At 64.2% G+C, this 50,796-nt stretch carries 74 protein-coding genes, 5 tRNA genes, 1 pseudogene and 1 riboswitch (2 of these 81 only partly in view); of the genes and pseudogenes, 30 read left to right on the top strand and 50 right to left on the bottom strand.

Going from position 1 to position 50,796, the window contains the following annotated elements:
- From AC5QAH_RS10090 to AC5QAH_RS09990, 21 genes are all read right to left on the bottom strand, one after another.
- A protein-coding gene (locus AC5QAH_RS10090; protein ID WP_495232311.1) for a portal protein crosses the window boundary here: on the bottom strand, positions 1-962 show its 5' end (the start). Its footprint begins 1,075 nt before the window's first position; the window shows 962 of its 2,037 coding nt (coding positions 1-962); its start codon is at positions 960-962; the stop codon falls past the left edge of the window.
- Positions 962-2,488, bottom strand: a complete 1,527-nt coding sequence (locus tag AC5QAH_RS10085) for a terminase large subunit (protein ID WP_495232310.1) — start codon at positions 2,486-2,488, stop codon at positions 962-964. The genes AC5QAH_RS10090 and AC5QAH_RS10085 overlap by 1 nt, the downstream gene beginning before the upstream one ends.
- Complete coding sequence (locus AC5QAH_RS10080) at positions 2,457-2,888, bottom strand: terminase small subunit-like protein (protein ID WP_495232309.1); 432 nt, start codon at positions 2,886-2,888, stop codon at positions 2,457-2,459. Before AC5QAH_RS10080 ends, AC5QAH_RS10085 begins: the two co-directional genes overlap by 32 nt.
- 3 nt (positions 2,889-2,891) lie before the next feature.
- Entirely contained in the window at positions 2,892-3,281 is a 390-nt protein-coding gene (locus tag AC5QAH_RS10075) for a hypothetical protein (RefSeq protein WP_495232308.1), read from the bottom strand.
- A gap of 453 nt (positions 3,282-3,734) precedes the next feature.
- Entirely contained in the window at positions 3,735-3,974 is a 240-nt protein-coding gene (locus AC5QAH_RS10070) for a hypothetical protein (protein WP_495232307.1), read from the bottom strand.
- A 1-nt stretch (position 3,975) separates the two neighbouring features.
- Positions 3,976-4,254 (bottom strand): hypothetical protein, encoded by a 279-nt coding sequence (locus AC5QAH_RS10065; RefSeq protein WP_495232306.1) that lies wholly within the window; start codon positions 4,252-4,254, stop codon positions 3,976-3,978.
- The gene (locus AC5QAH_RS10060) at positions 4,251-4,574 is read right to left on the bottom strand and encodes a hypothetical protein (RefSeq protein WP_313470841.1); all 324 of its coding nucleotides are present in this window, start codon (positions 4,572-4,574) and stop codon (positions 4,251-4,253) included. The genes AC5QAH_RS10065 and AC5QAH_RS10060 overlap by 4 nt, the downstream gene beginning before the upstream one ends.
- Positions 4,571-4,819 carry a hypothetical protein gene (locus AC5QAH_RS10055; protein WP_049450389.1) on the bottom strand — a complete coding sequence of 83 codons (249 nt, stop codon included), beginning with the start codon at positions 4,817-4,819 and terminating at the stop codon, positions 4,571-4,573. The genes AC5QAH_RS10060 and AC5QAH_RS10055 overlap by 4 nt, the downstream gene beginning before the upstream one ends.
- Before the next feature lie 8 nt (positions 4,820-4,827).
- Positions 4,828-5,265, bottom strand: a complete 438-nt coding sequence (locus AC5QAH_RS10050) for a lysozyme (protein WP_495232305.1) — start codon at positions 5,263-5,265, stop codon at positions 4,828-4,830.
- Between the two features lie 95 nt (positions 5,266-5,360).
- On the bottom strand, positions 5,361-6,059 hold the full coding sequence (locus AC5QAH_RS10045) for a hypothetical protein (RefSeq protein WP_495232304.1): 699 nt from the start codon (positions 6,057-6,059) through the stop codon (positions 5,361-5,363).
- A 193-nt stretch (positions 6,060-6,252) separates the two neighbouring features.
- Positions 6,253-6,597: a RusA family crossover junction endodeoxyribonuclease gene (locus AC5QAH_RS10040; protein WP_495232303.1), complete on the bottom strand. Its 345-nt coding sequence runs from the start codon at positions 6,595-6,597 to the stop codon at positions 6,253-6,255.
- Positions 6,594-6,965: a Ref family recombination enhancement nuclease gene (locus AC5QAH_RS10035; RefSeq protein WP_495232302.1), complete on the bottom strand. Its 372-nt coding sequence runs from the start codon at positions 6,963-6,965 to the stop codon at positions 6,594-6,596. The genes AC5QAH_RS10040 and AC5QAH_RS10035 overlap by 4 nt, the downstream gene beginning before the upstream one ends.
- Before the next feature lie 186 nt (positions 6,966-7,151).
- The gene (locus AC5QAH_RS10030) at positions 7,152-7,349 is read right to left on the bottom strand and encodes a hypothetical protein (RefSeq protein ID WP_495232301.1); all 198 of its coding nucleotides are present in this window, start codon (positions 7,347-7,349) and stop codon (positions 7,152-7,154) included.
- Positions 7,349-7,648 (bottom strand): hypothetical protein, encoded by a 300-nt coding sequence (locus tag AC5QAH_RS10025; protein ID WP_495232300.1) that lies wholly within the window; start codon positions 7,646-7,648, stop codon positions 7,349-7,351. Before AC5QAH_RS10025 ends, AC5QAH_RS10030 begins: the two co-directional genes overlap by 1 nt.
- Positions 7,645-8,103, bottom strand: coding sequence for an HNH endonuclease (locus AC5QAH_RS10020; protein WP_495232299.1), 459 nt, complete (start codon positions 8,101-8,103; stop codon positions 7,645-7,647). The genes AC5QAH_RS10025 and AC5QAH_RS10020 overlap by 4 nt, the downstream gene beginning before the upstream one ends.
- The gene (locus AC5QAH_RS10015; RefSeq protein WP_495232298.1) at positions 8,103-8,552 is read right to left on the bottom strand and encodes a hypothetical protein; all 450 of its coding nucleotides are present in this window, start codon (positions 8,550-8,552) and stop codon (positions 8,103-8,105) included. Before AC5QAH_RS10015 ends, AC5QAH_RS10020 begins: the two co-directional genes overlap by 1 nt.
- A gap of 160 nt (positions 8,553-8,712) precedes the next feature.
- Positions 8,713-9,015: a hypothetical protein gene (locus AC5QAH_RS10010; RefSeq protein WP_495232297.1), complete on the bottom strand. Its 303-nt coding sequence runs from the start codon at positions 9,013-9,015 to the stop codon at positions 8,713-8,715.
- The gene (locus AC5QAH_RS10005) at positions 9,012-9,143 is read right to left on the bottom strand and encodes a hypothetical protein (RefSeq protein WP_258012092.1); all 132 of its coding nucleotides are present in this window, start codon (positions 9,141-9,143) and stop codon (positions 9,012-9,014) included. Before AC5QAH_RS10005 ends, AC5QAH_RS10010 begins: the two co-directional genes overlap by 4 nt.
- A gap of 222 nt (positions 9,144-9,365) precedes the next feature.
- Positions 9,366-10,274 (bottom strand): YdaU family protein, encoded by a 909-nt coding sequence (locus AC5QAH_RS10000; protein ID WP_495232296.1) that lies wholly within the window; start codon positions 10,272-10,274, stop codon positions 9,366-9,368.
- A 3-nt stretch (positions 10,275-10,277) separates the two neighbouring features.
- Entirely contained in the window at positions 10,278-10,589 is a 312-nt protein-coding gene (locus AC5QAH_RS09995) for a winged helix-turn-helix domain-containing protein (RefSeq protein WP_329759293.1), read from the bottom strand.
- A 342-nt stretch (positions 10,590-10,931) separates the two neighbouring features.
- Positions 10,932-11,117, bottom strand: coding sequence for a hypothetical protein (locus AC5QAH_RS09990; RefSeq protein ID WP_019658943.1), 186 nt, complete (start codon positions 11,115-11,117; stop codon positions 10,932-10,934).
- Positions 11,118-11,212: 95 nt separating this feature from the next.
- Between AC5QAH_RS09990 and AC5QAH_RS09985 the strand changes: the two genes are divergently transcribed.
- On the top strand, positions 11,213-11,449 hold the full coding sequence (locus AC5QAH_RS09985; RefSeq protein WP_478416239.1) for a hypothetical protein: 237 nt from the start codon (positions 11,213-11,215) through the stop codon (positions 11,447-11,449).
- Between the two features lie 158 nt (positions 11,450-11,607).
- On the opposite strand, the gene AC5QAH_RS09980 is transcribed toward AC5QAH_RS09985, so the two are convergent.
- Entirely contained in the window at positions 11,608-11,817 is a 210-nt protein-coding gene (locus tag AC5QAH_RS09980) for a transcriptional regulator (RefSeq protein WP_053505086.1), read from the bottom strand.
- A gap of 85 nt (positions 11,818-11,902) precedes the next feature.
- Between AC5QAH_RS09980 and AC5QAH_RS09975 the strand changes: the two genes are divergently transcribed.
- The 17 genes and pseudogenes from AC5QAH_RS09975 to AC5QAH_RS09895 all read left to right on the top strand — a co-directional run bounded on the left by AC5QAH_RS09975 (position 11,903) and on the right by AC5QAH_RS09895 (position 21,216).
- On the top strand, positions 11,903-12,598 hold the full coding sequence (locus tag AC5QAH_RS09975; RefSeq protein WP_495232295.1) for a S24 family peptidase: 696 nt from the start codon (positions 11,903-11,905) through the stop codon (positions 12,596-12,598).
- Between the two features lie 611 nt (positions 12,599-13,209).
- Positions 13,210-13,419, top strand: a complete 210-nt coding sequence (locus AC5QAH_RS09970) for a hypothetical protein (protein ID WP_495232294.1) — start codon at positions 13,210-13,212, stop codon at positions 13,417-13,419.
- A gap of 196 nt (positions 13,420-13,615) precedes the next feature.
- On the top strand, positions 13,616-13,924 hold the full coding sequence (locus AC5QAH_RS09965) for a hypothetical protein (RefSeq protein ID WP_495232293.1): 309 nt from the start codon (positions 13,616-13,618) through the stop codon (positions 13,922-13,924).
- A complete protein-coding gene (locus AC5QAH_RS09960; protein ID WP_495232292.1) occupies positions 13,924-14,127 on the top strand; it encodes a hypothetical protein in 204 nt (67 codons plus the stop codon). Before AC5QAH_RS09965 ends, AC5QAH_RS09960 begins: the two co-directional genes overlap by 1 nt.
- 602 nt (positions 14,128-14,729) lie before the next feature.
- Positions 14,730-14,951 (top strand): hypothetical protein, encoded by a 222-nt coding sequence (locus AC5QAH_RS09955; RefSeq protein WP_495232291.1) that lies wholly within the window; start codon positions 14,730-14,732, stop codon positions 14,949-14,951.
- Positions 14,952-15,285: 334 nt separating this feature from the next.
- On the top strand, positions 15,286-15,981 hold the full coding sequence (locus AC5QAH_RS09950; RefSeq protein WP_495232290.1) for an ERF family protein: 696 nt from the start codon (positions 15,286-15,288) through the stop codon (positions 15,979-15,981).
- On the top strand, positions 15,981-16,415 hold the full coding sequence (locus tag AC5QAH_RS09945; RefSeq protein ID WP_495232289.1) for a single-stranded DNA-binding protein: 435 nt from the start codon (positions 15,981-15,983) through the stop codon (positions 16,413-16,415). Before AC5QAH_RS09950 ends, AC5QAH_RS09945 begins: the two co-directional genes overlap by 1 nt.
- A complete protein-coding gene (locus AC5QAH_RS09940; RefSeq protein ID WP_495232288.1) occupies positions 16,415-16,720 on the top strand; it encodes a hypothetical protein in 306 nt (101 codons plus the stop codon). Before AC5QAH_RS09945 ends, AC5QAH_RS09940 begins: the two co-directional genes overlap by 1 nt.
- The gene (locus tag AC5QAH_RS09935) at positions 16,717-17,043 is read left to right on the top strand and encodes a hypothetical protein (protein WP_495232287.1); all 327 of its coding nucleotides are present in this window, start codon (positions 16,717-16,719) and stop codon (positions 17,041-17,043) included. Before AC5QAH_RS09940 ends, AC5QAH_RS09935 begins: the two co-directional genes overlap by 4 nt.
- Positions 17,040-17,645, top strand: a complete 606-nt coding sequence (locus tag AC5QAH_RS09930) for a hypothetical protein (RefSeq protein ID WP_495232286.1) — start codon at positions 17,040-17,042, stop codon at positions 17,643-17,645. The genes AC5QAH_RS09935 and AC5QAH_RS09930 overlap by 4 nt, the downstream gene beginning before the upstream one ends.
- The gene (locus tag AC5QAH_RS09925; RefSeq protein WP_495232285.1) at positions 17,645-18,091 is read left to right on the top strand and encodes a hypothetical protein; all 447 of its coding nucleotides are present in this window, start codon (positions 17,645-17,647) and stop codon (positions 18,089-18,091) included. Before AC5QAH_RS09930 ends, AC5QAH_RS09925 begins: the two co-directional genes overlap by 1 nt.
- The gene (locus AC5QAH_RS09920) at positions 18,084-18,641 is read left to right on the top strand and encodes a phiTE_072 family protein (RefSeq protein ID WP_495232284.1); all 558 of its coding nucleotides are present in this window, start codon (positions 18,084-18,086) and stop codon (positions 18,639-18,641) included. Before AC5QAH_RS09925 ends, AC5QAH_RS09920 begins: the two co-directional genes overlap by 8 nt.
- Positions 18,642-19,134: 493 nt before the next feature.
- Positions 19,135-19,509, top strand: coding sequence for a hypothetical protein (locus tag AC5QAH_RS09915; protein WP_495232283.1), 375 nt, complete (start codon positions 19,135-19,137; stop codon positions 19,507-19,509).
- The gene (locus tag AC5QAH_RS09910; RefSeq protein WP_313470792.1) at positions 19,506-19,751 is read left to right on the top strand and encodes a hypothetical protein; all 246 of its coding nucleotides are present in this window, start codon (positions 19,506-19,508) and stop codon (positions 19,749-19,751) included. Before AC5QAH_RS09915 ends, AC5QAH_RS09910 begins: the two co-directional genes overlap by 4 nt.
- Positions 19,738-20,109, top strand: a complete 372-nt coding sequence (locus AC5QAH_RS09905) for a DUF2493 domain-containing protein (RefSeq protein WP_313470791.1) — start codon at positions 19,738-19,740, stop codon at positions 20,107-20,109. Before AC5QAH_RS09910 ends, AC5QAH_RS09905 begins: the two co-directional genes overlap by 14 nt.
- Positions 20,096-20,257 (top strand): annotated as a pseudogene (locus tag AC5QAH_RS09900) (helix-turn-helix domain-containing protein); the annotation flags it as partial. The gene AC5QAH_RS09905 and the pseudogene AC5QAH_RS09900, both read left to right, overlap by 14 nt.
- A 29-nt stretch (positions 20,258-20,286) precedes the next feature.
- Positions 20,287-21,216: a tyrosine-type recombinase/integrase gene (locus AC5QAH_RS09895; RefSeq protein WP_313470789.1), complete on the top strand. Its 930-nt coding sequence runs from the start codon at positions 20,287-20,289 to the stop codon at positions 21,214-21,216.
- 173 nt (positions 21,217-21,389) lie between these two features.
- On the opposite strand, the gene hemN is transcribed toward AC5QAH_RS09895, so the two are convergent.
- Together hemN and AC5QAH_RS09885 are read right to left on the bottom strand one after the other, a co-directional pair.
- Positions 21,390-22,799, bottom strand: a complete 1,410-nt coding sequence (gene hemN / locus AC5QAH_RS09890; RefSeq protein ID WP_272774020.1) for an oxygen-independent coproporphyrinogen III oxidase — start codon at positions 22,797-22,799, stop codon at positions 21,390-21,392.
- Positions 22,800-22,843: 44 nt separating this feature from the next.
- The gene (locus AC5QAH_RS09885; protein WP_029380056.1) at positions 22,844-23,284 is read right to left on the bottom strand and encodes a group III truncated hemoglobin; all 441 of its coding nucleotides are present in this window, start codon (positions 23,282-23,284) and stop codon (positions 22,844-22,846) included.
- Between the two features lie 179 nt (positions 23,285-23,463).
- Between AC5QAH_RS09885 and AC5QAH_RS09880 the strand changes: the two genes are divergently transcribed.
- Both AC5QAH_RS09880 and AC5QAH_RS09875 read left to right on the top strand, forming a co-directional pair.
- Positions 23,464-23,751: a hypothetical protein gene (locus tag AC5QAH_RS09880; protein WP_010486039.1), complete on the top strand. Its 288-nt coding sequence runs from the start codon at positions 23,464-23,466 to the stop codon at positions 23,749-23,751.
- Positions 23,748-24,797, top strand: a complete 1,050-nt coding sequence (locus AC5QAH_RS09875; protein WP_029380057.1) for a 4Fe-4S dicluster domain-containing protein — start codon at positions 23,748-23,750, stop codon at positions 24,795-24,797. Before AC5QAH_RS09880 ends, AC5QAH_RS09875 begins: the two co-directional genes overlap by 4 nt.
- 1 nt (position 24,798) lies before the next feature.
- Here AC5QAH_RS09875 and AC5QAH_RS09870 read toward each other — a convergent pair whose 3' ends face one another.
- Together AC5QAH_RS09870 and AC5QAH_RS09865 are read right to left on the bottom strand one after the other, a co-directional pair.
- The gene (locus AC5QAH_RS09870) at positions 24,799-25,035 is read right to left on the bottom strand and encodes a hypothetical protein (protein ID WP_019337197.1); all 237 of its coding nucleotides are present in this window, start codon (positions 25,033-25,035) and stop codon (positions 24,799-24,801) included.
- A 353-nt stretch (positions 25,036-25,388) separates the two neighbouring features.
- Complete coding sequence (locus AC5QAH_RS09865; RefSeq protein WP_495232282.1) at positions 25,389-25,598, bottom strand: helix-turn-helix domain-containing protein; 210 nt, start codon at positions 25,596-25,598, stop codon at positions 25,389-25,391.
- Between the two features lie 111 nt (positions 25,599-25,709).
- Between AC5QAH_RS09865 and AC5QAH_RS09860 the strand changes: the two genes are divergently transcribed.
- Both AC5QAH_RS09860 and crcB read left to right on the top strand, forming a co-directional pair.
- Positions 25,710-26,111 (top strand): transcriptional regulator, encoded by a 402-nt coding sequence (locus tag AC5QAH_RS09860; RefSeq protein ID WP_010486043.1) that lies wholly within the window; start codon positions 25,710-25,712, stop codon positions 26,109-26,111.
- Between the two features lie 22 nt (positions 26,112-26,133).
- Positions 26,134-26,197: riboswitch (Fluoride riboswitch) on the top strand.
- A gap of 82 nt (positions 26,198-26,279) precedes the next feature.
- On the top strand, positions 26,280-26,672 hold the full coding sequence (gene crcB / locus AC5QAH_RS09855; protein ID WP_005412844.1) for a fluoride efflux transporter CrcB: 393 nt from the start codon (positions 26,280-26,282) through the stop codon (positions 26,670-26,672).
- 4 nt (positions 26,673-26,676) lie between these two features.
- Here crcB and AC5QAH_RS09850 read toward each other — a convergent pair whose 3' ends face one another.
- Positions 26,677-27,510, bottom strand: coding sequence for an AraC family transcriptional regulator (locus tag AC5QAH_RS09850; RefSeq protein WP_010486049.1), 834 nt, complete (start codon positions 27,508-27,510; stop codon positions 26,677-26,679).
- Positions 27,511-27,644: 134 nt separating this feature from the next.
- On the opposite strand from AC5QAH_RS09850, the gene AC5QAH_RS09845 reads away from it, so the two are divergent.
- The gene (locus tag AC5QAH_RS09845) at positions 27,645-28,139 is read left to right on the top strand and encodes a DUF6265 family protein (RefSeq protein WP_010486050.1); all 495 of its coding nucleotides are present in this window, start codon (positions 27,645-27,647) and stop codon (positions 28,137-28,139) included.
- 18 nt (positions 28,140-28,157) lie between these two features.
- On the opposite strand, the gene AC5QAH_RS09840 is transcribed toward AC5QAH_RS09845, so the two are convergent.
- Positions 28,158-28,664, bottom strand: coding sequence for a P-loop nucleotide/nucleoside kinase family protein (locus tag AC5QAH_RS09840; protein ID WP_495232281.1), 507 nt, complete (start codon positions 28,662-28,664; stop codon positions 28,158-28,160).
- A 261-nt stretch (positions 28,665-28,925) separates the two neighbouring features.
- Here AC5QAH_RS09840 and AC5QAH_RS09835 point away from each other — a divergent pair, with 261 nt between their 5' ends.
- The 3 genes from AC5QAH_RS09835 (at position 28,926) to AC5QAH_RS09825 (ending at position 31,173) form a co-directional block, all read left to right on the top strand.
- Positions 28,926-29,999: an alpha/beta hydrolase family protein gene (locus AC5QAH_RS09835; protein WP_125438103.1), complete on the top strand. Its 1,074-nt coding sequence runs from the start codon at positions 28,926-28,928 to the stop codon at positions 29,997-29,999.
- A 90-nt stretch (positions 30,000-30,089) separates the two neighbouring features.
- Complete coding sequence (locus AC5QAH_RS09830; protein WP_043402170.1) at positions 30,090-30,290, top strand: hypothetical protein; 201 nt, start codon at positions 30,090-30,092, stop codon at positions 30,288-30,290.
- Positions 30,291-30,408: 118 nt separating this feature from the next.
- Positions 30,409-31,173, top strand: coding sequence for a thioesterase family protein (locus tag AC5QAH_RS09825; protein ID WP_495232280.1), 765 nt, complete (start codon positions 30,409-30,411; stop codon positions 31,171-31,173).
- A 15-nt stretch (positions 31,174-31,188) separates the two neighbouring features.
- Here the strand turns inward: AC5QAH_RS09825 and AC5QAH_RS09820 are convergent, their stop codons facing one another.
- Positions 31,189-31,458, bottom strand: a complete 270-nt coding sequence (locus AC5QAH_RS09820) for a hypothetical protein (protein WP_029380059.1) — start codon at positions 31,456-31,458, stop codon at positions 31,189-31,191.
- A 123-nt stretch (positions 31,459-31,581) separates the two neighbouring features.
- Positions 31,582-32,286, bottom strand: a complete 705-nt coding sequence (locus tag AC5QAH_RS09815) for an ArsR/SmtB family transcription factor (protein ID WP_010486056.1) — start codon at positions 32,284-32,286, stop codon at positions 31,582-31,584.
- 105 nt (positions 32,287-32,391) lie between these two features.
- On the opposite strand from AC5QAH_RS09815, the gene AC5QAH_RS09810 reads away from it, so the two are divergent.
- On the top strand, positions 32,392-33,033 hold the full coding sequence (locus tag AC5QAH_RS09810; protein WP_010486057.1) for a flavin reductase family protein: 642 nt from the start codon (positions 32,392-32,394) through the stop codon (positions 33,031-33,033).
- A 4-nt stretch (positions 33,034-33,037) separates the two neighbouring features.
- Here AC5QAH_RS09810 and AC5QAH_RS09805 read toward each other — a convergent pair whose 3' ends face one another.
- The gene (locus AC5QAH_RS09805) at positions 33,038-33,568 is read right to left on the bottom strand and encodes a GNAT family N-acetyltransferase (RefSeq protein WP_224329178.1); all 531 of its coding nucleotides are present in this window, start codon (positions 33,566-33,568) and stop codon (positions 33,038-33,040) included.
- Between the two features lie 154 nt (positions 33,569-33,722).
- Positions 33,723-34,121, bottom strand: coding sequence for a GNAT family N-acetyltransferase (locus AC5QAH_RS09800; protein ID WP_010486059.1), 399 nt, complete (start codon positions 34,119-34,121; stop codon positions 33,723-33,725).
- A gap of 57 nt (positions 34,122-34,178) precedes the next feature.
- Between AC5QAH_RS09800 and AC5QAH_RS09795 the strand changes: the two genes are divergently transcribed.
- Positions 34,179-34,637 (top strand): NUDIX hydrolase, encoded by a 459-nt coding sequence (locus tag AC5QAH_RS09795; protein WP_029380061.1) that lies wholly within the window; start codon positions 34,179-34,181, stop codon positions 34,635-34,637.
- Between the two features lie 72 nt (positions 34,638-34,709).
- Here the strand turns inward: AC5QAH_RS09795 and AC5QAH_RS09790 are convergent.
- The 3 genes from AC5QAH_RS09790 to AC5QAH_RS09780 form a co-directional block, all read right to left on the bottom strand.
- Positions 34,710-34,783, bottom strand: a tRNA-Cys gene (locus AC5QAH_RS09790).
- A 66-nt stretch (positions 34,784-34,849) separates the two neighbouring features.
- A tRNA-Gly gene (locus tag AC5QAH_RS09785) sits at positions 34,850-34,925 on the bottom strand.
- A 142-nt stretch (positions 34,926-35,067) separates the two neighbouring features.
- Positions 35,068-35,143 (bottom strand) — tRNA-Gly (locus tag AC5QAH_RS09780).
- 130 nt (positions 35,144-35,273) lie between these two features.
- Here AC5QAH_RS09780 and AC5QAH_RS09775 point away from each other — a divergent pair.
- Complete coding sequence (locus tag AC5QAH_RS09775; protein WP_010486061.1) at positions 35,274-35,675, top strand: hypothetical protein; 402 nt, start codon at positions 35,274-35,276, stop codon at positions 35,673-35,675.
- Positions 35,668-36,096 carry a hypothetical protein gene (locus tag AC5QAH_RS09770; RefSeq protein WP_049455307.1) on the top strand — a complete coding sequence of 143 codons (429 nt, stop codon included), beginning with the start codon at positions 35,668-35,670 and terminating at the stop codon, positions 36,094-36,096. The genes AC5QAH_RS09775 and AC5QAH_RS09770 overlap by 8 nt, the downstream gene beginning before the upstream one ends.
- Before the next feature lie 18 nt (positions 36,097-36,114).
- Here the strand turns inward: AC5QAH_RS09770 and AC5QAH_RS09765 are convergent, their stop codons facing one another.
- The 15 genes from AC5QAH_RS09765 to AC5QAH_RS09695 form a co-directional block, all read right to left on the bottom strand.
- The gene (locus tag AC5QAH_RS09765) at positions 36,115-37,035 is read right to left on the bottom strand and encodes an HlyD family secretion protein (RefSeq protein WP_495232279.1); all 921 of its coding nucleotides are present in this window, start codon (positions 37,033-37,035) and stop codon (positions 36,115-36,117) included.
- Positions 37,032-37,760, bottom strand: coding sequence for an ATP-binding cassette domain-containing protein (locus AC5QAH_RS09760; protein ID WP_197578866.1), 729 nt, complete (start codon positions 37,758-37,760; stop codon positions 37,032-37,034). The genes AC5QAH_RS09765 and AC5QAH_RS09760 overlap by 4 nt, the downstream gene beginning before the upstream one ends.
- Before the next feature lie 10 nt (positions 37,761-37,770).
- Positions 37,771-38,910 carry an ABC transporter permease gene (locus AC5QAH_RS09755; RefSeq protein WP_311069077.1) on the bottom strand — a complete coding sequence of 380 codons (1,140 nt, stop codon included), beginning with the start codon at positions 38,908-38,910 and terminating at the stop codon, positions 37,771-37,773.
- On the bottom strand, positions 38,907-40,370 hold the full coding sequence (locus AC5QAH_RS09750; RefSeq protein WP_049455303.1) for an efflux transporter outer membrane subunit: 1,464 nt from the start codon (positions 40,368-40,370) through the stop codon (positions 38,907-38,909). The genes AC5QAH_RS09755 and AC5QAH_RS09750 overlap by 4 nt, the downstream gene beginning before the upstream one ends.
- A gap of 605 nt (positions 40,371-40,975) precedes the next feature.
- Positions 40,976-41,051, bottom strand: a tRNA-Gly gene (locus tag AC5QAH_RS09745).
- Positions 41,052-41,167: 116 nt separating this feature from the next.
- On the bottom strand, positions 41,168-42,274 hold the full coding sequence (locus tag AC5QAH_RS09740) for an NAD(P)/FAD-dependent oxidoreductase (RefSeq protein WP_311069076.1): 1,107 nt from the start codon (positions 42,272-42,274) through the stop codon (positions 41,168-41,170).
- Between the two features lie 138 nt (positions 42,275-42,412).
- Positions 42,413-42,488, bottom strand: a tRNA-Gly gene (locus AC5QAH_RS09735).
- Positions 42,489-42,602: 114 nt separating this feature from the next.
- Entirely contained in the window at positions 42,603-43,229 is a 627-nt protein-coding gene (gene pgsA, locus AC5QAH_RS09730) for a CDP-diacylglycerol--glycerol-3-phosphate 3-phosphatidyltransferase (RefSeq protein WP_010486073.1), read from the bottom strand.
- An 18-nt stretch (positions 43,230-43,247) separates the two neighbouring features.
- Positions 43,248-45,092 carry an excinuclease ABC subunit UvrC gene (gene uvrC, locus AC5QAH_RS09725; protein ID WP_241873837.1) on the bottom strand — a complete coding sequence of 615 codons (1,845 nt, stop codon included), beginning with the start codon at positions 45,090-45,092 and terminating at the stop codon, positions 43,248-43,250.
- Positions 45,089-46,501 (bottom strand): hypothetical protein, encoded by a 1,413-nt coding sequence (locus tag AC5QAH_RS09720; RefSeq protein WP_010486075.1) that lies wholly within the window; start codon positions 46,499-46,501, stop codon positions 45,089-45,091. The genes uvrC and AC5QAH_RS09720 overlap by 4 nt, the downstream gene beginning before the upstream one ends.
- Positions 46,498-46,986 (bottom strand): low molecular weight protein-tyrosine-phosphatase, encoded by a 489-nt coding sequence (locus AC5QAH_RS09715; protein ID WP_241873836.1) that lies wholly within the window; start codon positions 46,984-46,986, stop codon positions 46,498-46,500. Before AC5QAH_RS09715 ends, AC5QAH_RS09720 begins: the two co-directional genes overlap by 4 nt.
- A complete protein-coding gene (kdsB, locus tag AC5QAH_RS09710; RefSeq protein ID WP_241873835.1) occupies positions 46,983-47,756 on the bottom strand; it encodes a 3-deoxy-manno-octulosonate cytidylyltransferase in 774 nt (257 codons plus the stop codon). Before kdsB ends, AC5QAH_RS09715 begins: the two co-directional genes overlap by 4 nt.
- A gap of 74 nt (positions 47,757-47,830) precedes the next feature.
- The gene (lpxK, locus tag AC5QAH_RS09705; RefSeq protein WP_010486078.1) at positions 47,831-48,850 is read right to left on the bottom strand and encodes a tetraacyldisaccharide 4'-kinase; all 1,020 of its coding nucleotides are present in this window, start codon (positions 48,848-48,850) and stop codon (positions 47,831-47,833) included.
- Entirely contained in the window at positions 48,850-50,598 is a 1,749-nt protein-coding gene (gene msbA, locus AC5QAH_RS09700; protein ID WP_010486079.1) for a lipid A export permease/ATP-binding protein MsbA, read from the bottom strand. The genes lpxK and msbA overlap by 1 nt, the downstream gene beginning before the upstream one ends.
- Positions 50,595-50,796: the 3' portion of an ExbD/TolR family protein gene (locus AC5QAH_RS09695; protein WP_010486080.1), read on the bottom strand. It continues 221 nt past the right edge of the window; the window shows 202 of its 423 coding nt (coding positions 222-423); its start codon lies off the right edge, out of view; its stop codon occupies positions 50,595-50,597. Before AC5QAH_RS09695 ends, msbA begins: the two co-directional genes overlap by 4 nt.

The raw sequence follows: 50,796 nt of genomic DNA, 5'->3' as shown, positions 1-50,796 counted from the left end.
TCCTTTCCGCCCAGGTTGAGGATTTCGCCCCAGACCGGGACCAGCGGGATGAACCTGCCGGCCCATTCGTTCGGGCCTTCAAGGATCTCCGCGCCGGACACGATGCACTGCCAGACCTTCTCGCGGGTTGCCTTGCGGCTGCGCTGGACCGTGATTCCTGCCTGAGCCATCTCGTCCAGCACGTCGGCGATTTCAGCCTCGTCGTAGGAGGCGCCGTTGGACATCAGAACTAGGGTGTATGTCTCGCTGGTCTTGTACCAGTATTCCGAGACGGTCACCTCTTCCTCTTGGAACCAGTCGCGGTGCGTCTCGCCACAGTCATCGACCGAAACCAGCTGGGCATCAGGCCACTTCGCCCTAAATGCCGAGCGCGCCCAAGTGCTGTCCACGAAGGCAAAGCGAGCATCTCGCCGATCCTTTGACTTGGCCGCAGGGTCGAACACCACCGTGTACGGGTTGGCGATCTCCTCCTTGCGGATGACCATGTCAAAACCGCCGTCGTCCTCGTAGCCGTAGTTGACGCGCCACACGCCATAGCCGCCACCTACCGCGAACTGGAAGGCGGTGTCCCGTGCCCGGTCGGCCTCGCTGGTCTGGTCGATGTTGCGGATCAGACCCTGGCGGATCTCCGCGAGGTCAGCATCGCTATCCTCGACTGCCCTTACCTTTGCCTGCGGCCGGTTCTGGCGCTGGTCGTTGGTGATCTGCTTCATGGCCTGACGCAGCTTGTTGACTGTGTACATGGGGCGACCGGCACGGGTCTGCGCCATCCACTCGTCCCACTGCGTGTCAGGCATGAAGGCGAACTCCATGTCCTGCTCGGCCAGCCGGTACTGGTTGCGCCAGTAGTCGCGGGCGTACTGGTGCCTTGACAGCATCTCCTTGTGGAGTGCCTCCTTGTCCACACCCGAACGCTCCGTCGCGAACTTCGGATCTTCTGGCGTGTTCTTGTACTCAGCCATTAGGCGAATTCCGATGCGAAGTTGAGACGGATAGGTGCAGCCACTGCAACAGGCTCAGCGAACGTCAGCGCCAACGCGTCCCAACCATCGGGACTGCTGATGCCTCGTTCGCGCATATGCTCTTTTGATTCAAGGATCAGCCGTGAATGGCTGTCGTATCGATACCCAGGCCCACAGGCATCGGCCTGCAGCGCGTCGTCGTCGGGGATTTCCACCCCTGCGATCTCTTCCAGCCATTCCTTCGACCGCATCCACATCTCGGCGCGACGGTTGGCAGGGCCGCCGCCTTCCTTTGGCGGCTCTTGCGGAGCCGAACCGAAGTTGACGGCTACGACCACCTTTCCGTAGCCCATCTCCTTTAATCGGTCGTAGACGCCTGCGCCAATACCACCAACGTCGATGAACATTCTTGCCGGGGCTTCTTCATCAATGACCTTCTTGGCCCAGCCAGCAACTGCCATCGTGTCCCATTTGGCCCGGCGCTCCAGGCCGAACGCCTTACCACCTCGTCGCCTGATCATCGCTGTGCTGTCGTCGCCGAAGCGCGCCGGATCCAGGCCGATCACCAGCGGCCCGGCTGGGTCCTTGACGGTCTTACGCGCCTGGGCCACCAATGCTGGCTTGATGTAGCTGTCGTGGCCGGACATCTGGAAGGCCTCAGCTGCTGTAGCCGGGTATTCCTGCTTGAACAGCGCGGCGTCCTTCAGCTCGGAAATCTTGTTCCGGCGCCACGCCATCTGCTCCATGTCCAGGCCATACAACTGGGCATAGGCGCGCTCGTCCTCGTCCAGCTCAAACCCTACTGGCACAGTGCGGCGATATTCCTCCTGCCAGTACCAAGGCACGAAGATCGCGACGAAATCGCCTTCGCCGCGCTCAGCTGCCTGCCAGTTCTGGTGGAAGAAGTTGCCAATGCCGTTGGCCGTGGACTCAAGGATGACCTCGGTCCCGTCCTCGTTTGGCACCGCCTGCAGAACGCCAGCAGCATGGGTCTCTGCGTTCTTCCAGAACGCCACCTCAGACCCATGGAACAACTGGATCGTGCTGGAGCGGCCTACGCCCTTGGTGCCAGCCGTGCCGACCTTGTAGCCGCTGTCCAGGCCATCGAACAACAGCTCCTTGGCGTTCGCCGCCCCGGTGCTGGGGCGAACGAACTCAGGACAGTTCTCGTGATACCTGTTCACCATCTCAAACAGGTTCTGAGTAGCCGCGTCCTCGTGCGTCAGGATGAAGGTCCTAACCCCCCTCCTCCATGAGGATGCGTGGTAATACCTGGCTGAAACGTATGTCGAACAACCCTGCTGACGGCCCTTCAGGATCAGCGCCCTAACCTTCCCGGTAGCGGCCTTCTGCTCCTCCAGCCGCTCATGGATGTAGGCCTGAGCCCTATTGAACCGCAGTGCCTGGACGGCGCCCGACTTGCTGCGGATGAACATGCAGTTCTTGGAATAGAACTCCAGTTCGTCCCGCAGCCGGCGCCGCGCCTCAACCTCCTCAGTCTTCAAGCGAGGCGAGCCACTGTTCATGGGTCATCGTCACGTTAGTGACTGTGCTGTCTAGTCGGTCGCCGTACTTCTTGGGCTTCAGCTTGCTTGCTACCCACTTGCGGGTATCGACCCGCAGCCGATTGCGAGCAACCGCCGTGGAGTCATACACCACCATGGTCGTCCCGCCCTCGGCATCCTTCACCACGGTTTCCTGCTCATCCGAGATCGCAACCAGCTCGTCGGCGAAGGATTCGGCCTGCTCATCCCTCGCACGTGCGTATTGGTCTTGGAACTCCTTGTGCTTGCCCAGCCACCTGAATACGGTTGCCTTACTTGGCATACCCTCACAGGCGCAGATGGCCCGCAACGAATCGCCGTCCGCTATCCGTTCGCAGATCACGTCAGCGATCTGGTCGTTGTAGTCAGTAGGACGTGCCATGGCTTAACTCGGGAATGCCACCAGCTGCTGAGGGCCGGTGATCCAGTTGTCATTGCGGACATATCGGGCTGGCAGGATGCGCAGGACGTGCCATTGGCAGTAGCGCTCCCCGTTGCTCAGTTCCGCGTCCAGGCGGATGCAGCAGGCGCCGTCGATCTGGGCCTGCACGTTGATTGAGACCTTGCGACCATCTACAACCGGGTCAGACATGACGCCGGTCCAGTTGTCGAGGGTGTTCCACGTTGCCTTGGAGATCGTCACCCCTGGCGGAAGCGCACCGTTGAAGTCGGTGACCAGCTGTCGACGCTCAGGGCTGTAGACCTGCCCGTAGTGAACGCGGTCCCTGTTGTGGGCCGATACCACGCAGCGGGTCACTCGACCGATGTCACTCACGGTCAGCCCTCACCAAGGCTTGGAGCCCACGGACCTGGGCGTCACAGGCGGCAGCGGCACGAACAATTCGGCCCGCACTGTCTGCTCGGTCGTCGGCTCTGTCATCAACGGGGCCGGAGCTGGCGCTAAGATCGGACACTCGGGCCTCACAGCCTGCCCAGCGCTGCTGCAGGCGGAGGTTGCCAGCACGTAGGCCATCAGCGACAGCCGCGCCTTTCGATTCAGCATCTGCCTTCTCCTGCTCGTACTGGGTTGCGACTGCCTCGGCCCGCTTGACCCGATGTCGCTCTACCGAGATCACGGCGATGGCGTTGTCGCGCTCCTGCTCTGCGACTGCCTTGGCCGTCTGTGCGTCTTCTCTGGCACGCTCTGCCTGAGCCACTGTCCCGCGCTGCCACACAGCGACGCCCGCCAGGAGCAATACGGCCCCCAGCAGGACACGGGACAGGATGCTCACAGCAGGTCCACTCGTTCCATCTTTCGTTGGGCGCGACCAAGCATGTAATAGGTAGAAGTGGCATCGGCGGTTCCCCAGCCGAACACCTCCATGCCGCCATCCGGATTTGGAAGCAGCAAGACTGCCTCGCCGTTATGCACCCACTCCCCAGCCTCGATACCATCAGCCACCCTGCGCAGCATCTCTGGGATGTTGTGCAGATCAGGGACCGGCAGGGCGTGCAGAGTCGCGCTCATCTCAGGCCTGCGGCTTCCGCTGGCTGATGACCTTTGCGATCAGGCCGACACCAGCGAACACGCGGATAAAGGTGGTGATGGCGCTCGGCATCGCCTCGTCTGCCAGCATCCCGAGCGCAGCAGCACCGGCATACAGACCGTCCGGGCTGGCGAGCAAGATGCCCCACAGCCAAGTAGTCCAGTGCTTGAGCGTCTCCTTCAAAGGCACTATGCCCTGCGGCAGGAGGCTCGCCTTAGCAGCCTTCGGCGGCTTGGTGATGATTGGGGTTGGGCTGCTCATTTCTTTTCGCGCTCCTTCTGGCGCTGGAGTTCCTTGTCGACCTCCTCGGCAAAGCGAGGGGCCAGCATATAGACGGCCTTGTGGTAGGCCTCGGCCTGCCGGGTAGCCACATCGGCGCTGCTGGCGGTGTGGGCGATCCAAACCGCGCCAAGCGTCACACCAGCCAGGGCAATCCCAATGGCGATCCCGTTCCACACGGAACCGGCGCCCTCAAGGCGAACAACGTTCCCGTTGGCCGATGCGCCATGGATCCGGGTCAATGCCGTATCCAGTCGCTCAAGGCCGGTGCGCAGCTCGCGCGCTAAGTCTTCGCCACTCATCGCTTGTAGGGCTCCGAGAAAACAGGGACATCCATCTTGGTGGCGATTCGATAGATCACGTCCCGCAGGCTGTGAATCTCTTCCTTCACTTCCTGCAGTGCACCCTGCTTCAGCATGTTCTCGGCCACATACAGCTTGTGCTTGTTGTGGTCCTGCCAGAGCATCCAGATCCAGCCTGTCAGCGCCCCTACGCCCAGCATCAGGCAGGGGACGACAATGGCGAGGATGCGGACCAGGATGTCCATGGTTTCGCTCATTCGCGGAACACCCTCTGCTCGTCTAGGCGCCGGTTGGTCAGGCCCTTCATGACCCGACCACCAGCCCGGTTCCAGCGCGTGAACTCAGCAGCAGCGCCAGCCACGTCTCCGGCGTTGAACTTCCGCAGCAGGGTCGAATTGGCGAACGCCTTGGCGCCGATGTTATAGGCGAGACTGGTCATAGCCCCGATCTGGGCGTCAGTGGCTGGCTTCTTCACCGCCGACTGCACACCCTTGAGGAACCGGGTCACGTCCTGCGCCAAGCGCTCATCTACCTGCGCCTGAGTCCACTTCACACCCTTGGCGATGCCGGGGCCTGTGGCCCCGTAACCAACCGTCCATGGATCTCCGCCAGTGCCGGGGTCCGGGTATGCCTCCAGCCTGCACCCTTCCCACCGCTTTATCAGTGAGATGGCGTAGGCAAGGGCAGACACGGGTTCCTCCAGGCAAAAAGAAAGCCCCCACATTTCTGCAGGGGCTACTTTGGTCGCGCGTAGGATGACACCTAAAACAAGGTCAGGTCACGACCTTATGCCGCTTCCCGCTTCACAGCGTCAGCCATTTGGTGCGCGGCCTCAGCCTCAGCGTCACGCACCCGTTCAAATAGCCACTGATAGCAGGCCTTCCAGTCGCGCCGGAAGTTGGATGGATCCTTGCCCAGCTTCTTTGCCCGCCAGCCGTCGCTATTCTTGGTGTGGCCGGTCCCGTCGCAGTCAGTGCAGGCCTTTACCAGCTCCCCGGCCAGCACGGTGCCGCGTCCCTGGCATGCCCCGCAGTTCCTCGGGCAGGCGATCTCCTCCACGATGACCCGCAGCAGGCCCGGCAGCATCTCCGGCAGGCTCTCAGGCCACTGCTCCTCCTTGGCTTTGTCCAGCGCCGCCTGGGCGCGGTATACCTCCGACCGCTGCTCTGCAGTCTCGGCCCGCTGCCACTGGCGTAGGGCCACGGCCAGCCCGTAAGTAACCTTGGCATCGATGGCGCGGTTGATCCGCTTGCGCCACTCGGTCACTGCCAGATGGTTGAATAGGGCATCCAGCCGACGCCGACTCAGAGCCGCTCCATCAGGCCAATGGCAGGCAATGAACACCTCTCTGCCAAGCCCAGCCGGAACGAAGGCCAGCGCAGCGGCGATGTCCTGATTGGTCAGCTCTGGAATCCCGCCCCGGCCAGTGTCCAGCCTGACGGTCTGCTGGTTGAGCCGTGCGGGCAGTTCGCGAACGTCAGTCATTGGATGGTCTCCTGTTTGGATCGGTACTTGAACATTCCGCGCCTGCCTGCCCTTTCGATCTGACGATGGCTTGCCATCTCACTGAGGCACGCTGCGACTCTCTGGGTTGTGGCTGGGACTACTTCGGCCACATCGGCTGGGAAGTGCCACCCGGGGTTCTCTGCCAGCCACTGCCGGATCTGCTGGGCGCGGCTCATGCTGCCTCCAGCGTGATTTCTAGGCGCGGATTGGCCTTATCCAGCCCTGCCCGCCTGATGGATAGCTCCACGATCTGGCTGTCGTCGTCGTAGATGCCGGCGTGACACAGGGCGTCTAACGGGGCCTTCAGCAAGTTGTCGACATCGCGGCGCCGGTTATCTGGCAACCATGCGTCGATGCTGACCCTGACCTTTGCGGACCCAAACCGATCCCCCGCCAGGGCTGCGCCCACTGCCGCCTGCCGGTAGGTGCGACCATCTGCCGAGATCAGCATCCGGCCCCGGAAGGTGCGCCAGTAGCGGTTCACTGATGGGGGCCACGGGAGAATTACGAGACTCAAGCTGCCTCCCCGATGCCCAGCATCTTGTTCTGGCGCTCCAGCAACTCGGCGTCGCTGCCGAATGCCGCGTGGAACGTCTTGCTGCCGTCCATGAGGCTGGGGCCGTAATGGGCCCTCATTTCCTGATGGGTGCAGCCCCAGTTGACCAACTTCCTATGGTGCCAAGCACAGAGACCCACGCCCGCCATATGGCCGATGCGGCGGCCGCCACTCAGCAGGTGGTGGTAGTCGCAGCCAGGGTGGGCCATGAAGAACTGCGGCGCGTCTTCCTGCTCGCTGCGGATGACACAGGCCACGCACAGGCCTTCCTTGCAGGCCACGATGCGGGCGGCCTCAGCTGCGGTCGGGGTTCCGGTGGAGTGCTTCATTACCATTGCCCCTGCTTACCCAATGATGCTCGCTCCAGAGCTGCAACCTCTTTTCGACGCAGGATTAGCATCTCGGCCTCATATGGAGTCATCCCCGTTCCGATTAGCCGATCTATCTCGGCATCGTCACGCTCTTTCTGACGAATCTTCAGTTCAGCAAGAAGCCGATATGTCTCCGAGATGCCCTCAAACATTGGACGCCTTCCCCTGCCGCCGATGCTCGTCCTGATCCGCCCGGCCCCAGTAGTGCTGGAACGCCTTAGCTTCGTCCGTCCCTTCATCGAACGGGCACGAGGTAATCGGCTTGCGGTCGAGCCTGGCGCTGTAGCCTAGATTGCTCGCCTCCGACAGGCGGCTGCGGTCCTTGTAGCTGGAGAGGTTCATCAGCCCTTCTCCCCAGCGAGGTCGGCGCGTAGGTAGCGGATAGTTCCGTCCTTCTCCTCCGAATACACGCAGATCGGGGCCCCATGCCGCTGCAGGATCCACACCTCCTCCGGCTCAACCGGCTCGGAGATGATGGCGTAGTCGTAGAAGCTCCAGTCCCACATTGGATTGACTGATTCTCCCCAGACCGAGAAGTCCTCATCCTTCTCACTCTGAGCCACCCTCCTCCCCTCAGCCGCAAGCCGCATGACCTCGGCCTTCCCCGCCGTAGTGCTGGTGTCGATCTGTTCGAGGTTCATGCGGTGAACTCCGTCGCTGCGTACTCGCCGAAATATCGATTCGCCGCAGCTTGGTACGCCGCAGCCGCCATTGATTCGCTATCAAAAAGCCCGAGGTACATTCTTCGGCCATCGGCCTTGATCTGGGCTTGGAACTTGCCACCCTTGTGGCGGGTGACCCCCTTGCTTCTGACCGCCCCCTGCAATACACGCCGGTTCATTTGATTCTGAGAAACGGTACAGAGGCGAAGGTTCTCAATGCGGTTGTCGTCCTTGATGCCGTTTATGTGATCTATGTGCATCCCTTCCGGTATCGGACCGTTCACTGACTCCCATATGACGCGATGAGCAACTCCGTAGTAACGATTGTTGATACATAGCTGGATATAGCCCTGTGGGTTGCGCTGAGACGCAGGACGGCCACGCTTCCCATAGACGAGGCCGCGTACAGCGTCGATTCTGAAGTGGTCGTGCATTACGCTGCCCTCTGCTTGTTCTGCGGCTCGGGGAACTCCAACCACACGCCAAGCCGCTGGTAATGGCGCTGGACTGATTCCAGGTACTGCGAAAGCTGCGGAGTGGTCATCAGCGACGTGACCGGGAACCACTCCATCAGGATCAACTTGTCTTCGTAGGCCATCGGCTTGACGGCCTTGTCGTACTTGGCGCGGAATTCGTCGTCCTCGGCGCGAAGGATCGGCACGCCCATGGTCAGCTTGCAGAAGGCCTTGATGCCCAATGCCGTGTCCTCGCGGGTCTCGCGGGCAACCTGCTCGTACCACGCATGGCTAATGGCGTTCTGATCCAGCGTCCGCGCCTTCCCGTGCGTGATGCTCACCGTCAGGTACTTGCGGTCCTTGAACTGCTCGCGGAGCTGGCCTACGACAGACTGCAGGGCAATCTCGGAGTTGATGGTGAGCTTCATGGCTGCGGCCTCAAGTACAAGCAAAAGGCATTCATGCGGCTATTGATTTTTGCGCGCATCGAATCGTAGGCGGCCTTCGGCGATAGTCCTGCACCCCGGTCATAGCCATTCATGCACCACCAGAACGAGCCGCGATAGCAAAGATGAGGCTTGTGATTCTTCACGCCATCACCTCCTGCATGTTGTCCATCAGCTGCTGGAAGGTGAACTCGCTAGGGGCTGAGCCTTCGGGTAGGACGGGTTCAAGCTGCAGCGTATGCTGCGAGCGCGGGTGCGCCTCCCCATCCCAAAGAACAGTGATGTCACAGTCCAGCCTTAGCGGCCGCCCATCACGCATCAGCGTCCCCTTGGGAAGCTCTTCGAAATCCACCACCCTGCCCTCTAGACCATAGTTTCTAGAGCGGCTCACGAGATCGATTGCCCGAACCAGCTTGACCCTCTGCCCCACGAAGAACTTGCTCACTTCTCACCCCCAATCCAGGTACGGATGAACCAGCGCACGTCGCACAGCTTCCATCCCACGACTGCGGCGATCTCGGCCACGCTGCAGCGCTCGGCGTGCAGAAGGCGGACGGTTGATGCTTTGCTCATGTCGGCATCCTCAGAACCTTGGCGATTTCCTCAAAACGCTTCTTCATCTCGGGGGAGTCGGGGTCAGCCGGGATCGGTTGCTTGGTCAGGGCCAGCTGCTCGCGCGGCGGCATAGCCTCCAGCAGCGAGGACGGCAGCGGCCACTGGCGGGAGTCGCGGCACAGAATTGCGAAGGCCCTACGGAAGCGAGGCGCGTCCAGCTCCTGATCGAACTCGCGGCCCTCAGTGATGGCCTCCAGCCAGACGGCGGCGGTCAGCTGGATAACCTCCGCTGCCGGAGTCCGCTCCAGGCCCAAGCACATGAGTTTCTTGAGGCCCTCCGCAACTTCCCGACTGATCCAGTCCACCATTTCCGAATGCCTCCAAAGCCATGAGTGCTTGCGCGGTTTTGCCTAGCTGTGTCACCGGTTGGCCCGTTTGAGGCCCTGCCCTTGCCGACTCCTGCGGCACGTCCTCCCACCGGGCTTGGTTGAGGTACGTCGACCCCATCGGCACGTAACCGCGACGCCAGCCGTCGTCATGGGCTTCCATCAGCCGCACGTGGCCGATCAGCTCGTCGCAGCGCCCGTCCAGCTTTCGGCGCTTCCAGGTTTTCTCGGCCTCCTGCTTACCCTTCTTGTTCGGGTAAGCAGCCCAGAAGTCGGCGAAGCGGCAGCGTGCGGCCAGCGGCTGCACATGCTGTTGCTTTTGCTGTTCTTCTTGGAGACTGGTGTCTGGTGTATGGAGAGCTTTAGGTTGGGTTTCTGAAATGGAACCCAGAGAAAAGGGTTGGGTTTCGTTAGGTTCTTTCTCTTGAACCTGTTGGTTCTTTGGGGGGCGCCCGCCGCGACGACCGTTCTCACGAGCGGCTTCGATCTTGGCTTGATAGCGCGCAATCTCTTCGTCGGCGCGCTTGTTGTGCCAGCCGGTGTCCTGCAGAGTGAAGAACTCGTCCAGCACAGCCTGGACCGCTTCCATCTCCTCCTGAGAGCGAGCGCCAGCCAGACGGGCAACCTGCTTCACATCGGCGGGGAGCGCCTCTTCCTGCAGGTAGTACCGGCGCAGTAGGCGGCTGTAGATGGCGTCCTCGATCAGCGACAGGTGGGCCGTCGCTGCTGCGTAGTCGCCGATGTGATGCTCAAAATAGTTCATGGCTCAGGCGGCCTTCGGACCTTCGTCACTGCTGATCGGGAACCACGTGCAGCCGCTGCGGCCGTTGCTGGCCGAACACTTGCGGACCATCCCGCGCCGAATGAGGCCCTGCTTTTCCAGCTCAGGCAGGCGACGGGCCAACATGAAGCGATCCAGCCCGGTAGCACGGGCCAGTTCCAGGCTGGTGAGGCCCGGGTACTTGCTGACCGCCGAAGCGGCCTGCGAGTGCTGCTGAGCCTGAGCGCCAGACGACACCATGTGCGCTGCGGCTTCGTGGCTGCTGCTGGGATCGGTGTAGCGAGCTGGATGGTTCATGTGGATTCCTCAGCCCTTGATCGGGCGGGCATGTAGCGGGATGACTCGTTCGGCGCGTTGTCTGTCTGATTCCCGCTGCAACCAGCCGGGTGAGAAGTTGCGCCAGGGGTGAATCGGCTTCTTCTTAGGTGTCTGGGTCGTCACGTTTCAGGGCCTGAAAAGGAACAACGGAGCCCTGTTGGGCTGGGAGCCGGTAGCGCCTATCAAGCTCAGCGCAGGCGGCGTGGATCAGTGCTTCATGCAGTGGAAGCCCTTGGGCCTCCGCGTATTCCTCAAGCCTTCGGCGCTCATCGCGCGACAGCTGTATTTCCATAGGCCCTCCCCGGGGACTTGTATGGACCTTCAGGCGGCATCGCGGTCGGAGCTACGCTGTTCCAAAGAAGCAATCCCAGCCAGGACCAGCTCCCGCACGAACACTGCGGGCTGACGACCGTTGAAGTTGGCGAGAGCCTCGATCACTGCCTTTTCCGAGTCGTTGAAACGGACCTTGATCGGGTTGTCGCGGAGGTGTGTGGGGTCTGCGTACATAGATGGAGCCTTGTCAGTGATGGGTACTTACTTAGCCCCTGCCCCCGCCGTAGCATTGGAGTTGCGACACAACCTCAACTACGACGGAGACAGGGATGGAACTCGAAGAACGTTTGGTGAAGCTGGAAGCCGAGAACGCGGTTCAGTCGGCGGTGATTCGTGCTCTGGTGGAGATGCTTCCGCCTATGAATGCCGCGCTAGATGTCCCGCTGGTCAGGGCCGTGCAACTAATCAACAATCGCGCTGCGGGGGAGCCGGAGCCGATGAGTCAGGCCCTGCAGGACGCTCTTGCTGGGTTGAACCCGATGCAGATCCCCCGCAGGCGCGCATAGACCAAGCACAGGCCGCTGCACGCCACGCTTCCGTATCCGCCCTCTCGGCCTTGGTTGGCTTGTTCAGCCACGCCGAGAAGGCCTTTACGGATTCGCGAAGCCAGACGCGGGGATGGCTCCAGCTGGTGAGCGGAGTCCAGGAAGGCGGCGGTTCGATATCAGGCAGCACGTCGGGCCCCCTTCTTCTTGGGGGCCGGGCCGAACACGTCGGGGCGAAGGTCGTGGCGGGAGACGCCAGTGGCCTCTTCGATCGTCAGCACGTATTCCGCAGGCACCCTCTTCCATTGGCTCACGGCCTGAGAGGACACACCGCACACCCGTCCGATATGGGCGGGACCACCAAGCGCTTTGAGGGAGATGTTCTTCATGGGTAAGCACAGTAAGCCCGTCTTACCTTGTGTGTCAAGTAGTGCTTACGTAGAAACGCGTAAGGCGTTCTTACACAATGCCGGGATGAAAAGCTCCCTCTGGCAACGCATCAAGCTGGCCCGCACCACGGCGGGGATGACTCAAGAGCAAGTCGGTACGAAGCTGGGTATCAGCCGTGCCGCTGTAGCCCAATGGGAAGCCCTGCAGGCAGAGAAGAGAACTACCCCGTCCAGAGACAACCTAAAGGACTTTTCACGGGTTACAGGGGCGCCATTGGCGTGGCTCTATGACGACGACTCCGACCTTGTGATGCCTTCTTCACATTCAGTCTCAGAAGTCTCAGAGATTGAGAGTGAGCCGGGATATGTTCGCGTCCGTCAACTAGATGCGGAGGCTGGCATGGGAAGCGAGATTGAAAACCTGGACGCCCCTGAGGTCATTCGGGCAATCGACTTCGAATCGAGCTACATCCGTAGCATCGTTGGGTATATGCCGCCTCCGGGCCGACTGTGCCTTATCGCTGGACGTGGCGACTCGATGATGCCTCTGATCCAGCCTGGAGACACGGTGGTCGTAGACACGGGGGTTACGTCCTTTGATGGAGATGGCGTCTACCTGATCAACATGGGCAACGGCCACCAGATTAAGCGGCTACTCGATAGGGGCGTGATCCACGTTGCGAGCGAGAACCCAAGCTACGGCGCACCGTTCCCTATCCCAGATGGGACGCTGATCGGTGGGAAGGTATATCTGAGGAACAGGATCGACAGGTTTAACTGAGGCATCAGGGAGGATCTATGCTTTTGGCTGCAATGCTTGCATTGGGGACGTCGGTTGTACCAACGCTCACACCTCAAGGATCTCCGGCTGTACTTTTCCGTTGCCGCAGCTCTGACGGCGTGACTCACTATCTGAGTCAGCCACTGTCAGGCGCTGAATGCGCGACCATCTACTACGTGTATAGCGCAGAACGTGTGGGGATCACTCCTTCTAGCATCCTCCCAGAATGCCTTGATCCAACATCAGGCGGCACGCGGGTACTTGCAGGGCCTAGCGCTAGAGCCAGGGAATGCACTCGGATCAGATGCGCTCAGGCCTCCAACGTTGATGCAGTCAAGCGATATGCAATGCGCGAGCAACAGACACCCCAGGCTCAGTACAAAGCGCTGACATGCATTATGAGGAAGGAGAAGGACGCGGCATCGCCATGATCCGCGCCATCTCATAAGCGCTACCGGTCAACCAAGATAATTATGAACGGAATTTAATCCGTTCATAATTTGCTTACGCCTCAGCGTAAGTTTTGCTTGACTCTACCGTAAGCCATGCTTACCTTATCTCCAACGCCCCACCACACCCACTACCGGGCCAGGGGCTAGGAGACGAAGGCAGTGGACAAGACCTTTGAAGTTTTGCTGATCGAGCTTGATCACCAGCACAGCACGCACGTTAAGGTGCGGATCGTCCGCGCCGATGGTTGCGTCACGCTGCGTACCTCGACCGATTCCGGCTCTATCGACAACAGCTGGGTGCTCCTCCCCACCGAAGCCGTGACCATCGGCGAGCAGCTGATCGCTGCTGGTAAGGCGGGTGAGGTATGAGCGCCCCTGTCGATGTTCAGTGGCCGGTTCGTGTTCATGCCGCAGGGCGCGGGCAGTGGGCTTTCGTGGCTGGCCCCCGGAGCGGAACAGGCTATGCCTCGAAGGCCGCCGCCGAGAAAGCCGGAGAGCGTGCGCGCTCGAAGGCTATCGCGAAAGCCATTGCCGATGATCTCGCCGCCAGCAAAGGCGGTGCCGCATGACCCTCCACACCCAAACCGACATCGCCCGCAACGCCCAGCGGACCTACGACGCCCGCCTGCCGGATGACTCCGAGCGCTGGGACGCAATCACCGACGTTGCCAACGAGTGCATCGAAGAGGAACGGGTCGGCGAGATGGTGCAGGCCCTGGTCGATGCGCTTCCGGTCCTGTCGAAGCTGTCACGAATTCCCGGCCTGAGCGCACCGGAAGCGGTGAACGCGATGGCTCTGTTCAAGCTGGCCCTGAGTCTCGACAAGAAGGTCGATGAGCAGGCCCGTCTCTTCTCTGACGTGAGGAACAGCTAATGGTCATCCAGTTCCCGGTACAGACCGACTTCCAGCTGCACATGTTGCAGAGCATCCGCGCCCACTGCGCTCGCAACGGGCTGGATCGCCGGAAGGTCGAACGCGACTTCATGGCCGCTGGCTGCACGAAGCAGGCGCAGAACGCGCTGTGGGAGTCGACCCGTCAAAACAACCTGGGCCACGGGCCCAAGGGGGCTGCGTGATGGATCTGGCCGAGAAGCGGGCTAGGCAGTTGGTTGCAAGGCGATGGAAGGAGAGGGGGAGAGAGATCTTTGCGGATGGAGTTTTGGATCCAAGCCACCTTGACGCGAACAACCCCTTTTTACTGGCCGTTGTCGATTCCATTAGAGCGCTTGACGACCTTTGCCATCGGGATAGCCGTGAGCTTAGGCGGCTTTGTTCTGAGCGTGACGCGGCACGGAAAGAAAGGGATACCGCCAGATCTGAACTGCATCGTATGGAATCAGCGCTGAAGCGAATTTCGGGATATCGCCTAAGCATGTTCGCTGGGCCGAACGATATGGCTATCAAGTGCATTTCCGAAGCAGAAAGAGCGCTCGAAAAGAAGATGGAACCCCGCCCATGACCCGCTTCCTCCGCTCCCCCTACGCCCCGCTGGCAGCAATGGCGCTGATCGCGGCCTACGTGCTGACGAAGCTGGCACTCATCGTTAATGGAGTTGTGTTGTGACGCCACTTTCTGAGCTCGACCGCCTCTTCCCCGCCATCCCGAAGCCCGATCCGCTGGGCGACGAGGTTGACGCCGACGAGACGAACCATGGCCCTTGCGCACAGGGGGGTGAGGAATGAAGGCCCACTACCTGGTACTGGCTTCGTGCGTTGCGAGTCTGCTGGTATGCATCGGGCTGGCGTGGATCTGCAAGCAGATTGAGCGCTACGACCTGACTTTCATCTTCGGTGGGCTGGCTTTGTTGGCTGTCCTGTTCGGCGCCGACGAACTGACCGTGATCCGCAAGAAGCGCAACGACCGATTCAAGCAGCCGCCGCTCACCACCGAGCGGGGCTGAGTTCCACGGAGGGAATGCGGAGTGGTGATCCGCAGTAACGAGTACAGCGAGAGAGACGGCAAGCTCAAAAAGCCCACGGGTAGATTGGTTTCGCACCGATTGGAGCCCGTTCTTAACCGGAACAGAAAGAGGGCAATCCGGACAAGCCGTAGCCCCAAGCCGGAAACACACCACCGGCCCCTCCACCCAATCCCCTGCCCTGTCGCTCCCCACGACAGGGACCCGCGCCAGCCGGGTCCAACGCTGGCAACTACATCGAGGCAGGCATGGCCGACTACGACCCAGCGCCCACAAGCGACGAAGAGATCGAACAGGCATACCAGGAGAAATACGGATGAGCGTCAATCAGAAGCTGGTCAAGGTCGCCCAGCGCATTGCCCAAGAAGGTATCGGCAAGACTCGCAAGAACAGCCAGCAGGGATACAACTTCCGTGGCGTGGACGAGGTAATGAATGCGTTCTCTCCGATTCTCGCCGAGGAAGGACTGTATATGCGCCCGGCCTTCAGTGAGCGCGAAGTTGTGGAACGCGCAAGCCGGAATGGCGGCGTCCTGTTCTCTGTATCGCTCAAGGGCGAGTTTACCTTCAGTGATGACGCTGGGGACACGGTGACGGTTGGCCCCTTCTATGGCGAGGCCATGGACAGCGCGGACAAGGCCACCAACAAGGCCATGGCGGTCGCATTCAAGTACGCCATGTTTCAAACCTTCTGCGTCCCTTTGGAGGGCGTAACCGGTGGCGATGCTGATCTGATGACCCATGACGTCATCAGCGAGGAGGAGCGTCGCGCAATGAAGTGCCGCGACCTCATCGAGGCTAACGCAGAAAGCGTTCAAGCAATTCGCGACGGGCTCGACTCGGGCGACTACGTGAAAGCTGCTGAGGCTTGGTTTGAGCTGGACCAGGACACCATGCGCGGCCTGTGGGTTGCGCCGTCCAAGGGCGGCCCGTTCACCACCAAACAGCGCGAAATCATGAAGTCCGCCGAATTCACCAAGTACCGCCCCACTACCGAACAGGAAGCCGCCTGATGAACAACTTCTCCGCTGTAGGCCGCATTGGCCGTGACGCCGTCACCCGCTTCACTCAGGCAGGAAAGGCCGTCACCGGCTGGGCGCTGGCCGTGGATCGCGGCTTCGGCGACAACAAGCAGACCGTCTGGCTGGACTGCACCCTGTGGGGTGATCGCGGTCAGAAGCTGGCCGACCACATCCGCAAGGGTGATCGCCTGGGCGTGGTTGGCGAGATTGGTACGCGCGAGCACGACGGCAAGACCTACGTGACGCTGGACGTGAAGGACGTGACTCTCCTCGGCGGCAAGCAGGAAGGCCAGTCAGGCGGCAACAGCTCCCGCCGAGGCGGTCAGGAGCAGCGCGAGCGGCCGCAGAGGGCTACGGACAATGCGCCGCAGAACGAGTTCGCAGATGACGATATTCCTTTCGTGTCCATGCAGGGGGGCTGGTGATGAGCCGGATCACGTATTACGTGCCTACATCCTCGCATGGTGGAATGGTGCCGGTTGCCAGATTTGACGCCGCCTACATAAAGGTCTCCGACCACAAGGCAGAGGTAGCCCGCCTGCGCGCTGAGGTGGAGGGGCTGCGGGATGCACTCGCACCGTTCGCAGAGTTCGCGCTGGTCCGCACAGCGGCTGGAACAACCTCTCCGAGAACTGGCGCCGTCTATTCAGTGCATACGCGCCTTGGCGAGGCAGAGATAACCGCTGAGCATTTTGAGGCTGCGTTCAACGCCATAGGAGCATCCGCATGACCACCGACAACAAGACCATGGCTGTTGATGTGCTCGCAACGATTCGCCAGATGCACGTCAACTCATCTCACTTCAGGAATAGCCTTCCGGTACTAGCTGACCACCACCAAGGTGAGCGCGAACGAGAAGTTTCCGCAATAGCGGCGGTGGAGGAATCACACCGCGCAAACCAGATGTTCGTGCAGGCAGTCAATGAAATGCAGGGGATCACTGCCGAGCAAAGCGACGAGCGAATCTACGACGAAATGCCGAGCAGCCAGCTCGCGAATGCCTACTTTGCCGCCCGGGATGCAACCGCCACTATCCGAGGAGAAGTGCCATGAATAACAACGATGCGTGCAGCTGTCCTAGTGGTGACGGCTCGCTCCGCCATCCGTGTCCTTCCCACCCAACCCTGGCAGACGTGCAGCCCGGTGGGAGGGTGAGGCTGGGGGATCAGGCCTTCGCGCAGGGCTGCGATGAACTGCGCATGCGTACGGACGGCGAGCGGGCGGCGTATCTCGAAGGCGTCGCGGAAGGACGGAGAGCCGCCCTCTCCGCCCATCCCTCCCCGGGTGGTCAGGATGTGTGGCCGTTCGTGGAATCTCCATACGATTTCACCGTAAGGCTGCGAGAAGCCATGGAAGGCAGTTTCAAGTACAGCCTGCTTGGTGCCGTTCGACATGTCTTAATTGAGAAGCCGCCAGCCCTCACCGCCCGCCAGCCGGTGGGGGAGCCGGTGGCCGTAGAAGTCCCGCAGGGTGCAATCATCAATGGGGCCGCTTTCGCCGATAGGTTGGAGAATGACTACCAGTTCGAATGCCCAGCCGGTCCGCTCGCGAACTGCACCGATTACGTAGAGTTCCGGCGGTGCTTCGACTACCTGGCGAATTGGGCGTCTAGCCTGCCGCCACTGTGCGCAGTTAGCCAGTCGGAGGTGAAGTGATGGCCGTTATTCGAAAAGACGTCCTCTCGTTCAAGTGCGGCAACTTTTCAAAGCGCTACCCCGACCATGAGGCGAACGCCATTCTGCGCGAAGCCGAGAGTCTGATTGAAGATATGGAATCGGAGTTGGAGGAGTTGCGAGCCATCCAGCAGCAGGCGGGGCCAAGTGGCTGGACGTTCACTCTTACTCGCGGGATGTGGGGTGTGTCCAACCCGTGCTGCGGCCTGACCAAGTTTCTCCATGCTCCTGACATGCACACTCACAGCTGCAATCAAGTCATGAAACCTGTTACCGCTCCGCCCGCGCAGGCCGTGGACCTGGGACAGTTCCGGGATGTTGTGGCATACGCTGCTCGCTCAGCCGACTTCGCTACCCACGTAGAGATCGGGACCAAGCTGCGAGAACTGCTGGCCCTGATCGACAGCCAGGCGGTGGGCAATGGCTGAGCAGACGATCACCCACATCGTGGTGAAGAACGAGCAGGCGCGCGAGCATGGGACCTTCTTTGTTGTGGAAGGCTGCGAGCAGCAGGGCAACGGCAACACCCACTATTGGGCTCAGCTGACCTGCAATACGCCCTTCGGTGTGGTCGGAACCTTCTTCGGTTCCATGGGCGCGCCAGCGGCAAGGTTCCTGCGTCGCTGTGGGAAGGGGTACATCCTCGGCCGGTTGTGGGGAATGCAGACAGAGGTCTACGACGGCCAAGTGGCGAAAGCCAACCTGATCAAGTGGGTTCTACGGGAACGGAAAGACCGCGAGCTGAGCCACGACGAGGCCAGAGATCTCCTGCAAGCCATCGACTGCGCAGACTTCGACAACGAACACGGCTTCCAGTCGCTGGTCTACGGCCATGCGCCGTTCTATCAGGCGTTCTCCGAGGGTGGCGGCAGCGACTACAAGGTGCCCAACCCGCAGGCCGAGGGCTTCTGGGAGCTTCTGTGGCCGGGCTTCCTGGCCGAGCTGACACAGCGCGCAGAGGTGGCTGCCCATGGCTGACCAGCTGCTCACGGCTGCAATGGAGGAAGAATGATGAATGTGATTCCTGTGTATAGGCCACACCACGGGGACTGTGCAGGGCCTGGGGCGTGCGAGGCATGTAGTCGTGCACTGGGCTGCTGCTTCCGGGGCGAAAACGCCACTCCCGAATGCATGAAGTCTTGCCCGTGCCCTGACCCGAGGGACCCAGGGAATCGCAAACGCGCTCATCCGCAGCTCAAGCGTAGACCTCCTGGAATGCTTGTTGGAGAGTCCGCATGACCTGGAAGCCGATCAGCAGCGCGCCGAGTGCTGCTTCCTATAAAGCACCACGCACGCTTTATAGAAAGGAGACCGACGATGAGGTGGCGTAACAAAACTTGGCATCGCGTCTTCGCATTTCTGCCCGAGCGCATCGATTGTGGGACCTGGGTTTGGCTTGAGTGGTACTGGACTCGCACGTATGGGGTATGGGGGACGAGAACGTCGCTGACAGAGCCGAAGGAGACCGACGATGAACGTTGAACAGAGGGCGCGGGAGCTGCTGGCTGCGGAAATCGAAAAGATCGAAGGTTACAAGTTGGCCGCACAAATCCGTGCCAAGTTGGTAGCACAAATCCGTGCCGGGTCTCAGCTTGGCCCGATTATGGCCGTATGCCATGCCGCCATCATCGCCGCCCTCACTCCGCCCGAGGGCTACGTGCTGGTTCCGGTGGAGCCGACTGACGAAATGCTCGGCGATGGTGCGGAGTCCCGACCGATGCTCCCCTTCACTCCACTGGATGAGTGGGAGGCGTTCGAAGCAATGAGCGGCTGCGAACAGGGATGGCACAAGGCAAGGCTCTGCTGGGCCGCCATGCTCGCCGCGCGCCCGGAGGTGAAGCCGTGATCGTGCAGGCAGCTATTGCATTCACCGGGTTCACCGCGATCTGGCTCACGCAGTCCAAGCGTGAGCGCGTCCGCCGCTTTGCATGCCTGTTCGGTCTGGCAGGCCAGCCCTTCTGGTTCGCATCGGCCATAGCCGCCGAGCAGTGGGGGATCGTCGTTCTCTGCTGCTTCTACACCGTGGCATGGGCGCGTGGCGTCTGGAACAACTGGATCAAGCAGGAGGCGCCGGATGGGCGCGGCTGATGGCATGAAGCTGCTGGTATGCGGCGGGCGGGATTACGCCAACCGTGAGCTGGTGTTCGCCACACTGGACCGGATCGACAAGCAGCGCGGCGTCAAGATCCTGATCGAGGGAGGCGCCAACGGAGCCGATGCACTGGCTAGGCAATGGGCGCGGCGCCGGGGAGTCATCTGCGCCACGGTCCCGGCTGTGTGGTCCAAGCGTGGACGTGCAGCCGGACCGATCCGAAACGCAGCGATGCTGACTCTTGGACCCGATGGGGTGCTGGCATTCCCTGGCGGGAGCGGCACCGAGAACATGAAGCAGCTGGCGCGAGACGCTGGCTTGACGGTTATGGAGGTTGCTGATGTCAGCAGCTGAGAAATTGATGACACTGGCGCAGGCGGCTGAACATTGCGCCTGCCATCCTCGGACCCTTCGCCGAGCCATCGACATTGGCGAATTGGCCGCCTGTCGGCTAGGACAGGGGAAAAAGTCAGATCGAATCCATCCCGTTGACCTGGCCATATGGCTGGGCAAGTGCAAGGTAAAAACCCAATGCCAGTCACCAAGCGTGCCAATGGCCACTATCAAGTTACAGTCGGACACGGCGGAAGAACGCATCGCAAGACTTCTCGACACTGGTCGTACAAAGACGCGAAAGAGTACGAACGAAAGTACCTCTCCGCGATCAAGGACGTTGAGGCTGGTCGAGAGCCAGAACGGATGATTGCCGATGGCGTGGAACGGTTCCTGACGGACCATGTTCCTCGCCTTCGATCAAAGTCCAAGACAAAGGCGCACGTGCGTGCACTGATGCCGTATGTGGCTGGGCGAAAGATGAAGGAAATTGCCCAGGTGTGGGCGGAGATCAAAGCTGCGGAGATTGGGAAAGCTCCGGCGACGGTCAACCACAAAGGGCGCATCCTGCGGCAGATCGGCAGAATGGCATGGCGCGAGTGGGGCTGGTTGGATCGGCCAGCGGCAATTGGGTTGCTGCCAGAGAAGCCGCGCGAAACTTTCCTCACGCTTGAGCAGGTTGAGGCGCTGGCATCCGCCTGCCCGAACCCTGCGGCAGGCGACTATGTACGGCTGGCTGCTTACACAGGGATTCGGCGGGGCCATTTGCTCCGCCTGACTGCGCATGAGGTGCGAGGCGGGTTCCTTCACCTAGACCGAAGCAGCAAGACAAGGACGCTGCAACTGGTTCCGCTGCACCCGAAGGTGGCAGGGATTGCCGCGCGACTCCCCCTGGGCGCTACAGACGATCAGGTGCGGGATTCATGGGCAAAGGCACGTGCTGCTTGTGGCTTGGAACACGTCCGCTGGCACGATCTGAGGCACACCTGCGCCTCATGGTTGGTGCAGGCTGGCGTACCCCTGCACACGGTGTCTGAGGTGCTTGGGCACAGCTCTATGGCGATGACGCGGCGCTATGCTCACCTGTCGCCGGAACACCTGTCAGACGCCATCCGAAAGATGGCCTGATCCTGTGCATTTGCTGTGCACCGAACAATGCAGAATCATCAAAATTGTTCGTTAGCAGTCACTTACCAATCAATAGCTTAGTCGAACTCGTGTGACTTAAAATCCGCCGGGGGCAACCCCATGCCGGTTCGATTCCGGCTCCGGGCACCACGCGAGCGCAGCACACGCTACCTTCAGATCGCCCGCGAGTAACGCGGTTGCTCATGTGCGGCACGCAGGTACGGGTCGAAGCACATCGCCAGCAACCGCAGCAATGGCCGCCCAGGTTCGCTGGCACGCACCACGCCATCGCGGTATTCGGCCAGGCCGTCTTCCTGCAGCCGCTGCACCGAACGCAGGTCCTCGGCGAAGTACTGCTCGAAATCCACACCGTGACGCTGCCCCAGCAGCACGCCATCCACCTCGCCCTGGCACATCAGCTGCTGGATCAGTTCCGCACGCAGCTGGTCGTCGGCACTCAACGCCACGCCGCGCCAGACCGGCAGCTGGCCTTGGTCCACCGCATCCTCCCACGACGGCAGATCGCGCGGATTCTGGCTGTAGGTGGCACCGATGTGGCTGATCGCACTCACGCCCAGGCCAAGCAGATCAGTATCGGCGTGGGTGGTATAGCCCATGAAGTTGCGATGCAGCTGGCCGGCGCGCTGTGCGCGCGACAGATCCTCTTCCGGCAGTGCGAAGTGATCCATGCCGATGTACTGGTAGCCAGCCGCGGAGAGCTTCTCCACCGCCAGGCCCAGCAGCGCCAGCTTGTCTTCCGGCGAAGGCAAGCGGCCTTCGTCGATCTGCTTCTGCGCGCGGAACAGATGCGGCAGATGCGCGTAGCCATACACCGCCAGGCGATCCGGGCGAAGCGCCAGCACCCGTTCGAGGGTGCGGCCGAATCCTTCCAGGCTCTGCCCCGGCAGGCCATAGATCAGGTCGACGTTGACCGAACGCATGCCGCTGTCGCGGCAGGCGCGCAGGATGTCCAGCGTCTGCTGCACACCCTGTATGCGGTTGATCGATTCCTGCACCTGCGGGTCGAAATCCTGCACGCCCAGGCTGGCCCGGTTGAAGCCCAGCCGCGCCAGCATGGCGATGTCGTGGGTGTCGATGAAGCGCGGATCGAGTTCGATCGAGAAATCGCGCTGCGGCGAATCACTGAAATCGAAGCGCCGGCGCAACCCTTCCACCAGCGTGGTCATCGCCTCGGCATCGAGGAAGTTCGGCGTACCACCGCCCAGGTGCAGCTGGATCACCTCGCGGCCGTCATCGAACTGCGGCGCCAACAGGTCGGCCTCGGCCAGCACGCGCGAGACGTAACTGTGGCCACGACCGCGATCGCGGGTGATCACCCGGTTGCAGCCGCAGTAGAAGCAGGGGCTGGAACAGAACGGCACATGCACATACAGCGACAGCGCGCGGGCCAGCTGGTTGCTGTCGGAGATCGCCTGGCGCAGCGCCGGCGCGTCGAAGCCATCATGGAAATGCGGCGCGGTCGGATACGAGGTGTAGCGCGGGCCCGGCCGGTCGTGCCGGCGCAGAAGGTCGGGGTCGAAGGTCCAGGCCAGGCCACCGGCGGCGGGAGAGAACGTGTCCATGCCGCCAGCATCGCGCCGGGCGGCCTGCGCCGCCTTGACCCAGATCAATCCTTGCCGGGGATCCCCAGCACCGGCAGGCCCACCTGCGGCCAGCGCAGCATCTGGTAGCGCTTCCAGAAGGTGTCACCGATGCGCGCGGCCACGTCGTTGGCCAGTTCCTGCATCGGCGGGTTGTTGCATTCGGCAGTGGTGATCCGGAACAGCACCAGCCAGCGGTCGAACAGGTCCTTGTCCAGCTCGATGGCCATGTGCTTGGACATCGGCGAGCCCTTGAAGCGGCGGGTACCGCGCAGCATCGCCGACCAGAAGTCGACCAGCTGCGCCAGATGCTCAGGCCAATCGTGGACGTGCGCCTCGAACACCGGTCCCAGCCGTTCTTCCTCACGCACGCGGGCATAGAAATCGTGAACCAGGCGGGTCACGTCCTGCTCGGTGCACAACCCGGGCGAGGCGACGGGGAGGACAGGCGGCGGTGTTGCGTTCATCGGGGTACCCAAAGCGTGCCGGCAGTGTGCCGCACCCAGGCGGCAGCGCCGTTGATCCAGATCAATGTCGGCGCAGTCCGCTGCACCTAGGCTGGCACGCTTGCAGGAAGCATGCCCTGCGGATGCCGCGCCAGCCTTGGCGAAGTATACGCGCCGCCCACTTTTCGATCCGGGACAGCATGAACAGACCTTCTCCCAACCGCCGCCAGAGGCTGATCCAGCAGTGGGGCGCCATCCTCTGGCCCAGCTTCATCGCCGCCGGCGTTGCCAGCGTGGTGTTCTTCGCCTTCGTCGATCCGTTGCGCCTGCAGGCCATCAGTTTCCCGGGCACGGCCATCAGTCGCGAACTGGGCTATACGGCGGGATTCTTCATGTTCTGGTCGGTGACGGCACTGTCCAGCGCGGTCACCTGGTACCTGCAGCGGCCGATGCCGAGCGATGACGACGACGAGCTGCCGCTGGGATGAGTACGTCCTGCACCCGGATCCCTCGTCCCTGGCACTGGCGCGGCACGCTCAGCGCCGCCTTGCTGGCGCTGTTCTACGCACTGCCGTGGCTGCGCTGGGAGGGTCGCCAGGCGCTGTTGCTGGACATCAACGCGCGGCGATTCGACCTGTTTGGCTGGACGTTGTGGCCCAGCGACGCCGGCGTGCTGATCGGACTGCTGGCGGTGCTGGCGGTGGGCCTTGCGCTGCTTACCCACCTCGCGGGGCGCATCTGGTGCGGCCATGCCTGCCCGCAGACCCTGTGGCGGCGCGCCTTCGACGGGATCGCCCGCAGCGCGGCCCGCATGCTGCCTGCACCTGCTGTACGCCCGGCCACCCAGCTGGCCTGGGGACTGCTATCCGTGTGGACCGGCGTTACCTTCGTCGGCCTGTTCAGTCCCATCGCCGAACTGGTGACCGCTGCGCCCCACGCCGGCTGGAGCCGCTGGGAAACCTTCTGGGTGCTGTTCTATGCAGCCGCGACCTGGGGCAATGCCGGTTTCCTGCGCGAGCAGGTCTGCCGCTCGCTGTGCCCGTTCGCACGCATGCAGCCGCTGCTGACCGATCCGCACACACCGCGCATGCTGTACGACGCCCGTCGCGGTGAGCCGCGCGGGCCACGTCCGTCCGGGCTTGGCGGAGTACTGGGCCGTGGCCGCGGCCTGCTCGACCCGACCACTGCGCAGGACTACGTATTCCGCGCCGCGCATCCGCTGCTGGCCGGACCGATGCCGACCTTCAGCGCCGACCGCCTCGGTGACTGCATCGACTGCGCTGCTTGTGTCAGCGCCTGCCCGATGCAGCTGGACATCCGCCAGGGGCCGCAGGCCGATTGCCTGGCCTGCGGCGCCTGCCTGGAGGCCTGCGCACAACAACAGCACCGGGCCGGTTTCGGTCCGGGGCTGGTGCGCTACTGCAGTCCGCAGGCGATGGCTGGACAACCGAAGCGCCTGTGGCGACCCCGGACCCTGGCCCTGCTGTCCTTGTTGCTGGCGCTGCTTGCCTGCGGCGCCTGGCGCCTGCTCTGAATCAACGCGACCCGTTGGCGTGCGGCGGCACAAGCTGCGCACGCCGGACGATGCCAAGCTGCTCGATGATCAGCGCCATTTCGTTGGTGACTTCGGTACGCTCGGTCCCCTGCGGGACCAGACGGTCCAGCACCTGCTGGTAGGTATCCCAGAACGCCGGACCGCATCCGTGTTTGTGGTAACTGGCTTCCAGTTCGCGGCGTACCCGTTCAGCCAAGCCATGCATGCCGTATTCCATACGACCTCCGTTGGACTTGTTCTGCATTGTTGACGGTCTACCGACTCACTTGCGTGCTACTGAAAGACTCCCAGGCTTCACGCTTGGTTGACTCCAATTAGTCATAGATTTCACGACAGGTCAATTACATGCAGCGACTTTCGTGATTGAAATTATTAATCGTTCACGAAACTACATACGGGGACCCGGCCCCCCCGGATGGGGTGAAGCCGACAGTAAGCGGGACCCAGGAACCGACACCTCCAGTAGATGGCGCCAATTGTGATTCTCAGATCGATCGATCTTACCTATTTTGCTAAGCATACTTAGCAAAAGGCGCTTAGCGTGCTAGATGCGACAAAAGGCGGCGCAAGTCAGATGGATTCGCCCGCCGGCGCTTCTGTCGTGGGGAACAGGTTCGGATAGCGCTGATGCAGGATGTATTGCCGCAGGGCCGGAATCGGGAAGTCCCTCGGCCATTGCGACACTGCGGAACGGCTTATGCCAAAGAAGCGTGCCAGTTCGGCGTCGGTGCGGAATCCCAGCCGGGTGCGCACCTGCCGCTTGCTCCAGAATTCGGTCACGGTCGGTCCTTCTGTTAACCAGACTGATTCTTGCGACAAGGCTTCTTCGCAATCCACGCGTTAAGCTGGCTTGCATAGATGAATACTCTCGGCCAACGACTCGCGGCAGCCATGAAGAAAGCCGGGCACCCACGCCCGGCCGATCTGGCACGCGCCGCCAAATCAACGACAGCAACCATCAGCAACTGGCTCAACGATCACGTGAGCGCCTCGCACGTGAAAGCCGAACAGCTGTTCCGCATCGCAGATGCGGCCAAGCTGGACGCCCGCGAGCTGCTGTACGGGGTCAGCGGGCTCGGCGTCGGTGAGCCCGGCAGTGCCTACATCCCCAGCCAGGCCCATCTGGATGTCTGGCAGGACGCCTACGAGCTGGTCAGCCATCTGGTGGCCGAGAACGGGCTGGAGATCGACCACCGCCGCCATGCGGCGCTGGATCTGCTCGCGTTCGAACTGCTGATGGATGGCTTCAGCCGCAGCAAGGTGGCTCGCGTTCTGACGACCTCGATGACGTGAATGCACCGCCGCTGGTAGCATGGACCGCGATGGGGATGGGGCTCCCCCGATAACCGCCTGAGAAGGCTGATGGCTCCTGCCAGGACGAACCCGGTGTTCGTCGACGGCAGGTCGTGCCTGCCCTCGGCGTTCGCCATTGACCCTGCGAACCCGCATTCGAGGCACGCCATGCAAGCATTGAACAATTATTTCCTGGTCTTCGTCGGCGGCGGCATCGGCGCCTGCCTGCGCCACGCCTGCAACCTGATCGGCGCGCGGGTGGCGGTCGGCAGTCCGTGGCCCTGGTCGACCTTCCTGATCAACATCAGCGGTGCGCTGCTGATGGGCGTGGTGGTCGAGGTCTTCGCCATGCGCAATGGCGCCTCGCCGCAGCTGCGCCTGCTGCTGGCCACCGGCATCCTCGGCGGCTACACCACGTTTTCCACCTACGCGCTGGAGATCGGCCTGCTGCTGCAGCGTGGCCAGCATGGGCTGGCGGCACTGTATGCCGGTGGCTCGGTGGCGCTGGGCCTTGCCGGTCTGTTCGGTGGCATGAAGCTCGCCCGGCTGGTGCTGGGCTGACCGATCAGGCCGCGCTGGCCCGCGCCTGCCCGCGCCATTCCCGTGGCGACTGCCCGGTATGCGCCTTGAACGCGCGCGACAACGCCGCTTCGCTGCCATAGCCCACTTCGTCGGCGATCCGCTTCAGCGGCCGCCCCTGCCGCAGCGCCTGTTGCGCGAGCCCAACCCGCCACCCCTGCAGGTACTGGCCTGGCGTGGTGCCCATCGCCTCGCGGAAGCTGGCGGCGAACACGCTGCGTGACATGCCGGCGACCTCGGCCAGGTCTTCCAGGGTCCAGGACTGTGCGGGCGCTTCATGCATCGCCACCAATGCCAGCCGCAGCCGCGGATGACCCAGCCCGGCGAACAGGCCGCCGCGCATCTCGCCACCTTCCATCAGCTGGCGCAGCACCTGGATCATCACCACCTCGAACAGCCGGTTGACCATCGCTGCCCGCCCGCAGCGCTGCTCGAACGCCTCTTCGAACAGCAGTTCCAGCGCCGCGTTGCCTCCATACAGGTCGGCCAGCGGCAAGCAGATGAAATCGGGCAGCGCAGCACTGATCGGATTGAGCCGTCCGCCCTCGAAATGCAGGTTGGCGCAGGCCATGTCGGCGCCCTGCTGCGGGTCGGTACTGAAGCGATGTGGCATCGGCCGCGGATACAGCAGCAGGCTCGGCACTTCGACCTGCACGGTCTGCTGCCCGTGACTGACCTGCAGCGGCCCGCGCCGCACCAGGTGCAACTGACCCGCCTCATCCTCACCCTCCAGCGTGTTGATGCCGCACAGCGCGCCGGCATGGAACACCGAAGCCGTGACCGCGAAGCGTTCAAGAAGGATGGCGAGGCGGTCGACCATGGCGGGACTCCGGGTCAATCAAAAATGGCTCAATGCGACAGATCGTATCGGAATCAGCACTGGAAGGGACGGCACTGGCCGCGTGATCCCCCGGGCGCTATACAGGCCGCACATTCCCGCGCATGGAGGCACCGATGTCGCTCCGCATCGCCTTGGCCCTGTTGCCGCTGCTGCTCGCGGCCCCGCACGCACTGTCCGCCTCACCCTCGAAGATCGAACACCTGGCCTGGCTGGCCGGTTGCTGGCAGCTTGATGGCCAGCCGGCCGGTGCCGGCGAGCAGTGGTCCATCCTGGCTGGAAACACCCTGTTCGGCAGCAGCCGCACCCTGCGGGATGGCCGCACGGTGGGCTTCGAGTTCATGCAGCTGCGCCAGCACGATGATGGACGCCTGGTGCTGACCGCCCTGCCCTCTGGCCAGAACGCCACAGACTTCAACGCCACCCGGGTCGATGGCAATGAAGCCGTGTTCGAGAATCCCGCCAACGACTTCCCGCAGCGTATCCACTATCGGCGCCTCGACGACCAGCGCGCGCATGCGCGCATCGAGATCGCGCAGGACAATCCGAAGCAGGCAATGGACTTTCCCATGCATCGCGTCGCCTGCGGTGGACCGGTGCCCGCGACCTGACCGGCACCGCGCCCAGTCCTACGCCGTATGGCGGATCACCACGAAGCCCTCTTCGGCGGCCGGTGCCACGAAGTGGCGGGTGATCTGTGCGAACTCCTCGTCGCTGGCCTGGAACGGATGCTCGCCGAGTGCATTGCGCGCGCGCAGCCGCGCCTTGCAGACGTCGTCGGCAACATCGAGGAAATGCAGTTGATGTGCAGCGCCAGCCGGCGAGAACACTTCACGTGCCCACGCGCGGCTGGCTGGCGTATTGAATGGAAAATCGAGCACCACCGAAACACCCGCCTGCAGCAATGCACGCAGATGATCGGCCAGCGCGGTGCGCAACGTAGCTGCGCGCTGCAGATAGTCGGCAATGGAATGGATTTCGCCCGGGTACAGCGCCGCCAGCCATGCGTCTTCGCTGATCAATACGTGGCGCGGCGCCAATGCCAACTGCTGAGACAGGGTGGATTTGCCGGCACCGATCTTGCCACACACCAGGTGCAGGGTCGGCGCAGGGTCGTTCGATGAAGAGTCGTGCATCTGCGTTCTCCTTGGTGGATTCATCTACCCCGGAGAGCGCTGCGTGCAGCCCGCCTTCCCGGGCGGGCTGCATGGCCGTGACGACCGCGCGCTACCCCGCCTTCCCGTGAGGAATGCGGATAATCGACGCGGTGCTGTGCAGGGCCATGCCGCCAGCGTAGAGCGCCGCCTGTTCGGCCCGCAACCCCCTGCGGCAGTGCAGCGCGCGCAACGTTTCGTTGGCATCTATGCTCGGCGCCATTCCCGCATGGAATGACCCCGATGCGTCCCTTGCTTCGATGCACTGTTGCCCTCTGCCTGCTGCCCTGGATGACATCGCTGGCTGCACCGCCGACGGCGGCACGCATGCTCAGCGGCGAACTGCAGGGCGCGCCCTGGCGGTTGGATGTACCGGCAGACTGGAACGGCGACCTGGTGATGCTGGCCCACGGCTATGAGCCCGTGGGCGTGCCGCGCACCACGCCGATGGCCGCCAACGACAGCACGGCAGCGCTGCTGGGCGCCGGTTACGCCGTCGCGCAGAGCGCATACTCCAGCCAGGGCTGGGCGGTGACCGATGCGATTACCGATACGGAACGCCTGCGCCAGCAGGTAGTGGCTGAACTCAAGCATGTGCGCCACACCTGGATGCTGGGATTCTCGATGGGCGGTGCCGTGACCATTGGCAGCCTCGAGCGCTTCCCGCAGCACTATGCCGGTGGCGTGTCGCTGTGCGGTGCCAATCTCAGTGGCGAACAGATCGCGGCCGACCTGCTGACCACGCTGGTCGCGTTCGATTATTTCTTCCCCAAGGCGAAGGGGCTGCCGGGCACCGGGTTGGCATCGCGCGAAGCCGCCGCGCTGCCACAGGGCGAGTTGTACCAGGGCATCGCCAATGCACTGCAGCACGATCCATTGCACGCCGCGTTGCTGGCGCAGCGGCTGCAGGTCTCCGCTGATGCACTGGCCGGCACGATCAGCCTGCATGCGCTGGTCCTGCATGAACTGGCCACGCGCAGCGGCGGCATGCCGGTCGGCAACCTTGGTGTGGTGTACAGCGGATTCGGTGACGACGCCGCGTTCAATGCCGGCGTGCAGCGCATCGATCCCGTGCCTGCGGCGCAGGCGCATGTCCGCAATGCGCTCGCATTGACCGGCGCGGTGAAGCGACCGCTGGCGATCCAGTTCAACCACAACGACCCCACCATCGTGCCGCACATGCAGGCGGTGTATCCGCAGATGGCCGCACGGGCTGGCGCGCGACCATTGCCGCGCGTGCTGCCGCCAGTGGGCGAAGGGCATTGTGGCTTTTCGGAAGCACAGGTGGTCGACGCCTTGAAGGCGGTACAGCACTGAGACCACCGCGTGCCGCAGCGCATCAGGACCATCCAGCAAGTGCTGCTATGGTGGCCCGGCCCATTGACGGGCACACAAAGGACTGACGTGATGATCAAGACGACCTTGAAGACCGTGATGCTCCTTGGCATGGCCGTGACCGGCCTGGCCTTCGCCGCAGACTCCTGCGAGTTCTGCACCCTGAGGTACGAACAGTGCCTGCGTGCAACCCATGGGCCATTGGGAAAGACCTCCGAGCAGTGTCTGGCCGAGTACAAGCTGTGCCGTGAAATGGACTGCCCGTCGCCCTGACCGGTGTCCGGCCGGCTCCTTCGGGGGCCGGCTCAGCCCGCCATGCGGCCAAACGCTTACGATGCAGGGATCGGTGCAATGCCTGCCGCCGCCGTTCCCTGCTGACACAACGCATACGATGGCCTTCTTCGAACGACTGAGCGACACCCGCTACCTGCCGACCGAACACACTGGCGGCGCCTGGAACATCCGCGAACAACACATCGCACCTGCGATCGGACTGCTGGCGCACCACCTGGAACGCGACACCGCGGCGCGCGGGCACGGTTTCCTGATCGCACGCCTGTCCTACGACATCCTTGGCACCATTCCGATCGAAGCGATGGAGACCGACGTACAGGTGCTGCGCGCTGGTCGCACCATCGAACTGGTCGAAGCTACGCTGCGTCATGACGATCGCCCGGCGCTGCGCGTGCGTGCATGGTTGATGCGCCCGAACGATACGCAGGCCATCGCCGGCACGCCGATCGCTGCCATTGCACCGCCGGAATCAATGCCCGCATGGGATCCAGGTACGGTCTGGCCAGGCGGATTCATCAAGAGCGTGGAGATCCGCCGGCACGATCAGGGGCCAGGCCGTGCCACCTACTGGGCGCGCGCGAAGCATGCGCTGCTGGACGGCGAGCCGGTCAGTCCACTGGCCCGTGCCGCCACCCTGTTCGATCTGTCCAATGGCATGGCCGTGCGCGCCGATCCGAAGGAGGTCGCCTTCCCCAACCTCGATCTGACCGCGCACCTGTTCGGCATGCCCGAAGGCGAGTGGCTGGGCTTCGATACGTCGGTGTCGTTTGGCCACCAGGGTCTCGGCTTGACCAGCACGGTGCTACACGATGCACGCGGTCCGATCGGCATGCTCGGCCAGGCACTGACCGTGCGCCCGTGATCCCAACGGGCGGCGTCAGCCGCCCAGCGTGCCCATGGTGAAGGTGTAGCCGGAGCTCATCAGGAATTCGCGCATGCGCATCTCCGCGCGCCGCGGTGAGGCGAGGTTGGCCGGTGCATACAGCGCGTAAACCACGCCCGCGCCTTCGATGGACTCGCGGCGCACCCCGCAGTGGCGGGTCTCCGAAGCAATCACCCATCCATCCTTCAGTCGATCCGGTCCAATCGACTGGCCGTTCATCAGCCGGAACGTCAGCCAACGTACTTCCACAGAAGATTTGCTCATTGCCGGCGTACCGCCAGCGTGCCGCGATCGTTCATGTCCTTGCTCGCCATTGCAGCTCCCTAAGACTTGGAACTCGACCATAGCGCCTTGCCATGTCGTGGGCGAATGAGACTGGCAGGGCACTTATGTCGCCAGGCCGAACCGCTTCCACAGTGCTTCGCGCCCCGGCTGCGTCAGCCGCAGTTCGCGTCGGCCCTCAATCCGCCGAAGCCAATCGTTCTTCACGAAGCTGTCCAGCATCGCCTCGCCGACCAGCCCGGCCAGATGCGGGCGCCGCTCGGTGCAATCCAGGCATCCTCGGCAATAGCGTGCAGGCTTGACCGTCACGGGAAGCCGCAACAGTTCAGTCAGCGGCTGGCCAAGCTCCCGCAGGAACGCTGCACCCTCCACACTCACCTGCCAATGCCCCTCGTGCGGGACCAGGTGTCCTGCCCCCAGCAAGCGGTCGGTGATCGCCACTGCGTGCACGCCAGCCAGATGCCGATAGCAGCTCCGCGCCTGACGCAACGCCGGCATGCTGCGTGATGCGGAAACCGTGCAGGACGGCGTGCGGTCGGCAACGCGCAGGATGCCCTCCAGCATGTCGGCAACCTCGTGCGAGGCCAGCCGGTGGTAGCGGTGTCGCCCCTGCGCGACGGCGACCAGCAGATCGCCCTCAATCAGCCTGCGCAGATGCGTGCTCGCCGTCTGCGGTGTCACTCCGGCCACACGAGCCAGCTCCGTCGCGGTATACGCACGCCCATCCATCAGCTGCAGCAGCATGGCCGCGCGCGCCTGGTCACCGACCAGGGCACCGACGCTGACAAGGGAACCGGAGGTGTGGACCATGCCCGCATTGTGGCACGCCGTTGCGCGCCGACAGTTCGATGCAGGCCGAAGCATCGGCACCCGCTGCCACGGCACAGTGGACACCCCGATAGCGCAAGGCCTGCCGTGAAAGCCGCTCCGATCCCCCGCCGCCGCATCACCCCTTCGGTCCTGTATCCCGGCACACCGGTGCTGCTGATGACCACGCTGAACGACGATGGCAGCAGCAACATCAGTCCGTTGTCTTCATTCTGGGCCTTGGGCAACCGGGTGGTGCTGGGCCTCGGCGTGCAGGGTCAGGGCTATCGCAACCTGCAGTTGCGCAACGAGTGTGTACTGAACTTCCCCTCATCCGCGCAGGCCGTACAGGTCGAGGCCATCGCGCGGGCGACAGGCTGCGATCCGGTGCCCACTGCCAAACAGGCGATGGGCTACGTGCACGTGCGCGACAAGTTCGCGCTGGGTGGATTCAGTGCAGTCGCCTCCACCCACGTCGCGCCAGAGGCGATTGCCGAGTGCCCGCTGCAGGTGGAAGTCAGCGTGATGGCGATGCACCCGCCCGGCGAGGATGACGGCCAGGGCTTCGTGATCGTTGAGGGACGGATCCGTTGCGTGCATGCGCACGAAGCGATCACCGTGGCGGGCACCCAGCACATCGACGTTGCGCACTGGAAACCGCTGATCTACCTGTTCCGCCACTACCTGGGCGTAAGCGAACCGGTCGGGCGCAACTTCCGCGCGGAGACGCCCGTGGGGGCTTCTGTCTAGCTCTCTAGACCGTTTCGCCCTGCAGATCGAGCAAGGCCGTGGTCCAGCGGCGCTCCCCCAGCGCGGCCACCATGCCGCCTCGATAGACGAAACGGCGCGCGTGACCGTCTTCGATGAAGCAGGTCTCGTTCTGCATTGGCACATAGCCCGCAGAGGCGTAGTGCCGATGATCCAGGGCGAACAGCACGGCGAAATCGATACCGCGTTGGCGCAACTCGGCGTGCGCAGCTTCGATCAAGCGTGACGCGATGCCCTTCCTGCGAACGTCAACGCGTACCACCACGCCGCCGATCAAGCCTATGCGTTCCGGCTCGCCGTCCAGCAATACGTTGCGTTCGTACAGTGCGAGGTGGGCGACCACCTGATCACCTTCCATCGCCAGGACCAGAGCGACCGGCCCCGGGATGGCATAGCCGTCGCCCTGCATGTCCGGGAACGCCTCGCGGAGCAGATCCTCCGCTTGGTGACGGTGATCCGGCGCCACGCGCTCCCTGCTGGATACCTGAACGTGCATTGCCCTGTCTTCCTGGAACATGTGTCCAGCCTCATCGTGCCACGGAAACATGACCGTGCCTGCGGCAACATTTCACCGTCAGTGCAGCGAGATCCAGTACGAGACGATAACCGCGTAGCTGCCCGCGCGTTTGACTGCCCGCGGCTCTGTGCCAATTGCGCTGAAGCCCAGCGATTCATACAGCGCGCGCGGCAGTATTGTCCGCCAGCACCGTGAGGGAGAGCGATTCAATGCCTTCCGCGCGCGCAGCCGCGAACGCTGCAAGAAGAAGCTGGCGGGCGACACCCTGGCCACGATGGTCGGTGCCCACGTGGATACTGTGCACTTTTGCCGTATGCCGTCGCGCCATTCGCATCGGGCGTACATAACGCAGGAAGCCCGCAAGCATGCCGTCGATGAAAGCGCCGAAGTAGCGCGTGCCGGGATCAGCAAGCTGGGCGCGCATCACCTCCGCCGAGTCATTCTGCGCCTCGGCCAGCGTGGACAGGAACGCCGCAGGCGACTCGCAAAGCGCCTGCAACCGCGCTTGCCAGAGAATCTCGGCGTCTTCAGCGCTGAGTTGCCGGATAAGCATGCGACACCCTCGTGAAGCTGTTGATGCACAGGTGCCCAGCGTAGCGCGGGTCCACTGATGCGGCGTGCATGCAAGAATGTGGAACGTCCTTTTTCATTCTCCTTCTCCGCCATGACTGAACTGCAGATTCCCCGCGTTGGATGCGGCGCCGTCGTCCGTGATGCCGACGGCCGCATCCTGCTAATCCAGCGCGGACGCGATCCGGAGCGCGGGCATTGGGGCCTGCCCGGCGGCAAAGTCGACTGGATGGAAACGGTGGAGGCCGCCGTGGTCCGCGAAATCCGCGAGGAAACGGCGCTGGAAGTGACGCTGCTGCGCCTGCTGTGCGTGGCCGATCATTTCGAGCCTGCGCTCGCGCAGCACTGGGTCGCGCCGATCTTCGAGGCTCGGGCAGCTGCGGGTGCCGAGGCCTCCATCCAAGAGCCGGGGGTTCAGACCGGGCTGGGCTGGTTCGCGCTGGATGCTCTGCCCCAGCCGCTCACGCAGGCCACGGTGCAGGCGCTGGCCCGGCTGTAGCGGGTATCGATCCGGGCGCGTGCCGGTATCCAGGCAAACAAAAAGCCCTGACCGAGGTCAGGGCTTTTCAATTGGAGGCCTCAAGCGGAATCGAACCGCTGTAAACGGATTTGCAATCCGGTGCATAGCCACTCTGCCATGAGGCCAACGTACTTCACGCCAGGAACGTAGCCCTGACAAGACAAAACCCCAAGATGGGGCCTGTCGGAACATGGAGCGGGAAACGAGACTCGAACTCGCGACCTCAACCTTGGCAAGGTTGCGCTCTACCAACTGAGCTATTCCCGCGTAAGCCGACATGCTACCGGAAATCCGGAAAACACACCAGCGATTTCACTTTTCTGACTGCGCGTAAAGCCTTGTGGCCCAACGTGCCCCGCCTTGCCATGGCGGGAGAAAAACAAGGCCCCTACCGGGGCCCTGTAGAATCTGGAGCGGGAAACGAGACTCGAACTCGCGACCTCAACCTTGGCAAGGTTGCGCTCTACCAACTGAGCTATTCCCGCAGATTCCGTTCGACCTGCGTCGAAGGAGCGCTATTGTGTCCAAATTCCTTCACGCCGTCAACAGTCTTCACACCATGCGGTCACAGGCGTCCGCACTGAGGTACGCTGCCCCGCCCAGCCCCTTGCGCCCATGCTCCTTCGCGGCTCGCCCCTGTTGATCGCCCTGCTGCTGCATCTGCTGGTGGCCCTGCTGTACTGGGCACTGATACCACTGGGAATGAACGGGTATCGCGACCATTTCGGCTTCACTTCCCATCGGGACATCGGCCTGGGCATCGCCCAGTTTTATCTGTTCTGGATGTTCATTGGCGCGCAGCCGCTGATCGCAGTGCTGCGGCCGCTCTTCGCCAAGCTGCTGGTGCTGGCCATTCCCTTGGCATTCGCAACCTGGACACTGATGCACAACCACCCGCTGCGTCTGCTGTACTTCACGGTCGGGCCCGGCCTGCTGGCACTGGCCGCGATCGCCATATCCGTGCGCCATGCATCACGTAGCCACTTGCCCACCACCACGGGCACCGCCGATGCCTAGACGCTACGTCCGCCTGTTCTGGCTGCTGGTCGCGCTCACCTGGCTGGCGCTGATCGCCGCGCTGGTCAATGCCGGCTTCACCCCGGACTACTGGCTGCTGCATCACCTGGAAGGCGCCGAGCTGCCCTACCCGACCAGCACCGTCATCGTGTTCGCGTTGCTGGGTACGGTTGAACTGGTGGTAGCCGCCTTGATCGTGCGGCCCTGGAGACTGAAACGACTGTGGCTGCGCCTGCTGATCGCCTTCGTTCTGCTGCTGGCGTGGTCGGTACCGTGGATGCTGTCGGCCATGCACCAGCCACCCGTGCACGGCATGCATCTGCTGTGGTTGCTGCTGCTGGACGTGGGCCTGCTGCTGGCGCTGTGCGCGGTGTCGGCGGTGAGCGCGTGGCGGACACTGAGGCATCGAAAGGGCCCATAGACGGCCCCACCCCAACGCCTACTTCCGGAACTCCACGCGCACATGCTGGCCGAAGCGCGCCTTGGCTTGCCCGTCGAACTCCAGCACGCATTCCACCACCTTGGCTACGCCACGCCCTGCATCTTCAGGCAGGCGCGCCTGCGCGAACACCGGGCTGATGCGCACCACGCGTGCCGGCGGCAGCGTGCCGGTGTTCTCGGCGCCATCGCTGTCCGGCACCACGATGGCGTGCATGCCGACCTGCACGGCGTCGGCATAGGCGGCGCTGAGTTCGGCACGCACCTGCAGCGGGCGCGCCGGCAACAACGAGATCGCCGGCTTGCCGGCCTGCACGAAGGCGCCAAGGCCCGGCACCTGGCCGACCACGGTGCCGGCTTCCGGTGCGCTCAACGACATCTGCTGCAGTTTAAGCCTGGCGTGTTCCAGCTTGTGCTGGGCCATGTCGACCTGCGCACCGGCCACGTCGACATCGGCGCGCACACCAGCCAACTGCTGCTTGGCCGCATCGGCCTGCTGGTTGGACGACACGCCTTCGCTGGCGCCGGTGGACAGGCGGGTGGCGTTGCGCTCCAGCTCGCGCAGCTGCGCCTGGCTGCCCTTCAGGCGGTCATTGGCCAACGCCAGGTCGGCGGTGGCCATTGCGACTTCCTGCTGCAACAGGGCGCCATCCAGCGACAGCAACAGCTGCCCCTTTTTCACCACGGCGCCTTCCTTCACCGGCGCAGCGGTGATCGAGCCATCCACCGGCGGCGCCAGTGCGATCAGCCCGCCTTCGACGTCGATGATGCCGCGCGCCACCGCGACCTTGCCGGCGGCGGCAGCATCAGTCTTGCCCGAAGGCGCCGGTGCAGCCGCGGGCGCTTCCTTGGAACAGGCACCGAGCAGCAATGCCGCGGACAGGGCCAGGCTGAGGGGAAGCAGGTGCGACGTCTTGGTCATGGGGCGGACTCTACAGTTTCGTTCTGGCGGCGGTCATCACGAACCATGCCGTCTTCCATGGCGATCACCCGATCGGCATGCCGGATCAGGCGCGGATCGTGGCTCACGCACAGCACGGTGGCGCCATGCGCACGTGCGTAGCGATGCAGGATGTCGATCACGCGCTGGCCGTTCTCGGCATCCAGCGCGCTGGTGGGTTCATCGGCGAAGATCAGCGTCGGCGACTTGGCAAACGCGCGCGCAACGGCCACACGCTGCTTCTCACCGCCGGACAACTGCGCCGGGCGCATGTGGCTGCGGTGGCTGAGGCCCACCTCTTCAAGTGCCTTGCGGGCCAGCGGTTCGCTTTCACGATTGCTCATGCCGCGGTAGCCCAGTGGCAGCTGCACCTGCTCCAGCGCAGTCAGTGCCGGGAACAGGTTGAAGCCCTGGAACACGAACCCGACATGGTGCAGGCGGAAACGCTCCACTTCGCTGCGGCTCATGTGGCCCACATCCTGGCCGAGTGCATGCACACGGCCACCATCGGGTGCGGACAAGCCGGACAGCAGCGACAACAGCGTGCTCTTGCCGCAACCCGACGGGCCCGACACCAGGGTCAGCTCCCCCGGGTAGATGTCCAGCGACAGCCCGCGCAGCACCGGCACCTGCACGTCGCCGGACATGAAGCCCTTTTCAAGTGCATCGGCCCGCAGAGTCGGGGCGACGGCGCGTAAGGAAGTCATCGGCCGGCCCTCAACGCAGCAGCAACGATGGATCGGAGCGAACGACACTGCGTACCGCCATGATGCTGGAGAGCATGGCCATCACCGCAACCAGCGCCACGCAGCCGAGGATCACCATCGGTGTCAGCTGCACCGGAACGCGCTGGGTCTGCGCGATCAACAGCACCACGGTGCTGAAGGCCGCCGCCAGCAACATACCCACGCCGCCGATCAGCAATGCCTGCTCGAACACCACCCGCGCCAGCGCATAGCGGCCTGCACCGAGTGCATTGAGCGTGGCGTACTCACGCACCGAGCCGGCCACCACAGAGGCGAACGACTGGTTGGTGATCACCGCGCCGACGAAGCAGACGATGACGGCCATGAACAACACCGCGATGCCGGCGCCGGTATCGAACAGCCAGTACTGCTGCGAGCGGCTGGCGAACTCCGGCGCGGTCCAGAACTCGACCGGCGTGGCCCGGCCCATCGACGCGGACAAGCGGTCACGCACGCGATCGGCCAGGTCCGGCGAGCACAGGCCCGCCACGAAATAGGTGCTGCCCTCATGTGGGTCGGTACCGGCGATGGCGCGCGCGGTGTCGAGTGAGGCCAGCACGTTTACGCCCCCCAGGCCACGCAGGCCCGGTTGCGCGGCAACCACGCGCACGGCCTTGCCATTGATCCAGGCACGGTTGTTCTGCAGGTCCACGCCGAGCGTATCCAGATCGGCGCTGTCGACGATCACCGCACCCGGCTCGCGCAGCTGCGCGCGCAGATCGGCCGGCAGGATGCGAGCGAACATCATCGCGTCGTCGCGGGTGGAAATGCCGGACAGGTATACCGACACATTGCCGGTGCCCTGGGCACTGGAACGCCATTCGCCATCAACCCACTCGTAGGGTTCGACGCGGGTGACATCCGGATCCATGCGCAAGTGGCTTTCCACATCCGCGCTGATCGCATGACCGTAGTTGACACTCTGGGTGCCGGGGAAACCGGCCCAGATGTCGGCCGACGATGCCTTCACATAGATCGCGGCGGTACCGAAGATGCCCAGCACCAGTGCGGCCTGCACGATCAGCAGCACGCCGGCGAAACACATCGCCAGCACCACCGGCAGGAACCGGCGCCACTCATAGGCCAGGGTCTTGCGAGCCAGCGCGATCATTGCTGCTCGCCCTCCCCCTCGACCGGCAGCGGTGCGCCGCCAAGGGCACGGTAGAGCGACGCAAAGGCCAGCACGCGTGCACCCTGCGCGCCGATCAGGTCGGCCTGCGAGGCGAGTGCCGCACGCTGCGTGTCCAGCCCATCGAACTCGCTGGACAAACCCAGCTGCACCTGCCGCGCCTGGCGCTTGACCTGCTGGTCGGCGGCATCATTGGCCACACGCAGCGACTGGATGCTGCTGCCCTGGCGCGCCAGGCTGCCGAGCGCACCTTCCACTTCGCTCACGCCTTCCAGCACCGCCTTGCGGTAACCGAGCAATGCGGCGTCCAGCTGCTTCTCATCGGCCTGGAAACGCGCGCGGCGTTGACCCCAGTCCCACAGCGGAATATCGACGTACGGGCCGATCGACGGACTGGAATCGGAATTGGAGCGGGCGTTCTGGGTAAGGTTGTAGGCATACAGGATGGAGCCGCCAAGGCTGACCCGCGGATACATCGCGGCGCGTGCCGAACCCTTGCTGGCCGCAGCCTGCATCACCTCCGACTCGGCCAGCAGGATCTGCGGACGATGGCGCAGCAGATCCGCGGGAACCTGCTGCAGCGAGAACGTGCCCAGCTTCGGCGGCGTGCGATACGCGCGCCAGGCCGGATCCGGGCCGTCACGGCCCAGCAGCAATGCCAGCGCGCGAGCCGCGTTGTCGGCGTTTTCCCGAGCCTGTGCGATGGCGGCACGGGTGGCGGCCTGGCGTGCACGCAGGCGGTCCAGCTCGCCGGGCTCATCCAGGCGCAGGCGCTGGCGGACCAGGGCCAGTTGTTCACCGCGGTCGTCCACGGTCTGCTGCCGGGCCAGCAGGTCCTGCTGGGCCTGTGCCACGGTCAGGTCCAGATAGCTGCGCACCACGTCGGCAATCACCGCCACCTGTGCGGCATTGCGCAGCGCCTCGGCGTTGCCGGCCGAGGCCTGCGCGCTCAGCTGCGCGCTTTCGGCGGCGCCGAACAGGCCCAGGTCCCAGATCGCTTCGATGCCGGCATGGAAGTAGGTATCGACGGCGGCGGCGTCCTGCACCTGCTTGGCGCTGGCCGAGATTTCCGGCAGGAAACGCGAGTCGGAGGTGCCGGCGACGATCCGCACGGCCTGCAGCCGCAGCGTGGCCTGCTGCAGGTCGAGGTTGCCTGCGATGGCCTGGTCCACCAGGCCGTCCAGCGCCGGGTCGGCCAGCACCTTCCACCACTGCCTGGCGTCCACCGCCACACCCTGCCCCTGCGGCACCTGGGTCCAGGCGCTGGGTGTGCGATCCGGCAGGTCCGGGACGGACACCGACATGCAACCCGCCAAGGCCAGGGTTGCCAACAATGCGCCGGGGCGCAGCACTGCCTGCAGGGAGAGTCCACGCCCTGTCCTGGGCACTGCCACTGAAGTGATACGCCTGACCACCAGCCCGCCAACGTGTAGAAGGAGCATGAAGGCTACCGTGCGATTGTGGAGCGAACATGGAGAAATCGTCCGAAAAAGGTCACAGCACGCGTGCGGTTCAGGCAACGCCGACCCAGCCTTTCACTACGCTTTCAATGCGTTCCCAGCACGGAACACTGGACGACTTTCACGGCGTATTGCACATTGCGGCAATTCCTTGCTTCGATGCTGCCCGACCGTGAAACACCCTCGCCGCTGGCTGCTGATTGGCTCGATCACGACAGCGACTGTCGGTGTGATCGTGCTCGTCCTGACCACCCCACTGGTCTCGAACGCCCTGCTGCTACTGATGGAGCGCAGCAACTTCATTCCCGCCGAATCCTCGATCCTCACCTTCGAGCCGTATGCGATCAACGACGGCTCGTCGAACTACTGGTTGTATGGGAAGGACCGCACCTACTACTACCACTTCACCTACGAGGATGACGTTCCCTACGTCTACATCCCGCAGGACAACCGCTGCCCCGGTTTCGACCGGCAGAATGCCCGGACCTGGTGCAGCGCCCTGCCCGGCAAGGCACGCCAGCGCGGTGGTGGTGCAACCGGTGTGACAAACGAAAAACGCTCCCTTTCGGGAGCGTTCTTCTTGAATCTGGAGCGGGAAACGAGACTCGAACTCGCGACCTCAACCTTGGCAAGGTTGCGCTCTACCAACTGAGCTATTCCCGCAGATTCCGTTCGACCTGCGTCGAAGGAGCGCTATTGTGTCGATATTGCTGCACGGCGTCAACAGGAATTTTCACGTGACGTGAAGGATGGCGTTCAGGCGCGCCTGCCTGTTCCCTTCACGTGCGCAGCCCGCGGCGATGGAAGTAGACCTGTTCGGCGATGCGGCGCATGGCCGCTGTATGCAGCAGTGCATCGAGCGGCCAATCGGCCTGCAGATGATCCATCGCCCAGCGCAGCATGCGCTTGCCATGGAACGCCGGAGCCACCTGCCGCGCCACCCGTTCCGCTTCCGGTCCTTGCCCACGCAGATGGCGGGCCATCGCCTCGCCGACCGCCCAGCCATGCCGCCACGAGGAGTGGATGCCCCCGGCGGAGAGCGGCGAGACGATGCCCGCCGCGTCGCCGGTCAGGATCACGCGTTGGCCGGTGATCGGCCCATCCGGCCGGCCGCAGGGCACCAGTCCGGCGCGGGTGGCCGAGGGACGCGCCGAAGGCGGAATGCCGACCCCATCGCGCACGTGGCCGAGGAAACCTTCAATATCCGGCGGCCGCACCTGTTGCGGGTCATGACGCAACGCCAACCCGACCTGCAGGCCGGTCGGATTCTGCGCGACCCAGCCGATGTAACCCGGCGCGTAGCGCTTGCTGACGAAGCAATGCAGCGCGTCGCCCTGCGCGACATGCAGGCCGGCGAACTCACGTTCGACGCCGTAGAGGTTGTCACGCACCTGGCCGAGCCCAGTGCGCTGTGCCACACGTGAGCGTGCGCCATCAGCGCCAACCAGATAGGCACATCGCCCCGCCCCATCCACCAGCCAGCCGTCACCATTGCGATGTGCATCGGTGAAGGACTGCTGCAGGCGCAGGTCGACACCGTTCGCGCGCAGCTCGCTGGCCAGCCAGCGCATCAGGTTCGGCGTATCGGTGGTGAGGAAGTAATAGCCCGGCGCGGCCAGCAACACGCTGCGCAGATTCGGCGCATACAGGCGCACGTTTGAGACGCGTTGCACGAGATGTTCGGGCATGCGCCCCAGCCAGGTCTGCTCCATCGCCTCTTTCACCACGATGCCGGTGGTGTGCAGGCGCTCGCCGGGGTCGGCCTTGCGTTCCAGCACGCAGACGCGCAGGCCGTACTGGGCAGCAGCCAGTGCGCAGGCGGCACCGGCAAAACTGGCGCCGACGATGACCACGTCGTGATCGTAGGCGGAAGGAGTGTGGAGCATGGCTGCATCGTCCTGGAGGAACGGAGATGCAGCTTCGAACTGCCGCGTGGTGAGGCGAAGGAGTGACGGTGAAGTGGGGATGAAGCGGGTTCTACGCAAACGAAAAACGCCCCCTTGCGGGAGCGTCTTTCTTGAATCTGGAGCGGGAAACGAGACTCGAACTCGCGACCTCAACCTTGGCAAGGTTGCGCTCTACCAACTGAGCTATTCCCGCTTGGGAGGCGAAATTTTACCTATTCCAAGGATGCCGTCAAGCGCTTTTTTCAGGGTCTGCGAGGTGCCCGGCGTCGCGTATCCGCGCCATGCGTGGATACGCGCATCGATGGGGTCAGTTGCCCAGCTTCTTCTGCCGCGAGCGCTCGCGTGCGGCGCGCTCGTCTTCGCGCAGGCTCGGCCAGGCAGCGTGCAGGTACTGCAGGCCCGACCACAGGGTCAGCACCGCGGCAATCGCCAGGGTCCAGTCGCCGATGTGGAACACCGGCCAGCCCATCCAGATGTCTTCCACCGGCACGTTGGGGGCCACCGAATACAGCAGGCACAGCAGCGCGACCATCTGCGCGGTGGTCTTGACCTTGCCGATCATCGCCACGCGTACCTTCGCGCGCTGGCCCAGCTCGGCCATCCATTCGCGCAGCGCCGACACCGCGATCTCGCGGCCGACGATGACCGCCGCCCAGAACGCCATCCACGGCGTCGGGTGGCCCTGCACGATCAGGAACAGTGCCACTGCCACCATCAGCTTGTCCGCGACCGGGTCGAGGAAGGCACCGAAGGCCGACTCCAGCTGGTAACGGCGTGCGATCCAGCCATCGAGCCAGTCGGTGATCGCGGCCAGGCCGAAGATCGCCGCCGAAGCGAAGTTGGTCCAGGTGTAGGGCAGGTAGAACACCAGCACCAGCACCGGGATCATCACGATCCGCAACAACGTCAGCCAGGTGGGCAAGGTCAACTTCATGCTTGCGTGCTTCTCTCTCTACTCGGCCGCATCAGGCGTGGCCAACCCGTGCAGGTTAGCGTAGATACGTGCCGCGAGGGCGTCATTGATGCCTTCCACCTTGGCGATTTCCGCTTCGCCAGCGGCTTTCAGGCCGACCAGGCCACCAAAATGCTTGAGCAGGCTGGCGCGGCGGCGCGGCCCAATACCGGGGATGTCCTCCAGCTTGCTGGTCATCCGCGCCTTCTGGCGGCGGCCGCGATGGCCGGTGATGGCGAAACGGTGCGCCTCGTCGCGCACCTGCTGGATGAACTGCAGCGCCGGGTTGGCCGCGCCGGGGCGCAGCTCGCGGCCGTCGGGCATCACCAGCGCCTCGTGGCCGGCGCGGCGCTCCACGCCCTTGGCCACGCCCACCAGCAGTACGCCCTCCACGCCCAGGTCGGCCAGTGCGGCCTGCGCCTGTGCCAGCTGGCCGGCGCCGCCGTCGATCAGCAGCACATCCGGCAGCACGCCCTGCTCTTCCACCGCGCGGCGGAAACGGCGGTCGATGGCCTGGCGCATGGCGGCATAGTCGTCGCCCGGCTCGATGCCGCTGATGTTGAAACGGCGGTACTGCGCGCGCACCGGACCGGCGGCGTCGAACACCACGCATGAGGCCACGGTGGCCTCGCCCAGGGTGTGGCTGATATCGAAACACTCGACACGCTTGACCGGCTCGGCCAGGCCCAGCATGTCGCGCAGCGCATCACTGCGCGCGTGCTGCGCGTTGCGGCTGTTGAGTTCGGTGGCCAGGGTCAGCTGCGCGTTGCGGCTGGCCAGTTCCACGTAGCCGGCGCGCTCGCCGCGCACGCTCCACTTCAGCTGCACCTTGCGTTCGGCCGAGGCCGACAGCGCGGCAACCAGCAGGTCCGCGTCGGGAATCTCGCGGTCCAGCAGGATCTCGCGCGGCGGCTCGAATTCGATGTAGTACTGCGAGACGAACGCGGCCAGCACCTCTTCCGGGCTTTCTTCACCGTTGGTGCGCGGGAAGAACGGACGGGTACCAAGGTTGCGGCCATCACGGAACGCCAGCAGCAGCACGCAGGCCTGAGACCCCTGCATGGCCACCGCCAGCACGTCCAGGTCGGCGGCGCGGCCATCCACGTACTGCCGGGTCTGCATGCTGCGCAGCGAGGAAATCAGATCGCGCAGACGCGCAGCCTGCTCGAATTCCAGTGCCTCGCTGGCGGCCTGCATCTGCTCGCCCAGCTCGCGGGTGAGTTCGTCGCTCTTGCCTTCGAGGAACAGCGCGGCGCGGCGTACCGACTCGGCATACTCCGCTGCCGGCACCAGCTCCACGCAGGGCGCGCTGCAGCGTCCGATCTGGTACTGCAGGCACGGCCGCGAGCGGTTTCGGAACACGCTGTCCTCGCAGCTGCGCAGCTTGAACAGCTTGTGCATCAGGTTCAGCGTTTCGCGCACTGCGGTCACGCCGGGATACGGCCCGAAATAGCGACCGGGAATGGCGCGCGGACCACGATGCAGCGCGATGCGCGGCCAGTCCTCGCGGGTCAGCAGCACATGCGGGTAGGTCTTGTCGTCGCGCAGCGAGACGTTGTAGCGCGGCGACAGCGACTTGATCAGCTGGTTTTCCAGCAGCAGCGCCTCGGCTTCCGAGCGCGTCACGGTCACGTCCATGCGCGTGATCTGCGAGATCATCGACATGATCCGCGCGTTCTTCGGGCTGCCGTTGAAATAGCTGCCGACGCGATTGCGCAGCGCGCGCGCCTTGCCCACGTACAGCAGAGTGTCGTCGGCCGCGTACATGCGGTATACGCCGGGGGCGGTGCTGAGCTGGGCCGCGAAGGCCTTGCCGTCGAAGACCGGAGCGGGAACGTCGGTCATTCGCTGATCGGCACTTCGCTGAGCACGCCGCTGTCGGGATCGAAGCGCAGCACGGCATGGGCGTCGGTCTCGGCGATCCACACCGCACCTGCGCCCACCGCCAGTCCAGCCGGGCCATGCAGGCGGCGCGGCAGCGGCTGGGTGGTCAGTTCGCCACCGCCCAGGCGCAGCGTGCGCAGGCGACCGTTGCCGGTATCGGCAATCCACAACAGCGGCGCATCCGGGCTGAGCGCGATCGCCTGCGGGAACTGCAGGCTGGCGTCCGCGCGCGGGCCGTCTTCGCTGCCGAAGCGCCATGGCCCCTGCCCGACCAGCGTCTGCACCAGGTCGCCGCGCAGCTGCAGTGCACGGATCGAGGAACCCAGTGCATCGGCCACGTACAGCACCTGCTGCACTACGGCCAGCGCAGTCGGTTGTGCGAACGCGGCCAGATGGCCGCTGCCATCACGCTCGTCGATGGAACCACTGCCGGCGCGCCATTGCAGGCTGCGCTGGCCCAGGTGGTAGCTCCAGATGCGGTTGTCGCCGGCCATGGCGATGTGCAGCTGGTTGTCGGCGATGGCCAGGCCGACCGGATGGTCCAGCGAGACCTGCCGGGCCTGCGCGACCGGACCTTCCACCGGCGCACCGGGGCGGCCATTGCCGCACAGCGTGTCGACGATGCCGGTCAGCAGGTTGATGCGGCGCACGGCGTGGTTGCCGGTGTCGGCCACGTACAGCGCATCGCGTTCCAGCACCAGCGCCTGCGGGCGGTGGAACGCCGCTTCGGCGAGGTTGCCGTCCATGAAATCGGCGGTACCGAGGCCGAACTGGCGCAGGATGCGGCCGCCATGGCTGCATTCGAGGATGCGGTGATGGCCGCTGTCGGCGATGTAGAGGCGCTCGGTACTGACCGCCAGGCCCAGCGGGAAGCGCAGTGCCTGGCGGAGCTCCGGATGCAACTCGCTACCGCCACGCGGCGGCGCCGACGGCGCACCCTCGCACAGCGCATTCAAGGCACGCTCCAGTTCGCCGGGCGCGCCCTGCCCGACCAGCCGCTGCTGTTCGCGGCCCTGCGCATCCAGCAGCACCAGGGTTGGCCAGGCGGTGATCCCGAAGCGACGCCAGCCATCCCAGTCCGCATCGAGCAGGACCGGCATCGTCAGGCCCTGGCGACGCAACAGCTTCAGTGCGGCACCGGCGTCGCGTTCGAAGTCGAAGCGCGGCACCTGCAGCACCAGCGGCTGCAGCTTGCCGGGGTGGCGCGACAGCCATTGGCCGAACTCGGCCAGGCGTTGCGCGCTCCAGGCGGAGGCGGCGTTGACGAACAACAGCGCCACCGGCCGACCGCGCAGTTCGGTCAGGGTGCAGGGGGTGGCATTGAGCCAGGTGGCGAACTCGGGCAGGTCCGGGACGGGCTGGACGTTCATGACCCGATTATGCCGGAGTCGGCGTCATGCAACAGTCGTGCCACGGCACGTTTTGCAGCATTGTCGACCAGCGACCAGACCTGTTCGAAATGATCACTACCGCCGGTGTAAGGATCCGGGATCGCCATCCGGCCCTCTCCGCCCGACCAGGGCAGGTACAGTGCCAGGCGTTCGCGCTGGACAGATGTGGCCAAGCGACCGGCATCACGCAGGTTGGCTTCGTCGGCGCACAGGATCCAGTCGAAGCGGTCGAAATCCGCGGCCTGCAGTTGGCGCGCACGCAGGCCGCCGATGTCCACACCGTGCCCGGCCGCGCAGGCGATCGCACGCCGATCCGGTGGCTCGCCCACGTGCCAGTCGCCGGTGCCAGCCGAATCCACCTGCACCCGCCCGACCAGCGGCGAGGCCTCCAGGCGGGCGCGCAGCGCACCTTCGGCCATCGGCGAACGGCAGATGTTGCCGAGGCAGACGACCAGCAGCTTCATCGCGCGGCCATCGCCTGCAGCAACGCTTCGGCGCGCTCCAGGTCCTCGGGGGTGTCGATGCCGGGTGGGAACGGCTCCGGCGAGATCGCCACGCTGATCGGGAAGCCCGCTTCCAGCACGCGCAGCTGTTCCAGCGATTCGACCTGCTCCAGCTGGCCCGGCGGCATCGCCGCGAACTGCTGCAGGAAGCCGGCGCGGTAGCCGTAGATGCCGATATGGCGCAGCCAGTTGTGACCAGCCGGCAACGTGTCGCGGCTGCGCGCAAAGCCATCGCGGTGCCACGCGATCGGCGCGCGGCTGAAGTACATCGCCTCGTTGCGCACATTGCGCACCAGCTTCACCACGTTCGGATCGAACAGGGTTTCTGCATCCTCCACGGCGGTCGCCAGGGTCGACATCGGCGCATTGCCGTCAACCAGCGCCTGGGCCACCGCACGGATACCCGCAGCGGGTGCAAACGGCTCGTCGCCCTGCAGATTGACCACCACGGTGTCATCGGCCCAGCCGGCGATGCGCGCGCACTCGGCCAGGCGATCGGTGCCGGAGGCATGCGAGGTGGCGGTCATTGCCACCTTCACTTCGGCCAGGCCGGACAGTGCGTCGGCAATGCGTTGATCGTCGGTAGCGACCCAGACCTCGCCGGCACCGGCCTGCAGCGCGCGGCGCGCCACATGCAGCACCAGCGGCTCACCGCCCAGCAGGCGCAGCGGCTTGCCCGGCAGCCGCGAGGCGGCATAGCGGGCCGGGATGGCGACGACGAATTCGGTCATGGGGCGGTACTCGGCAGGCTCGTTACAACGGGAATGCGGCCGGCGGCGCATGAATGCAAGCGCCGCCGTGCCACTCAGTTCGGTCGCAGCTTGTCCAGGCGGTCGGTCAGCGCCACCCAGAACGCGGCAGGCAGCTCGGCGCGCAGCGGGACCGCGTAGTGCCAGTCATTGCCGAACGCCCGGCATTTCACCGCGTCCTTTTCGGTCATCAGCACTGGCAGCTGGCTGCCAAAGGACAGGTCCTGCGGCTGATAGGCCTGATGGTCGGCGAAGGCGTGCGGCACCACGCCGATGCCTCGCGCGCGCAGCATGTCGAAAAAGCGCTGCGGGTGGGCAATGCCGGCCACGGCGTGCACGCGCTGGCCCTTGAAGTACGACAGTGGACGGGCACGGCCACCGGCCAGCGGCTGCGCGCTGTCGATGTGCAGGGCCATCGGCCACTGGCCGAAACCACAGGCCTGGGCCGCAGATTCCTCATTGGCCTGGCCAAGATTCACCACACGGAAATCGCACTCGCTGGCGCGGCTGACCGGCTCGCGCAGCGGTCCGGCCGGAATCATCCGGCCATTGCCGTAGCGGCGCTGCGCATCGACCACTTCGATCTCGATGTCGCGCGCCAGCCGGTAGTGCTGCAGGCCGTCGTCGCAGACAATCACATCGCAGCCGGCCTCGATCAGCGCCCTGCCGGCAGCAACGCGATCACTGTCCACGCGCACTGGTACGCCTGTCTTCCAGGCAATCAGCACCGGTTCGTCGCCGCCCTTGGCGGTCGGCGTATCCGCCTTCACCCACAGCGGTTTGTCCGCATCTTCGCGGCCGTAGCCACGACTGGCCACGCCCGGCTTCCAGCCGGCGGCACGCAGGCGCTCCACCAGCGCGATGGTCAGCGGCGTCTTGCCAGTACCACCGGCGGTGATGTTGCCAACCACGATGACCGGCACCGGCAGCGTGTAGCGCTTGCGCCAGCCACGCCGATAGGCGCGCCGGCGCAGCGCGGTGACGCCGGCATACAGCGGCGCCAGCAGGCGCATCGCCCACGGAACCGGGCTGCCGTCGTACCAGTACGGCGGGGTCTGGGTACCCTTGCCGGCCATCAGTCCTGCCTTTCGCGGAACTGCATGCTGTGCAGATGCTGGTAGAGGCCACCCATGGTGAGCAGCTCCTTGTGGGTACCGCGCTCGACGATGCGACCGTGGTCCATCACCAGCACCTGGTCTGCATGCTCGATGGTCGACAGGCGGTGCGCGATGACCAGCGTGGTGCGCTCGGGCATCAATCGCTGCAGCGCGTCCTGCACCAGGCGCTCCGATTCGTTGTCGAGCGCTGCGGTGGCTTCATCGAGGATCAGGATCGGCGCGTCGCGCAGGATCGCACGGGCGATCGCCAGGCGCTGGCGCTGGCCGCCGGACAGCAGCGCGCCGTTCTCGCCCACCGGGGTCTGCAGCTGCTGCGGCATGCGCGCGATGAACTCCCAGGCGTTTGCGGCTTCGGCCGCCGCTCGGATCTGTTCATCGGTCGCGTCCATGCCATAGGCGATGTTCGCGCCAATGGTGTCATCGAACAGCATGACCTTCTGCCCGACCATCGCCACCTGGCGACGCAGGTCGGCCAGCGGATAGTCATCCAGCGCCACCCCATCGAGGGTGATGCGCCCGCCGCTGGGTTCGTAGAAGCGCGGCACCAGCCGGATCAGGCTGGTCTTGCCGCTGCCCGAGCGACCGACGATGGCGGTGACCGTACCCGGCTTGGCCACGAAGCTGATGTCGTCCAGGGCGATGCCACTGTCTTCGCGGTAACGCAGCATGACGTGCTCGAAGGCCAGTTCGCCACGCACGCGCTGCACCGTGTTGCGGCCATCGTCGCGCTCGACCGGCATGTCGAGGATGTCGAACAGGCGCTCGGCGGCGGACACACCGCGGGAGATCGAGGACTGCACGCTGGTCAGGCGGCGCAGCGACGGGATGATCGCCGTCATCGAGATCATCAGGCCCATGAACTGGCCGGCATTGAGGCGGCCCGCCAGTGCTTCGCGGGTCGACACCCAGACGATCACCGCCAGCGCCAGCGCGGCCAGGAACTGGACCACGCTGGAGGCACCGGCACGGGTGATTTCCACCTTCATGTTCAGCGCCAGCATGCGGTTGGCCAAGCGCGAGTAGCGCGACATTTCGTGCTGCTGCGTGCCGTGCACCTTCACTTCCTGCTGGGCCGCCAGCGACTGCTCGGCAGTCTGCGCCATCGTGCCCATGCCGTCCTGGATGCCGCGGCTGATGCGCCGGTAGCGCTTGCCGACGTAGGACACGATCACGCCGATCATCGGCACCACCACCAGCATGGCCACGGTCACCTTGACGCTCATCTGCAGCATCACCGCCAGCATGGCGATGATGGTCAGGGTGTCGGCAACCACGGTCTTGAGCGCGTCGGCACTGGCCTGGGTGACCTGCTCGGTATCGAAGTTCAGGCGGCTGACCATCACCGGCGTCGATTCGGTATCGAAATGCGAGGACGGCAGGTGCAGGTACTTGGCCAGCACCTGTTCACGCAGGTCGCGCACCACGCTGCGACCGGTCTTGGCCAGCGCGTAGTCGCTCACCCAGGTGGCGGCGCTGCGCATCAGGAACAGGCCGAGGATGGTCAGCGGCAGGATCACCGCCATTTTCGGTTCGGGATTGACAAAGCCGCGGTTGACCAGCGGCTCCATCAGCTTGGTGAAGTGGTAGCCGGCCACCGACTCCACCGCCATGGCGATGACGGCGGCGACCATCATGCCCCAGTAGGCGCGGGTGTATCCCAGCAGACGTTTGTAGATCGGCCACACCGGCGCGTGTTTGGAACTCATGGACGCACCTCGGGTGCTGTTGCAATGGCAATACGGCGGAAGCCGAGCTGACCGAGCGCATCCTGCGCGGTCACCACGGCCTGATAGGGCGTGCGGGCATCGGCACGCAACAGCACCGGCTGGGTGCGGTCGCTGCCGGCAACGGCCGCGATGGTCTGCTTGACCGACTCGACGTCGTTGCGCAGCACTTCCTGGTCA

The sequence above is a fragment of the Stenotrophomonas sp. YJH_SMC_43 genome (assembly GCF_059372535.1).
The sequence above is the reverse complement of the archived record's forward strand: the minus strand, read 5'-3'. Positions and strand labels throughout refer to the sequence as shown.

Coding starts and splice junctions, on each gene's coding strand:
- AC5QAH_RS10085 (WP_495232310.1), bottom strand. CDS start 2,488: ATGAACAGTGGCTCGCCTCGCTTGAAGACTGAGGAGGTTGAGGCGCGG.
- AC5QAH_RS10080 (WP_495232309.1), bottom strand. CDS start 2,888: ATGGCACGTCCTACTGACTACAACGACCAGATCGCTGACGTGATCTGC.
- AC5QAH_RS10070 (WP_495232307.1), bottom strand. CDS start 3,974: ATGAGCGCGACTCTGCACGCCCTGCCGGTCCCTGATCTGCACAACATC.
- AC5QAH_RS10065 (WP_495232306.1), bottom strand. CDS start 4,254: ATGAGCAGCCCAACCCCAATCATCACCAAGCCGCCGAAGGCTGCTAAG.
- AC5QAH_RS10060 (WP_313470841.1), bottom strand. CDS start 4,574: ATGAGTGGCGAAGACTTAGCGCGCGAGCTGCGCACCGGCCTTGAGCGA.
- AC5QAH_RS10055 (WP_049450389.1), bottom strand. CDS start 4,819: ATGGACATCCTGGTCCGCATCCTCGCCATTGTCGTCCCCTGCCTGATG.
- AC5QAH_RS10045 (WP_495232304.1), bottom strand. CDS start 6,059: ATGACTGACGTTCGCGAACTGCCCGCACGGCTCAACCAGCAGACCGTC.
- AC5QAH_RS10035 (WP_495232302.1), bottom strand. CDS start 6,965: ATGAAGCACTCCACCGGAACCCCGACCGCAGCTGAGGCCGCCCGCATC.
- AC5QAH_RS10030 (WP_495232301.1), bottom strand. CDS start 7,349: ATGAACCTCTCCAGCTACAAGGACCGCAGCCGCCTGTCGGAGGCGAGC.
- AC5QAH_RS10025 (WP_495232300.1), bottom strand. CDS start 7,648: ATGAACCTCGAACAGATCGACACCAGCACTACGGCGGGGAAGGCCGAG.
- AC5QAH_RS10020 (WP_495232299.1), bottom strand. CDS start 8,103: ATGCACGACCACTTCAGAATCGACGCTGTACGCGGCCTCGTCTATGGG.
- AC5QAH_RS10015 (WP_495232298.1), bottom strand. CDS start 8,552: ATGAAGCTCACCATCAACTCCGAGATTGCCCTGCAGTCTGTCGTAGGC.
- AC5QAH_RS10005 (WP_258012092.1), bottom strand. CDS start 9,143: ATGAGCAAAGCATCAACCGTCCGCCTTCTGCACGCCGAGCGCTGCAGC.
- AC5QAH_RS10000 (WP_495232296.1), bottom strand. CDS start 10,274: ATGAACTATTTTGAGCATCACATCGGCGACTACGCAGCAGCGACGGCC.
- AC5QAH_RS09995 (WP_329759293.1), bottom strand. CDS start 10,589: ATGAACCATCCAGCTCGCTACACCGATCCCAGCAGCAGCCACGAAGCC.
- AC5QAH_RS09990 (WP_019658943.1), bottom strand. CDS start 11,117: ATGTACGCAGACCCCACACACCTCCGCGACAACCCGATCAAGGTCCGT.
- AC5QAH_RS09985 (WP_478416239.1), top strand. CDS start 11,213: ATGGAACTCGAAGAACGTTTGGTGAAGCTGGAAGCCGAGAACGCGGTT.
- AC5QAH_RS09980 (WP_053505086.1), bottom strand. CDS start 11,817: ATGAAGAACATCTCCCTCAAAGCGCTTGGTGGTCCCGCCCATATCGGA.
- AC5QAH_RS09975 (WP_495232295.1), top strand. CDS start 11,903: ATGAAAAGCTCCCTCTGGCAACGCATCAAGCTGGCCCGCACCACGGCG.
- AC5QAH_RS09965 (WP_495232293.1), top strand. CDS start 13,616: ATGACCCTCCACACCCAAACCGACATCGCCCGCAACGCCCAGCGGACC.
- AC5QAH_RS09960 (WP_495232292.1), top strand. CDS start 13,924: ATGGTCATCCAGTTCCCGGTACAGACCGACTTCCAGCTGCACATGTTG.
- AC5QAH_RS09955 (WP_495232291.1), top strand. CDS start 14,730: ATGAAGGCCCACTACCTGGTACTGGCTTCGTGCGTTGCGAGTCTGCTG.
- AC5QAH_RS09950 (WP_495232290.1), top strand. CDS start 15,286: ATGAGCGTCAATCAGAAGCTGGTCAAGGTCGCCCAGCGCATTGCCCAA.
- AC5QAH_RS09945 (WP_495232289.1), top strand. CDS start 15,981: ATGAACAACTTCTCCGCTGTAGGCCGCATTGGCCGTGACGCCGTCACC.
- AC5QAH_RS09940 (WP_495232288.1), top strand. CDS start 16,415: ATGAGCCGGATCACGTATTACGTGCCTACATCCTCGCATGGTGGAATG.
- AC5QAH_RS09935 (WP_495232287.1), top strand. CDS start 16,717: ATGACCACCGACAACAAGACCATGGCTGTTGATGTGCTCGCAACGATT.
- AC5QAH_RS09930 (WP_495232286.1), top strand. CDS start 17,040: ATGAATAACAACGATGCGTGCAGCTGTCCTAGTGGTGACGGCTCGCTC.
- AC5QAH_RS09925 (WP_495232285.1), top strand. CDS start 17,645: ATGGCCGTTATTCGAAAAGACGTCCTCTCGTTCAAGTGCGGCAACTTT.
- AC5QAH_RS09920 (WP_495232284.1), top strand. CDS start 18,084: ATGGCTGAGCAGACGATCACCCACATCGTGGTGAAGAACGAGCAGGCG.
- AC5QAH_RS09915 (WP_495232283.1), top strand. CDS start 19,135: ATGAACGTTGAACAGAGGGCGCGGGAGCTGCTGGCTGCGGAAATCGAA.
- AC5QAH_RS09905 (WP_313470791.1), top strand. CDS start 19,738: ATGGGCGCGGCTGATGGCATGAAGCTGCTGGTATGCGGCGGGCGGGAT.
- AC5QAH_RS09895 (WP_313470789.1), top strand. CDS start 20,287: ATGCCAGTCACCAAGCGTGCCAATGGCCACTATCAAGTTACAGTCGGA.
- hemN (WP_272774020.1), bottom strand. CDS start 22,799: ATGGACACGTTCTCTCCCGCCGCCGGTGGCCTGGCCTGGACCTTCGAC.
- AC5QAH_RS09885 (WP_029380056.1), bottom strand. CDS start 23,284: ATGAACGCAACACCGCCGCCTGTCCTCCCCGTCGCCTCGCCCGGGTTG.
- AC5QAH_RS09880 (WP_010486039.1), top strand. CDS start 23,464: ATGAACAGACCTTCTCCCAACCGCCGCCAGAGGCTGATCCAGCAGTGG.
- AC5QAH_RS09875 (WP_029380057.1), top strand. CDS start 23,748: ATGAGTACGTCCTGCACCCGGATCCCTCGTCCCTGGCACTGGCGCGGC.
- AC5QAH_RS09870 (WP_019337197.1), bottom strand. CDS start 25,035: ATGGAATACGGCATGCATGGCTTGGCTGAACGGGTACGCCGCGAACTG.
- AC5QAH_RS09860 (WP_010486043.1), top strand. CDS start 25,710: ATGAAGAAAGCCGGGCACCCACGCCCGGCCGATCTGGCACGCGCCGCC.
- crcB (WP_005412844.1), top strand. CDS start 26,280: ATGCAAGCATTGAACAATTATTTCCTGGTCTTCGTCGGCGGCGGCATC.
- AC5QAH_RS09850 (WP_010486049.1), bottom strand. CDS start 27,510: ATGGTCGACCGCCTCGCCATCCTTCTTGAACGCTTCGCGGTCACGGCT.
- AC5QAH_RS09845 (WP_010486050.1), top strand. CDS start 27,645: ATGTCGCTCCGCATCGCCTTGGCCCTGTTGCCGCTGCTGCTCGCGGCC.
- AC5QAH_RS09840 (WP_495232281.1), bottom strand. CDS start 28,664: ATGCACGACTCTTCATCGAACGACCCTGCGCCGACCCTGCACCTGGTG.
- AC5QAH_RS09835 (WP_125438103.1), top strand. CDS start 28,926: ATGCGTCCCTTGCTTCGATGCACTGTTGCCCTCTGCCTGCTGCCCTGG.
- AC5QAH_RS09830 (WP_043402170.1), top strand. CDS start 30,090: ATGATCAAGACGACCTTGAAGACCGTGATGCTCCTTGGCATGGCCGTG.
- AC5QAH_RS09825 (WP_495232280.1), top strand. CDS start 30,409: ATGGCCTTCTTCGAACGACTGAGCGACACCCGCTACCTGCCGACCGAA.
- AC5QAH_RS09820 (WP_029380059.1), bottom strand. CDS start 31,458: ATGAGCAAATCTTCTGTGGAAGTACGTTGGCTGACGTTCCGGCTGATG.
- AC5QAH_RS09815 (WP_010486056.1), bottom strand. CDS start 32,286: ATGGTCCACACCTCCGGTTCCCTTGTCAGCGTCGGTGCCCTGGTCGGT.
- AC5QAH_RS09805 (WP_224329178.1), bottom strand. CDS start 33,568: ATGTTCCAGGAAGACAGGGCAATGCACGTTCAGGTATCCAGCAGGGAG.
- AC5QAH_RS09800 (WP_010486059.1), bottom strand. CDS start 34,121: ATGCTTATCCGGCAACTCAGCGCTGAAGACGCCGAGATTCTCTGGCAA.
- AC5QAH_RS09795 (WP_029380061.1), top strand. CDS start 34,179: ATGCGGCGTGCATGCAAGAATGTGGAACGTCCTTTTTCATTCTCCTTC.
- AC5QAH_RS09775 (WP_010486061.1), top strand. CDS start 35,274: ATGCTCCTTCGCGGCTCGCCCCTGTTGATCGCCCTGCTGCTGCATCTG.
- AC5QAH_RS09770 (WP_049455307.1), top strand. CDS start 35,668: ATGCCTAGACGCTACGTCCGCCTGTTCTGGCTGCTGGTCGCGCTCACC.
- AC5QAH_RS09765 (WP_495232279.1), bottom strand. CDS start 37,035: ATGACCAAGACGTCGCACCTGCTTCCCCTCAGCCTGGCCCTGTCCGCG.
- AC5QAH_RS09760 (WP_197578866.1), bottom strand. CDS start 37,760: ATGACTTCCTTACGCGCCGTCGCCCCGACTCTGCGGGCCGATGCACTT.
- AC5QAH_RS09755 (WP_311069077.1), bottom strand. CDS start 38,910: ATGATCGCGCTGGCTCGCAAGACCCTGGCCTATGAGTGGCGCCGGTTC.
- AC5QAH_RS09750 (WP_049455303.1), bottom strand. CDS start 40,370: ATGCTCCTTCTACACGTTGGCGGGCTGGTGGTCAGGCGTATCACTTCA.
- AC5QAH_RS09740 (WP_311069076.1), bottom strand. CDS start 42,274: ATGCTCCACACTCCTTCCGCCTACGATCACGACGTGGTCATCGTCGGC.
- pgsA (WP_010486073.1), bottom strand. CDS start 43,229: ATGAAGTTGACCTTGCCCACCTGGCTGACGTTGTTGCGGATCGTGATG.
- uvrC (WP_241873837.1), bottom strand. CDS start 45,092: ATGACCGACGTTCCCGCTCCGGTCTTCGACGGCAAGGCCTTCGCGGCC.
- AC5QAH_RS09720 (WP_010486075.1), bottom strand. CDS start 46,501: ATGAACGTCCAGCCCGTCCCGGACCTGCCCGAGTTCGCCACCTGGCTC.
- AC5QAH_RS09715 (WP_241873836.1), bottom strand. CDS start 46,986: ATGAAGCTGCTGGTCGTCTGCCTCGGCAACATCTGCCGTTCGCCGATG.
- kdsB (WP_241873835.1), bottom strand. CDS start 47,756: ATGACCGAATTCGTCGTCGCCATCCCGGCCCGCTATGCCGCCTCGCGG.
- lpxK (WP_010486078.1), bottom strand. CDS start 48,850: ATGGCCGGCAAGGGTACCCAGACCCCGCCGTACTGGTACGACGGCAGC.
- msbA (WP_010486079.1), bottom strand. CDS start 50,598: ATGAGTTCCAAACACGCGCCGGTGTGGCCGATCTACAAACGTCTGCTG.